Origin of the sequence: Prosthecobacter debontii, from assembly GCF_900167535.1 — a bacterium.
Lineage (GTDB): Bacteria > Verrucomicrobiota > Verrucomicrobiia > Verrucomicrobiales > Verrucomicrobiaceae > Prosthecobacter > Prosthecobacter debontii.
Window position 1 is genome coordinate 61,641 of sequence record NZ_FUYE01000021.1, and the last position, 49,994, is coordinate 111,634.

A 49,994-nucleotide genomic window follows, 5' to 3' on the forward strand; every position below is an offset into this window, starting at 1 on the left:
GATGAAAGCAGCTACGGGGCGGATCATCCAGAGGTGGCCCGTGACCTCAATAATCTGGCTTTGTTGCTGCAGGCGACGAACCAACTGGGGGAGGCGGAGCCGCTGATGCGGCGGATGGTGGTGATCTTTTTGAAGTTCTTTGCCAGCACGGGGCATCCGCATCCACATTGGGAGGCTGCGATAAGGAACTATGTCGCTCTGTTGCGGGAGATGGGGCGGACGGAGGAGGAGATTCCGGAGAAACTGCGGAAAGCAGCAGATGAGGCGGGGGGGAACTCAAGGAGTGAGGGCATTTTGCCCTCTTGAGGACGGCAGGATCGAGGCCATCGCGGGAGGGGGCGTTTCATGCCGGGGGAGGTCTGCGTGGGCGCGGCAGCGTCCTGGAGTGCGGTGGCAGAGAAGCCGGTGCTCCGGCTTCGGCGACACCGCTCGCGTGGGCTCTAGCGGCAGCCTCGGGCGGGGAGGTCTTGGTAAGCGGATGGAGCGGGCTCTGGAGACGGAGGGGTCGGGGGCGGATAGGCTCGCTCCGACACGAGCGGTGTCGTCGAGGCAAGTGTTGCTCTTGCCTCTTTGCCACCGCACTCCGGACGCTTCGCGCGGCCACTGGAGCGTAAGCGGCCCAAGTAGCGCGGTCAGGCTCTGACCGCTCGGGGGAGGGAAGGTGCGGGAATCGGTGGCGTTTCTGGATCCTGCAGCTGGGGCCCAGCTGCGCTACTTGGGGCTGTCGCGTGCCGTGGGCCGCGTCCTCGCGGAGCACCGTTCTCGGAGGTGGTTTGCGGGAGGAAGATGCCCTGGGGAAGTCAGAAATCGGGCGTGAGAACGGATCGCGGCGGGACGCCGCCGACGGCACGCGAGACGCGTGCGCTCCATGAGGGGAGGAGTCGAACCGACTTTACTCGTCCAGCCCACGCTTGATCTTATACTTCAGGAAAGCGGCGTGAGTGGGGGTGGCTTGGAGGGGGGCGGCATCGAGCTTCGCGCGGATGGTCTCGATCTGGCCAAAGGCGGTGGCCTGGGCGGCGGGAAGGTAGCTGCTGCTGTTCACGATGCGCAGCAGGCGATCCACATACTCGCTCTGGAGATCCTGACGCAGGCTGCCGGGGCCGGTGGCGGGGTCGCCCTCGAAGATGGCCTGAGTGAGGCTGCTCATGACTTGGCCCAGAGGCACTTCGTTACCATAGAGGGCGGTATCGAGAATGCGCTTTTGGGTTTCCACATGAGTGAGCTGATCCAGCAGGGACTTTTGGAGTTGGGCGATGCGGTCGTGGATCTTCGGGGCCTCGTCTTCCTTGAAGAAATCAAAGCCACGCCGCTGCTGCTGGAGATGGGCCACCAGATCGGCAGGGAGCACCCAGGCATCGGGGGCGAAGGCATATTTGGTTAGGGCGGCGAGGGCGGCTTCCTGGCGGGCTTTATCGACGGGTGTGTATGGTTTCACCTGTGGGGCTTGGCCCACGAAGCCGCGCTCGACATACACGCCCCCGATGTAGCGTGACATGGAGACGAGAGCATCGGCTGATTCACGGGTAAGGGTGACATAGGCCTGGGTGAGGTTGTGCCAGCTCTCGTTCGGGCGGGGTTGTTTGGTGAGGAGGGTGCTCAGTTTCTCCCGCACGAGTTCACAACGCTGGATGCCGTAGGTGACGGGGTCGGAACTCATGTCATAAATCATGGCGCGGGGATCGATGCCCTTACCGGCGCGGCGCATGTCGTCGGCATCGTTGGCAAAAGCGAGCTCGGGCTGATGCGACCGCGCAGCGATCTTTTGCAGGCGCTTCTGTTCCTCAAGGGGGTCCTCCAGAGACTCGCTATAACCATATTCAATGGCCCAATGATCATAGGGGCCGGGTTTGGTGATGTAGTATTCACCTTGAGGCACGCCCGTGGGGGCGATGTTGGCGGGCATGTAATCCATCACAGATCCGGTGAGGCCGGTCTTGGAGGTGATCTCCTTCTGATGGATGGTGACGGGATCGTAGAGCTGACTGGCGCGGAAGTTGTGGTTGAGGCCGAGGGTGTGGCCGACTTCATGGAGGATGAGTTTGGTCAATGCTTGACGGGTCAGTTCCTTCATCTCGACGTCAGAGGCGGCGCGCAAACGCAATGAGGTGTTGCCGAAGAGCAGGCCCTGCTGAGCAAACTTGGCATCGAAGCACAGCTGCGGATCTTTGCCGGGGAGGGAGAGGCTGGTGTCGTCTTCCTTGGAAGCGAGCCCGAGCTCTCCAAATAGGGACTGGCTGCGCAGGCGATTGGTTAGGAAGCTGAACTCCAGCATGATATCCGCACCGAGGATCTGGCCGGTGCGCGGATTGACAAAGCTGGGGCCATAACCACCGAAGGGGGGATTGGGCGAAGAGGTCCAGCGGAGCACGTTGTAGTTGATATCGCCTGCATCCCAGGTGGCGTTGTCGGGTTGCTGTTTGACGACGAGGGCGTCTTTGAAGCCGGCGGTTTCAAAGGCTTCGTTCCATTTGAGGGTGGCTTGGCGGATCAGGTCGCGCAACTCCAGGGGAGTGGTGTTTTCGATCCAAAAGACGATGGGCTGCACGGGTTCACTGAGCTTGGTGCCGGGCTTTTGTTTGACCAAGTTCCAGCGATGAATAACATCCCGATACGGGGTCGGTTCGATGCTGGTCATGTCGGTCACTTGGGTGGAGAAATAACCGATGCGGGGATCATCGAAGCGTGGTTTGAAGTCATTGTTAGGCAGGCGGATCAGGTGATGCTGAACACGGATGCTGATGTAGCGCGGGTCGGTGACTTCATCGGCTTTGATCTTGTCGTCATTGGCCCAGGTGGGGGTGGCGTTTTCATACACATACTCGACCACGATGGAGGCGTTGTCGGGATAGCTGTGGAGGTCTTGGATCTTGGTCTTGGTGTCGGAGAGCTTGCCTAGCACGGCCTTGCTGCCCTCAGGGCCACCGGGATATTTCACCATGAGCAGTGTTTCCTTGAGAAAGAGGCTGCTGGCGGAGATGAGGTAGCCATTGCTGTCTTCCGCCACGATGGCTTCGTTGGCGAGGATAGCATTCGTGGTGTTGGCGCTGGAGGCGCGGGAGAGCGCGTTTTGCGGGTCGAAGTAAAACGCGGTGTTGATGCCGATGAACTCGATGCGATCAAAGTTCCGGCCTAACTTAAAGATGCGTTCCTGACCATATTGACCGCGGTTGTGTCCGGCTTGAACCACGCCATCCACGGTCTGGCTGAAATGGATGTATTCAGGTCCGATCTGATCCTTGCGGATGAAGAGGTGCACGGTGCCTTTTTCGGGGTCTTGGAAGAAATCGAAGAGTCCTCGAATCTGCCGATGGCCCTTGATCACTTCAGCGACGGTCTTCTTTTTCGCCGGTGTGGTGGTCGCGGTCTTGGCAGGCTCATCGGCCTTCTTGTCAGGCACCTTCTCAGGCTCGGGTGCCTTGGTCGGCTCAGGTTTGGGTGCGGGGACTGGGTCCGGCTTAGGTGGATTGGGCACCGGTGGGGTGGGACCTGAGGGAGGCGGCTGCGGCTGAGGCGTCGGTTTCGGCTCGGGGGAAGGGGCTGGCTTGGGATCGGCTGCGAGGAGCAGACTGGTCAAACAGACGAGGGAGGTCAGGAGCAGACGCATGGTGGTTCTGGAGAAACGCAGCAGCCTGCGTTTCTCTTGGGTCCTGTTTAAAGGAAGTTCTGATTCATTCTTCCTTCTTGCAGATCAGCCCTGCTTGGCCTGGAGAATGAACTCTTCCACCAAGACGAGATCTTTGATCCCGGGAAAGGACTCCACTCCGCTGGCGACATCCACTGCGACTGGATGGGTGCGCCGGACGGCCTCATGCACATTTCCCGGTGTGAGTCCCCCAGAGAGGATGATTTTCTTCTGGGGGAAGCGTTGCTGGGCCAGCACGGCGAGCTCCCAGGGGAAGGTCTCTCCCGCTCCGCCGTAGAGGCCGGGGTTGTAGGCATCCAAGAGGATGGTTTCACAGGCGTAATCGCCGATTTGGTCCAGGGAATGCTCGTCTCGAACCTGCAGGGCTTTGATAACCTGGGCACCGGCGTCCATCAGGAACTGCACCTCTGCAGGGGACTCATCGCCGTGGAGTTGCAAGATGTGGACGAGATTCTCCTTCAGCAAGGTGTCCAGGAGAGCGGGCTCGGGATTCACCATCACTGCGACGAGGGTGGTGAGGTCTTTCACGGCAGGCAACCAAGTGGCGGCTTGCTCGACGGGGAGATAACGTTTGGACTTGGGCCAAAAATTGATCCCCAAAGCATCTGCCCCGAGGGCAATGATATCTCGGGCTTGCTGTTCTTGCGTAAGACCACAGATTTTAACGGCTGGGGAGATGGCGGAGTCAGGAAACATGCGACAAGGGAGCGGAAGAACGCGGTAAAGAACTTTCCAATGTAAAGAACCTGTTTACCATTCTCAGGTTTACAATCTCATTCAAGCGGCATAAAAGATGCTGATATTCAGGGAGAAGTGCATTTTGCGCGACCCCAGTGTCAGCACTGACACCTACGCATCGACATGACTGAACTGATTTCAAAAGGAGGACCTCTGGTGTGGCTATTGATGGCCTGCATGGGATTCTCCATTGCCATTTTCTTAGAGAGGCTCGCTTATTATCATCGGGTGAGCATGAATATTGGGGAGTTTTTAGCCGGATTGGCGGCTCTGATTCGGAAGCGCAATTTTGCAGAAGCCCTCCAGGAAGCTCTGGCCACCCGTGTGCCTGCGGGGCGCGTGATCCATGCGGCTTTGCTGCGGCATCACGCTCCGCGTGAGCAACTGAAAGAAATTGTGCAAGAAGCGGGCCAACTCGAAGTGCCCCGCCTGGAGCGCTACCTGGGCATTTTGAATGCCATCGCCCATGTGGGACCTTTGGTAGGCTTGCTGGGGACGATGATTGGTCTGCTGGACAGCTTTACCAATCTTTCCTCCGCCAATGGCGTGACTACGCCTGCGGAAGTGGCTCATGGGGTCTATCAAAGTCTCATCACCTCAGCTTTGGGTCTGGTGGTGGCTATCCCTGCTTATCTCTGCTATGCCTTCCTCACGGCACGGTCCCGTTCCATCATGCATGATCTGGAACGTGCTGGGGTGGAGATCGTGAACTTGATCGAGGATGCGAAGATGACCGACAACATCGTCGAATTCCGTCAGGCCGCCATGGATGAGAGTGGATCGGCCCCATCGAAAGGACGTTCTCGCGGCCAGCGTGCTTGAAGCCGACCACGGATAGGTCCATCATCCTGCCTGATGAAGCTTGAAAGCCATCTGCCGAGGCAAAGTCCCTGGCTCTATATCACGCCGCTGCTGAATGCTATTCTGCTGCTGCTGGTGTATTTCCTATTCAGCAGTGGTTTCGTCATTCAGTCAGGCATTACGGTGGAAAAACCCCGCTCCTCCAGCCGTCTGACAGGTTTTGACCGGGCTCACATCATCACACTGGCTCCAGGAAATGAGGTGCCCATGTACTTTGATGGCAGGCGGGTTTCGTTGGATGAACTGACCCAGAAACTGGTGGAAGGTCGCTCTGGTGAGCGGCGCGTGATCATTCATCACGACCGGCAGGCTCCCAGCGGGCGAGTGGTGGAAGTGATCAACCTGGCTCAGGAACTAGGTTACGAAGCCGCTATCTCGACGACCCCATCACCGCCTCCTCTGGCCCCATGAAGCCTGGCTCCCTACTGACCTTCGACTGGCAGGCGCAAGACCGGAGCTTTATTCGGATGGGATTGGCTATGATCGTGACGGTGGCTGCCTTTGTGGGAATGTTTATCATTTTTCGGGTGGTGACCCCAGAGTCGCGTCCGGTGGATGTGCGGCCCCAAAGAGTCGTCCTCCTCAATCCTAATGTGCCCGCAGAACGCGCCTTGATTCATCAGGCGATGGATCGCAGTTTTGGCATCATTCCCACTGAGGTGGCGGCGACGGCTCCCGTCAAAGGCCTGAAGACTCCTGATTTTGTGCCCAGCTATGCGCGTCGTGAGCTGAAGCTTCGGCCGCTTCCTTCGGACTTGGCGGCCAGCAATCATTCCCGCCCGTTCGCGCTGGAGGTGGATGTGCTGCCGCCTCTCCCTGAGCCGCCTTCTCGGGAGAGTGCGCCGAACGTAATGAGCCGATTGCAGGCGGTGGTGGATGGTGAACTCAAGACTCGTGCTCCGTTGGGGCGAGTGATTTCAGGCGTGCCTCTTGTCGATGCCACGCGTCCGCGTTTCCAAGTCGCCGTAGGGCCGCTCGGCCAGGTGTTGATGGCGCTGCCGTTGAATGTCGCGGAGGATTTGGAAATCCATCAGCAACTGCATGCGGCCGTGACCCAGATGCGTTTCGCTCCGGCTGCTCAGACCGAGTTGCAGTGGGGGCAGGTCAGCTTTGAGTGGGTGAAGGAGAAAGGGGGGAAACCATGATCGGTATCGGCCTCGCTCCCCTCGTGATGCTGGTGATGCTTATCGGTGTCACCACCATCTGTAGCCTGTGGTTCTATACCTTTTGGCATGAACAACGGCGCGAGACCAAACGCCGCCGTATCGCCGTGCTCTGTCGAATTTGCGGATGCACCTATGCCATTCAAAAAAAATCCCCTGCTATAACCGTATGTCCCTCCTGCGGTAGCCGAAACGAGCGAGGTGGGTTGCCTCCGATTTGAATCGCGATCGTAGCTGAACTATCGCTGGTCAAAGTGCTCACTCTTCTGATATGAGGGCGTGATGAATCGAATCATCGCTGGGTTATTCCTGCTCACCCTGTCAGCCGGAGCTACTTTGCCAGATCTACGCGTGGCGGCAGATCGCCGGCATCTCGAAACAGTGGAAGGTCAACCTTTCTTTTTGTTAGGGGATACGGCTTGGGAATTGTTTCATCGTCTCACCCGCGAGGAGACCCAGCTGTATTTGAAAAATCGTGCCGATAAAGGTTTTAACACGATCTTCGCTGTGGCCTTGGCTGAGTTCGAATTTGATCAGCCGAATGCCTACGGGGAGATGCCTTTGGAAAACAATGATCCCGCACACCCCCGAGATGCCTATTTTAAACATGTGGATTGGGTCGTGAACCAAGCGGCTGAATTGGGGCTTTATACCGCGCTACTCCCAACATGGGGAGATAAGTGGAATCAGAAGTGGGGAAAGGGGCCTGAGATTTTTACTCCGGCTAATGCGGAGGTTTACTGCGAGTGGTTGGCGAAACGATATCAAGACAAACCCATCATCTGGGTGCTCGGCGGAGATCGTCCGGTCGAGAATGAGGCACATGAGGCCATCATTCGAGCCATGGCGGCTGGTCTGAAACGGGGGGATGGTGGCAAGCACTTGATCTCCTACCATCCGAAAGGCGGGAGCAACTCTTCAGATTACTGGCCCGATGAATCTTGGTTAGACTTTCACATGTTTCAGAGCGGCCATGGGAAGCAGGCGACTGCCAACTATGACAAGAACGCGAAGAATCTCGCCTTACCCGCTTTGAAACCCACGTTGGATGGTGAGCCCTGCTATGAAGATCATCCCGTCCGCAGCCTCATGAAGGATGGCAAAGCCACGATTTGGTTTGATGACTACGATGTGCGTCGGGTCGCTTGGTGGAGTGTTCTCAGCGGGGCCTGTGGCCATGTCTATGGCACGCATAGCATCTGGCAGTTTCACGATTTGACCAAACGGAAGCAGCAGACGGATGCTAGGACTCCCTGGCCTGAAGCGATGGATCTACCTGGGGCACGTCAGATGGGCGTCATGAAGAAGTTTATCGAGACTTTGGACTGGACGAAGCTGCGTCGTGATGACGCCTTGATCATGCTCGAAGGCGAAGCTCTTAAGCCTGGCAACAAACCCATGGCTACGGTGGCCGTGGATGGCTCATTGGCGGTGGTTTATGTGCCCGCTTATCCCAACAACGCCATTTCCCTGCAGTTGAGTCGGTTGAAGATTCCTGGCTCCGAAGTGGACTTCCAAGCTTACTCTGCAGCAACCGGGGAACCCTCGGGCCTAACTAGGATTGAATCAGGCGATCTGCTTGTCATCAAACCTTTATCAGAGCCGGACGAGCAATCGGTTCAAGATTGGGTGCTGGTCATCAAGAAGAAGCCTTGATCGAGACAGCTTTGGATCTGGGGCTTGGAGTGAAGCCCCAGATTGTGGAAGCCTTATACCAACCTGATGAAATCATGAGTCAAAGTGGAGGGCAAGACCGAGTCCGCTCCTCACTCCAGCTGTTTCGCGGCGCAAAAGGTGAGGTGAGGAGGCGTGAGAGTCCTGTTTCTACCCTCTCATTTCATGTGGATATCAAACATCAGCGCGGCCAGAAGGGCCGCAGGATTCAGCCCAGGCCGCAAGGCCTGGGTTCGCCGAACACGGTTGATCAACCCTCGTCGCGCTCTGAAGGAGCGCGGGAACGGGTGGCATGTTTTCGCCTCTCGTTCCCTCTCCCGCGACCCTTCAGGCCGCGACCTTTGAGATGTCGGTCTCTTCCCACGCACCCAGGGCTTGCTTCGCTTCGCCCTGGGCTGAATCCGGCGGTCCTTTGGACCGCAAGGCCCTCTGATACCCGCCTAACGAAATAACGCCTCACATTCGTGGGGTGAGGAGTGGGCTGAAATGTTTTACCACTTTAAATTTCACTTTGGTATTAAAGGGTGAAGGCAGGTAGTTTGACTATCTTCCCCCCCGCCATGGCGGACTCATGGGCGCAGAGGCCCACACAGGTCCAGTTGGCGGATTGCTTGGCGTTCGGGAAGGGTGCACGATCTTCGACCAGGGCCATGGCAAATTCGTGGGCGAGATGGGGATGGCTACCGCCATGACCACTTCCCTGTGTGAAGCTGAGGTGAGTCTTCTTGGAGAGATCGTAAACACCTTGGGTCGTGAAGTCGCGAATGCTCTTGGGCAGGCGCTTGGCGTAATCTGGGGCCTTCACCAATTTCGGGATCTTGTGCTCGGGTAGTTTGGCCGTGTGCATGACCAGAGGTTCATGCTCGATGAGAGGCCATTCGATGGTGGCTTTATCACCATAAACATCGATGCTCTCACGATATTGACGGGCCGTATCGAACAAGCTGCGAATGACACGCGCGCTGAGATCGCTGTCCTTGAATTTCACATGAGCCGTTTCTACGGCAAACGGGGAGCCATAGTGCTTGATCAATTCCGGGCGGATGGTGCCTGATCCAAAGCAGCTCACGTATTCTGCGGGGGTGCCAGCAAGCGCTGCCACGGGGCCAACACAGTGGGTGGCATACCACATGGGAGGCAGACCCGGCCAGTAGTTGGGCCAGCCATCCATATCCTGCTGATGGCTGGATTGCAGGAACTGTAGCTTGCCGAGCTTGCCTTTCTCATACTGCTCCTTCATGAAAAGGAATTCACGGGCATACACCACGGTCTCCATCATCATGTATTTGAGCCCCGTTTTTTTGACGAGCTCACAGATTTTTTTGCAGTCCTCAATGGAGGTCGCCATGGGGACGGTGCAGGCGACATGTTTGCCAGCTTTCAAGGCTTCGATTGACATCCAGCCATGGTCAGGGATGGGGGAGTTGATGTGCACAGCATCGATCTTCGGGTCCTTGAGTAACTCCTGATAGTCTGCGTAACGGACATCGATGTCGAAGGCATCACCGATGGTCTTCAGCTTTTTCGGGTCACGCTGACAAATGGCATAACAAGTGGTATGGGGATGGCGCTGCCAGATGGGGATGAACTCCGCCCCGAATCCGAGGCCGACGACGGCGATGTTTAATTTCTTGGGTGGCATGGAGTGATGGAAATCGACCCGCTTATAACGGAGGCCATGCCGGACGTTAAAGGACAATTTTTAGGGTCAATCGGACACAGATCGAATCGTCAGATCATCTCTAGTTAACAATAAGCCTTGTCTACCGGATGGCCTTGGGAGGAAGTTCCTGAGGCGGCGGTCAGTCTTGAGCGCCCATCAAATGATGGAGCAGATCTTCCTCGCTCGCCAAGCCCACAGGTTCGTTCTGATCGTTTAAGACCAGCACCAGGGTGCGTGCTCGTTTACGCATGCGTTGAAGCGTCTGGAGGGCGCTATCTTGCAGGTGCACAGCATCCAGGGTGCGCATGTGATGGCGCACGAGGCGGTCCGGTGGTGGGTGAGGTGGGAGGGCGGCGAGGTCCAGCACTCCGACAAATTGCCCTTGGTCACCGATCACCGGCAGGGTAGTGGCACCGTGCTCGCGAGCCATGATGAAAGCGGTCTTCAGCGGCAGATCGCCGGAGAGAGCGACACTGCGGGTGAGTGGACGCATGACGGCTCCTGTGCGCAGCCGACGGTATTCCAAGGTGCGTTTGATCAAACGAGCGGCCCCGGAACTGAGCTGACCCTGCTTGCTCAAGACATCGGCCTGATGATAGAGATCATCTCGCCCCAGGGCTTCATCTGGAACACTGGTGGCTTCCGTGGGCGTGGCAGCCAGACTGCGGAACAGGGGGCGTGCTAAGCCCACACAGAGGACGAGCGGCGTCAGGGTGCGCAGACTGCGGAAAGGGTAACGACGAAAGAGTTTCTTGGGTAGTACTTCCAGGCCTAACAAGAAGATGGGAAGAGCTAGGAGAAACGCGATGAAATAACCCCACGGTCCGGAGATGCGGACCAGCTTCCAGGCGATGATGAGAAAGGCCGCCAGGTTGGTGACATGATTGGTGACGGTGATAGCCCCCAGGAGCGCATCCCGATCTTCCACGAGTGGTAGCAGACGGGCGGCTCGGCGGTCTCCGGCTCCTGCGGCGTGGCGCACACGCACACGGCTGACGGAGATGACGGCGCTCTCCAAGCCTGATAGAGCGAAGGAGAGGCTCAGAGCAATGATCAACAGCATGAACCAAGTCATGATTCCAGTGCCTCCACCAAGGTGGGTTTTTTCAGGCGTAACTCCACCTGGAGGATACGCGCACGCACAACACGGCGCACTTTGAGATCCGCTTCATCCAGGTGCACTCGTTCTCCTGGCTTGGGTTGATGACCGAGCAAATTGAAAACCAGTCCGCCGATGGTATCGAGGCCACCGCTGGCGGGCAGGGCGATTTGAAGTTCCTCAGCCACGTCGTCCAGGCGGGTACCGCCTTCCAACAAATAACGGCCATTTCCTAAATCACGAATCTCAGCGCCTTCTCCCTGCCAGGGAGCGGCTTCATAGAGGAGCCAGTCGGCGATTTCATCCTGACCGATCATGCCTTCCAAGCCGCCGTATTCATCCACGATGAGAACGGGCTGAGGAGAGCTTTGCAGGTGCTCATCCAAGACATCAAGAACGGGCATCGTTTCAGGAACGAAGGCGACAGGCCTCAGCATGTTGGCCCAGGCCGGACGCCCAGCCAGCCGCCACGCCACCGTATCGATGATGCCTTCCACCACATCGGGGTTTTCACCATACACCACGACGTAGCGCTCCGCAGATTGTTCGAGAACGGCGGCATTTTTCTCCGGCTTCTCAAAGGCGCTCATGAGTGTGAGATCGACACGTGGCACCATGCAGTCACGCACGGTAAGGCGTTCGATCTCCAGAGCTTCACGAATCATCGAGGCCTCCGCAGAGTCGAGCAGTCCTTGCTCCTCACGCATTTCCACCAGAGTTTCAAACTCATCTAAGGTGATGGGAAGACGCGTTTTCACGCGTTGAGGCACGATGCGCCTGATCAGGGCTTCGGTCGAGCGATCCGCCAGAGTCGAGATGGGATCCAGGACACTCCGCAGAGGATTGAGCATGCGCAGGCTGCCCAACAAGACGGCAGAGGGTGAACGCGCTGCCAAAAACTTTGGCATCATGTCCCCAATGAGCACCGTGCCGATGAAGAGGAGGCTGGCGGCGATCCAGGGATTCCAACCGAAGGTGACCATCGGGCCTGATACCAAATGCAAACCGAGCGCTGCGAGAGCGAGGTTAAGCGTGGCCGAGAGTAACAGGGTGCGGTGCAACTGGACGAAGGGATTCGCTACAATCCTACGCAGCTTCCGTGCCACGCCTTCACGTGCTCTATCCGCCTGAAGCTCGAGATCACGCGCCATATGGATGGCCGTCTCAGTGGCGGAAATGATCGCCAGTAGAGAGAGCAATGCCAAATAGGCGATGACTGAGAAGATAAAAGACACGGCTGAAAAAGAGACTTTCTAAAGCGTGGCGGATGGGGTCAAGCCCTATTGAAGGCAACATAGGCCTTTTACCATGCCCCGCTTCACTCATTCCTAAGAAGAGCCGTAAGCAGGTATTCAGTAGGTGAAGAGGTCTTTGACACGGTGGTTAGAAGCCTCGGCTTCCGGTGCCTTCTGGCGCAAGGCTTTATTCAACGCTTCGGTAATCCGGCGCTTCATGTGCGGGGTGAGCCTGCGGCCTTTGCGTGCTCGTTGAACCGCTTTGTGAGTGAGCGGTTCGGCACAGGATTGGACGATATCATGATTATCCAGGCCGGCAGCAGTCATCAGGGCATCCAGAGGCTGGAGGCCGAGATCACGCACGATAGGTGTTTCTTCAGTGTCTGTCATTGCATTGTTGGTTAGACGAGGCGGAGCCGGGTCAAGTCTTGTGTATCGACGAGACCGACGGGTCGGCCTTCGGAATCGATCACCACGACGTCGTCCACCCGGTTCTTTTGAAGGGTGGAGAGCACTTCGGCCGCCAGTTTATCCGCCTGGATGCTGACTGGGCGCGGGGTCATGTGATCCGCCACAGGGTGGGGCGCAATGGTGTGATCTTTCTGAAAGGCGCGCACGAAGTCGCCATGGGTAAACACCCCTGCGAGACTGCCGTCAGGATAACGGACGATGGCGGCACCGCTTCGTGCCTGGGTCATCGCTTGCAGGGCGTCCTGCACCGTGGTGCTAGGAGTGACGATCGCCACCTGATCCCCGTGCCGCATCACATCGGCCACGCGGGTGAGGAGGGCTCGTCCGAGCGATCCGCCGGGGTGTAGGCGGGCGAAGTCTTCTTGTTTAAAACCGCGTGCTTCCAGCAGGACCATAGCCAGGGCATCACAGAGTACGAGCATGGTGGTGGTGCTGGCGGTGGGGGCCAGATTCAGCGGACAGGCTTCCTGGGTGACGGCGACGTCTAAGACGCAGTGAGCTGTGCGTGCGAGCGTGGATGAGGCACCGCCAGTGATGGCGATCATGGGCAGGTCCAGGCGCTTGAGGTGAGGCAGAATGCCGAGCAACTCAGAGGTTTCACCGCTGTAGCTCAGTAAGATAGCGAGGTCACCCGGAGCGATCACACCTAGATCTCCGTGCAGAGCATCGCCCACATCCAGGCAAACGGTGGTGGCCCCGGTGCTGTTAAGGGTGGCGGTGAGTTTCCGGCCGATGTTGCCACTTTTGCCGACGCCGCAGACGATGATCTTGCCTCGGGTGGCAAGGCAGTCTTGCAGCATCTGTATGGCTTGGGAAAAAGCCTCGCCGATGCGTTCATGCAGCCGTTCCAGTTCCTCGATTTCGAGGCGGATGACACGGCGTGCTAGGTCAGGGTAATTCATGTCAGGAGCCACGGTTTCAAAGAAAACGTGGCAGCAGGGCTACCAGACGCGTTCCAGAAAGCGTTCGACAAATCCCTTGGCGGCAGTGGGCTTGGAATACTTGCGGCCATCGGAGTTGGTGCGCTGCTCACTCGCATAGAGCGGGCCTTTGTGATCAATGACCTTGAGGGATTTGATCTCAATGCGAGCGATGGGGCAATCGTTGCTGTCCACGGGCATTTTGGCAACCTTCTCCAAGGTCTCAATGCCCGACACCACTTGACCGAAGACGGTGTATTTGCCGTCCATCGAGCCGTAGTTGCCCAGAGAGAAGTAGAATTGATACCCGTTGGATTTACGGCCTGGATTGACCTTGTCACTGCGGCGTCCCATGGCAACGGAGCCTTTGCGATGAGCGCGTTTGATCTCGGCTGGGATGGTCTTCGATTCACCTCCCGTGCCCCAGCGATCACGCGCACCTTCGTCAGCCGTCAGCGGATCGCCTGTCTGCACCAAGAAGTTTTCAATGGCCCGGTGAAAGGCAAGGCCGTTGTAGGAGCCGGTCTCACAGTTGTCCATGAAGTTGGAGACGGTCATGGGGGCGTCGTTAGGGTAGAGCTCAAACATCACGGTTTCCACCGCTCCGCCAAAGCTCACTTCCATCACGGCCAGTTTCCGCTCAGAGTCTTTGGGCCAGCTAGCGGGGTCCTCCATCTTCGGAGTGGCAAAGGTGGTCTTGCGATCTGTCGTGATCACCACAGGGCCGTTGGTCACTGGTGTGGCTGGGGCCGCATTGGTGGCATTACCTTTTTCGGCGGCTTCAAACAGCTCACGCTGCGCTTGCTCAGCGGCTTTATCGAGGGCCTGAATGGGCTCTGCAGATAAAATGGGAGCAGTGGGCATGCCTGGAGTCGGCAGAGTGGGAGCAATCTCCTGGGCGGTCAGATTATTGAGACCCAGAACGAGCAGGAAAAAAGGAAGGATGAAGGGCTTCACGGCGGGGAAAACGAGAAGAAAAGCTCGGGCAGATCATTCACTAGCGCAGGCTATTGACCGTCGCTGGGTCGAGCTGCGGTGTCGGAGTCGCGGGGGGTGCGGTATTCAGCGTCTCCCGTGCAGGGGCGGATGCTGAAGCGGCTGGGCTTGCAGGCATGCTGTAGTTCGAACTCGGAGCGGAATACTGATAGGTGCGCTTCGGTGCACCGCGAGATCTACGAGGCTGGAGTCCCCATTGCGTATCCAGTCGGTCGAGTTCCGAGACCGTTGGGTTCACCGCATCCACCCGGCCGGTGCTTTCGCAGGAGGCGAGAGTCAGCACGGCGCAGGCGGCGATAAGGAGATGCGAAAGACTCATGAATAGAAAATAAAAAGGTTTAGACTCCTGATTCTAGGCACGTCGCCACCTACAAGCAACCTTGAATCGGGCTCTGTCAGTCGGGAGTCTGGAATCTTGACAGGGGTGCCCCCTCAGTGTGTTGGCGGAGGGCTGCTTAGGCGGATGGCACCGCGCGTGTCTTCAAGACGTACCTCTTGGCCTTTTTGCGTGATGCAGATTTTCCTCTCCCTCTGAAGCTTACCTGCTTCCTGCCGCACGACCTCCATCCAACCGCGCCATCCCTGTGGAAAGAGATGGCGGGCGACCTCCGAGGGGCAGATGCTTTTCCCGGCACCGCGAGTCTGGACCATTCCCAGGATCGTTTCCGCAATGAGTTTCCGGTCAGGTAACTGATCGGGAGGCTCCAGTCGGGGCTCTGTTTTCACTGTGGACGTTTCATTTCAAACAGATCCTGGGTCTTACAATACCAGTTAGGAGACTGCATGCGCCCGATGGGGTGATACTCGCCGGGTTGGATCAGCCATGTGTCGGGGTCAAAAATACCTTCCCGCACATGCACGCGCAGCACTTCGCCGATGATCAAACGATTGTCGCCGATCTCAATAATGCTATGGCTGCGACATTCTAGACTGGCCGGAGCTTCTGCGATTCGTGGAGGCTTAACGACACTGGAAGGGGTCGCTGTCAGGCCCGCGTGGAGCAATTCATTCTCGCCGGGCGGGAGGCTGGCAGCGCAGAGGTTCATGCCTTGCATGATGGATTCATCCACCAGATTCACGACGAACTCTTGGGTCAGGCGGATGTTGCGGGCGGTGTCCTTCGGCTCACCGGAGGCGCGATCTCCGGGGCAGATGCAGACGATGGGCGGGCTGTCTCCGAGCACGTTGAAGAAGCTGAAGGGAGCGGCATTGACGCGGCCTTCCAAGTCCACCGTGGTGGTGAGTGCGATGGGGCGAGGGGTGACGAGCCCCGCTAAAATGCGATAGGCATCTTCACGATGGGGGCCAGTAAGGTCGAGTTCGATCATAGGCGTAAAAACAAACGTTTCGAAGACCTGCGGCGGAACGCAAATCCTGTGCAGAAGCGAGGAAAGCCTGTGGACGCGTTTGCAAACGGCTCCGCTTCTTTTATTCCTATCGCATTCCAAATCAATCGATGCTCGATCCTGTCCAACTCCTCAGCGCCTACTGCGAAGGGGCCTTTCCTATGGGAGATGAGGATGGACGCATCTCTTGGTTTCGTCCGCCGTATCGGGGCATTTTACCCATTGAGGATTTTCATTTGCCGCGGCGGTTTGAGCGTTACCTGCCCAGCCACCCCTTTGAAATCCGGTGGAACACCGCCTTTGGGGATGTAATGCGTGGCTGTGCCGACCGAGAAAGCACCTGGATCACCGATACGATCTTGGACAGTTATCAGGAACTGCATCGGTTAGGCTTCGGACACTGTGTGGAGACTTGGCGGCAAGGGAAGCTCGTCGGGGGCGTCTATGGCATCGCGATTGGAGGTGCTTTTTTTGGCGAAAGCATGTTCAGCCGGGAAACGCAGGCCTCGAAGGTCGCTCTAACCCACCTGCAATGGCGGCTGAAAGAGCGGGGGTTCATCGTCCATGATACCCAATGGACCACACCTCACCTCGCTATGTTTGGCGGTCACGAGATTCCCTGTGCTGAGTATCTGGACCTCTTGCATCGAGCCATCCGCCTGCCCGCGACGTTTGATGATCGCTTTCAGCGGGCGCAGATCGTGGTGAGGTGATGCTCTCACCCTTCAGCCGCTTTCTCGATGTCGGCGAGCACGATCTTTTTCATGGCGAGCATGGCCTTGATGACCCGCCGCGCCTTGTCTCGGTCGGGATCCAGGGTGAGTTCGACGAGGCGCTTGGGGAAGACCTGCCACGAGACTCCGTATTTGTCTTTCACCCATCCACATTGCTGAGCTTCAGCGGGGCCGCCTTCAGCGAGACGATTCCAATAGTAGTCAATCTCTTCCTGGGTATCGCAAGGAATCTGGAAGGAGATGGCCTCATTGAAGGTAAAATGAGGTCCTCCGTTGAGGGCGGTGAACGTCTGGCCATTCAACTCAAAAGCGATGGTCATGACGGTGTCGGCCTTGTGACCATGCTCCTCGGTCCCGGCATCGGTGTAGTAAGTGGTGTCGGTGATTTTGGCATTTTCAAAAATGCTCAGGTAGAAGGCGACAGCCTCTTCGGCTTGATCATTGAACCAGAGGCATGGGGTGATGGTGGTATTCATGGCAGATGAATGGGGTGTCATGGACTCGACGAACGGATGCGGCGTGATCGGACACCCCCAGACGAATTTTTTTCGGGGCGACGATCCGTCGGCAGGGGGACTGAATACAAAAAAGGACTTCCGGGTCGCGGAAGTCCTTTGGCTTGAGGAACCATGAGTGGGTCTCGTGTGGAAGTAGAAAGCTACTTCGCAGGCGCAGCATTCCAGACTTTCACGTCGTCAAAGAAACCGTCTTTGCCTGCCACACCGAGTTCGATTTTGGACTTGGTTTCGTGGGCAATGCCGGAAGATTTGAGATAAGCCGCTGGTTTGCCGTCGATGGTGACACGCATCTCATCACCCACGGTTTCCACGACTAGGTCATACCACTTGCCGGTTTCCAGCTTTGCAGGATAGGTCACTTGGCGGCCTTTCAGCAGTTTGTTGACCTCGTCCTTTTTGGTGGGGTCATTGCGCATCTCGCGGATGTCGTTGCGCATGTTGCCATCGCGTTCATCAATGATGGTGACACCGTTCAAACGCACCTGGGCACGGCAAAGGTGGCCGTAGTGCGCTCCTGTGTATTTGCGATCATCGAACTCGACGTCGATCATGCTGGCGCCTTCGAAGCGGATCTTGCACTCCACCACGCTATCTTTGGAGGGGATCTCCAGGCCGTGAACGGCAGCGTGGGCTTTGACCTCCGGTTTGCCATTGGCGGCGGGGATGGTCACATCACGGGTTTGAGTGCCTTTGAGGGCCCCTTCCTCCACCGTGAAGGTAGGCACGACCTTGTGCCAAGGCATGGCGAGCTCACTTTTTTGAAAATCATCGGAAAACAGCAGATCTTTTTTCTCGGCAATGGACTTGGCGGGGACTCGGGGCAGGTCCGCAGCCTGGAGGCTGGCGGCGGCCAAAAGGGGGAGAATGAGCAGGGGACGCATGAAGGTTGGGGACGGTTTGAGGTGATTGGCACGCCATGATGGAGGCGGTCCAGATGCATCAACGCCAAGTGAGGATGAGTTTTTGCTGTGAGTTCGGCATGTCTATGCTTTGAGTGGAGGCGTATTCCTCTCCGCTTTGAACGATTACTCCCACGCCGCCCTCATCCTCGTCGGTCACGGTTCGACGCTGAATCCTGACTCCAGCGCTCCCACGCATCTGCATGCGGACACCATCCGCCAGCGCGGGATTTTCCGTGAAGTGGTTTGCTGTTTCTGGAAGGAAGAGCCTTCCATGCGGGAGGTGTTTGAGTCTGTTGATAGTGACGTGATCTACATCGTGCCCAACTTCATCAGTGAGGGGTATTTCTGTCAGCAGGTGCTGCCTCGGGAACTCCGCCTGGACGGCCCGGTGACGAAGCGAGATGGACGCACGATCTATTACTGTGACCCCGTGGGGATCCACCCCAATATGACCCGCCTCCTCCTCCAGCGTGCGGATGAAGTGGCTCCTGGGGTGCCAAGGGAAGAGACCAGCCTGATCATTGTCGGCCATGGCACGAACCTGAATGACAACTCCACGAAGGCGATTCAAGATCAGGTGCAGTTGATTCGCCAGGGGTATGACTTTGCGGAGGTGATGGATGCTTACATGGAGGAGGCTCCTTTGGTGTCGGATTGGTACCAGATGACCAAGGCCCCGAATGTCGTGGTGGTGCCGTTTTTCATCGCGGATGGTTTACACAGCTTCCAGGACATCCCCGTCTTGTTAGGCATGGAGGAGGAGCCCGGCCAGGCCCTGAGCCAGATGGATGTTTTCCGGCACAACCCCATCCCGCTGCATGGGCGCAATCTCTATTACAGCAGCGCCATCGGCACGGAGCCTTTGATGGCGGACGTGATCCTCGATCAAGTTCATGACTTCGATGCTCGGCACGGGATTGCCCACACCGCCGCCTCCGCTCCCGAGGATTCTTTGAAGGCGGCTCTGGAACAGTGGTTGCGAGCGGGGCGAAACATCATCGGTCAGGTGCACATCAGCACGGCGGAGACAGGTTATGAGCTCCGGCATCTTGGAGATGCCGAGGTGCGTGAGAACGGTTTGAAGCTCTACACCGAACCCGCAGGCGCTCGTGAAATCGCTCGTTATGACGCGCAGGGGCAGTTTCGCCCCATTAAGACCGCTCCCACTTTGATTCAGGGGTGGCTATTGAAGGTTAGGGACGTGGCGGAGCTACTCCTGGCTTTGGAGTTCTTTTACCCCGCTGCGGTCGGCATGTTGTTGGCTCAGGAAGAGGGGAAGTTGAAGCCCGTGCCGCTGCGTCATTTGTTAGGTCGGCAGACCGGGATGTATCGTTTTGCCAATGGCATCACCGATGCTCAGGCTTGCGAGATGGTTGGGAATTTCTGCCAGACCGCCACTGGCTGTCTGCGCCGCATCACCTGGACGCTGGATGACACCCAGCCCATGACGGGACTGGCTGCCGCTAAGCTCGGTCCGGAAGCCGGTCAGGTGCCGGGAGTGGCACCTGAGAAGTGCATGTCTCTGCTTTGCATGGAGGCCTGCAACCACATTGTTTCCTTGGCACGCAAGAAATCCCGAGAAAACAATGAAGCCAAGAGCCAAACGGTGGTGAGTGCCTGATGAGGAAGCGATTTTCTCGCTGAAAGCCTGGATACTGATCTTCGTTCCTGGCGTATCTTGTCCGATTGACTGACCTGCGGGCCAAGGCCAGATTTTCTTATGAAAGTGCACATTCCAGTTCTCCTCGGCTGTTTCCTCCCTCTCCTGGCTATGGGGGAGTTGGCCACGGAGGTTCCGGTGATTGAACTGAAACCGAAACCGGAGGATACCTCGGTGAGCACAACCTTTGTCTTTCATAACAAGGGCAGTAAGCCGGTGAAGATTCTTGGCATCGAGAGTGCCTGCAGTTGCCTGAGTGCCACGCTGGACAAGGCAGTCTATGCGCCCGGGGAGAAAGGCACGGGTAAGGCTGAATTCCAGGTGTCCAGCTTTGTGGGTCGGCATGAGAAGTCCGTGCATGTGCAGACGGATGATCCTGAGCAGCCCGAGTGGGTGGTGTCCTTCGCCCTGGAGGTGCCGGAGGTCATCAAGATCGAACCAAAAACCTTGCAATGGTGGTTGGGAGATGAGGCGGTGGCCAAGACCACGAAAGTGACGATGACGGGAGATCAACCCATGGTCATCAAGGGCATTACCTCCACCCGACAGAATGTGGAGTTTAGCTGGAAAGAAATCAGCCCGGGCCGGGAATACGAAGTCACCGTGAAACCTACGAACACCACGGAAGTGATGCTGGGAGCTTTGAAGATCGAGACCGATAGCCAGATTCCCAAATATCAGCGGCAGATGGCCTTTTTCTCCGTCTATCGGAAGCCTTCCACTTTGCAGCCATGATCCTTCGAGGTGCGGTCGTTCAAGCTGTGATCTTGCTCGCCTTGGCGGCAGTCGCTGCCGCAGTGACGTATTGCTTTCACCCCCGCGCTCCGGCTTTGTATCTAAGTCAGGTGCCCTTGCGTGAAGATGAGATCAATCTGGCCCAGATTCAGGAACGCTGGCAGGGGAGGGTGATTTGGCTGGATGCGCGGCCTGCGGATGTCTTCGCGCAAAGCCATATTCCTGGGGCTCATTTGCTCAATGAACAGAACTTCAATGAGCAATTACTGGAGATCATGGACATTCTCCAGACGGCCGATAAACCTGTTGTCATCTACTGTGGTGGAGAGAAGTGCGAAGCTAGTCGGACGATCCGGCAGAAGCTTCTGGAACTGATCGTAGTCGAGAACTGCTACGTGCTTCAAGGTGGCTGGCCTGCCTGGAAAGCTGCTCAGCCTTAGCCTTTCGATCTCATCATGTCGTTTTTGCCCCTGCATCAGGCTCATGATTACAGCGCGTTGGCCAGCCGTTGGAAGGCATTGGCCAAGCGTTTGAAGCTCAAGCTCAATACACTGACCCGAGTTCAGGATTTGCAGATTTATTGGTTAGACACCGGAAGGGGACAAGAGGGACCAGCCATCTACCTTTCCTCCGGCGTGCATGGGGATGAAGCCGCTGCCGCCTGGGGTTTGCTGACTTGGGCTGAGGAAAATGAGACGTTGCTCAAAGAGAAGCGGTTTCTGATTCTTCCGTGCCTGAATCCCTGTGGACTGATCCTGAATACACGTGCGGATCATCGCGGTCTGGATATCAATCGCCGATTTCATCTGGAGGCTGATGAGATCTGTGGACCCTGGCGGAAGCTGCTGATGGGGCGTCTGATTGATCTCAGCCTATGCCTGCATGAGGATTACGATGGGCAGGGCTGCTATGTGTATGAGCTGAGTCGGATGCGTCCTCCGTGGATGCAGTCCGTCATGGCAGGGCTGCGTGTGATCTTGCCGGATCCACGAGCGACGATGGATGGACATCGTGCCAACAAGGGGGTGATCCAGCGCAGCCGAGTGCCCAAGAACTTACCCGGCATGCCTGAGGCCATTGAACTCCAGCAGATGGGCTGCCCCATTACACTCACGTATGAGACCCCCTCGGAATTCAGCTTCGATGATCGTGTTCGCTCTCAGGTGGAGTTTGTAAATGCGGTCTTGTCATCCTTCCCAATGCTGGGAAATACTGATGCATGATGATCCCGGCCCGCCTGAAGCTCGTCTTCAGTCTCCTGCTTCTGGCAGTCCTCAGTGCCTGCTCCAGCCTGCCGAAGGTGCAGCCCCGCCCTGTGTTGCGGGAAGGGGAGTGGGTAACCTATGATGGCAAGATCATGCCTTATCAGACCTGGCCTGTGCCGGAGGGGAGTCAACCACGTGGCATCATCATCGCCGTTCATGGGCTCAGCGGTGCCTCGACGGACTTCTGGTTCCTGGGAGATCAAATGCCACGGCATGGCTACATGGTCTATGCCTACAACCTGCGCGGTCAGGGCAAAGACCCGGTGGTGGCTGATCGCGGTGATATCCAATCCTCACGCCAGTGGCTGCGGGATATGGAGACCTTTCATCTCCTGGTGCGGCGGAAGCATCCCGGCGTGCCCATCATCTGGTATGGGGAAAGCCTCGGTAGCTTGATCTGCCTTCACACCGCGGCCAATCGACTCAATGATCGCCGCGATCCCGCTCTGCTGGTGTTAGCTTCGCCTGTGGCAGGGCTGCGCACCACCGTCTCAGGCTTCCGCCGCTGGCTCCTGGAGACGGCGGCCACACTCTCACCACGCTCCCGCTACTCCCTTGGAGATCTGGCCGGGGTGGATGAAAAGAAAATCCAAGTTACCAGCAATACCACCCATGGCAGCCAGATGGCGGTGACGGAACACCATATCAACAGTTTCACCCTGCGTCTGCTCACTGAGATTGGCCGCCTTCTGGATGCCAATCCCTCGGCTGTCAAACGTCTGCGCATGCCGGTGCTCTTCCTGGCATCTCCCAACGATGTTCTGTGCTCAGCGGATCAGATTCAGACCTTGTTTGCCCAAGTCAAATCTCCCCGCAAACGCTTGCTCTGGTATACCCGCAGTTATCACCTGCTGCTGCACGATGTGCAAAAGGAGGAAGTCACGCATGACCTCACGAACTGGATCGAGGCGCGGTTACGGTGAGGGCCTTGGCTGGGTTTCCGGGCGTGACTTCACGAACCGATAATACGCTCGCCTAACTACTTTTTCCTTGGAGCTGCCTTCTTCGCCTTGGGCTTGGTGGATTTACCCTTGCTGGAGGCACTGCCTTTCGGGTTGCGGGAACTGCGGGTTTTTTTGTCGGCCTCGGAGGCGGGGACGCTGGTCGTGGCGGCTTCTGATGGGGGGTGGGCTCGGGCTTGTTCCAACTCGCTCTGTGTCGTCTGGAGGCGCTGTTGGGTTTCCTTCTGCTCATCCGAAAGGCGCAGCACTTCCTTTTGCAATTGGGTTTGCCGGTCCAGCGCTTCTTGCAGTTCGGTTTGGGTATTGGCCAGAGCACTGCGCACCTCGGCTTCCAGGGCACGGGCTGTGTCACGTTCTTTACGGGCGGCGGCGGCCTCCATGTCTGCTGTGTCGATCTGCTCAGTGGGCTCTGCCGGAGTTGGCAGACCTGGGGTTTGACCCCGCCAGCGCCAGCCGAGGATGAAAAAGACAGCGGCACAGGCCGTCAGCAGCGGCAGGGTTTGAAGCAGGAGCCAGTAGAAACCTTCCATGATGATGAATCAGCGTGTACGTGTCGTCGTGTCCTGGGTGGGGCGCCAGTAGTGGCGCAGATGGTCGTAGGCCTCTGAGGCGAAAGTATCCTCCGCCATGGCGCCTGGGAAATCAGCTGGTAGGAGAGGTGACCTGGCCAGAGCCCCAGCCTCCAGTAGGGCAGGGGTCGCAGGCAGACTCTTCCAGTCCTGCCCCGGGCGGGCAAAGGCCAGCACGGGCGGCTCGCCTGCTTTGGGCAGGGGAGGCAGACTGCGCACGGTCTGCTCCACATCCGCCGTCGGTGCACAGGTGCCGCGAGCCAGCAGCGCCTCCGAGAAAATGACGGTCTGCACTGAGTAAGCATTCTTCACCGCATCCACCAGCCGCGCCCGCAGAGGCTCCTCCGCCAGTTGCCCCGCCAGGATCACTTTATCCGGCAGCAGGGTCAGCGTGAGAAAGCTGGGCTGCGCGGGAATCGGCAGTGTGGGGATGCCCTGGGCACTGCCTTGGAGCCATTGAGTGACCATGCGGCTGTCCGCCTGAAGCAGAGCAGGGGGGAGATCGGGCGGGAGGAGTTTTTTCCAGGGCTGAGCGGTCTCTCCCACCTGCCAATCCACAAAAGCCCAAGCGGCTCCAGATAAACCCAAGGCCAGAGATTTATCCGCCCCGGCTTCCTGGCTCAGGGGCAGGAGAGCGGTGGTGATAGGGCCAAACTCGGCCACGGTACGCCGCCGGGCATTCACCCGCAGATCATCCAGCACCCGCCATTCGGGAAACGCGGCAATCACCGTATTCAGCAGCTCGCGCTTGATCTTCAGGCTGGCCACTTCTCCTCGCAGCAGCACCCGCTGATCCCGTGCCGCCAGAAACACATGGGGCGGGGCCAGCTTAGCCTGACGCTCTGCTTCGGCGATGCGCGCACGCTCCTCGGTCTGATAGCGCCGCATCTGATCCAGGGTCGGTTTCACCACCTGCTGCCACTCGTCCTCCGTGATGGGGTAGGTCTTCAGCTTCTCCCGCAGCAGATCATCCGCGGCATCCAGCGTCAGACGTTCCCATCCGCCGCCTAGGCTCGCCACCTGCACTTGCGCGCCATCACCTCCCGCATGTGGGCGTGGGGAGGGCAAGTCATCCAGAGTCTTCGTGATCCCTGGTGCTTCATCAAAGCGAGTCGGATCCACCTGCACGTCCGGCACCAGCCTTCCGCCCGCCTTCGCCCAGAGATCTTCCATCAGCCGTCCCACATCTCGCGCTTCATACTCACTGGCTAGCCTGCCTAAGAGCCTGCCGCGCTCACCCTGACCTGCTAGCAACAGCCAGCCTGCGGGATAGGGGGCGATTTCCAAATCATCTCGCACCCCTGTCACCGGATTGAGTCCACCGCTCAGCCAGCCCGGTGTGCGCACGTCCTTCGCCAGCTTGGCCACGATTTCACGACGCTCTGCCTCATGGCGCACCCGTCCTATGACCTGGGCCTGTTGGCCACTGAAGCTCACCGCCACCGCGGGGTAACCCGTCTGCACCGTTTCCGTGAGCGAGAGCGCTTGCCGGGCCAGCCGCCGCTCAAGCATAGGCCCCCAGACCGCCCCGGCCAGCAGCCAGAACAGCAAGAGCCAGGAGCCAGCGATGAACCAACGGGCACGCGTCATGCAGTTGCCCTCACCCCTAGCAAGGCCCGCCCCTCAGGGCAAGGAGGTTTGGTGGGGAGCCTTAGCGCTTCCCACGCGAGCTTGGGTGGATGGGGCCAATCGGAGGCCTCTATTCGGGCAGTGAAAAACGGCCGAGTTCCAGAGATCCACCCTCGGGTTCAATCGCCTCGAGTAGGATCGAAGTGATCGTTCGCGAGAAGGGAAAGTGGAGCGAGAGCTTCAGGAACTCCTCCTGAAGATCAGGGGGCAGTGGTGGCCGCGCCAGGGTGATGTGAGGTGTCGCGCCGAACTGCCTCACCGCCAGCGGCGCTAGCGGTCCCTCATGGAGCCGTCGCGTGAGTTCCTCCAAGGTCGGGGATGGTCTGACAGACAGCCAGAAATGATCATCGGTACTGCATTCAGCACGCTGCAGCTCCATGCTAAAGGCTCGAAGACCTTCTGTGCAGGTCTGGCCGTGAGCGAGGAGCGCCTCATCCGAGACGGGGAGATCAAACGGAAACACCACGGTCAAGTGCGCCTGGATGTGGGGAAACAAGGGATCAAACCGCTTTCGAAAAGCCTCGATGCACGGCAAGTCGCTCGTGTCGAAGATCGCATGAATGGCCCTGAGCATGGTGTTGTTAGACGAGACTACTTGCCTAACTATCGAGTTTGGGAAATCGCGTGAGGGAAATACCCTGTCCTTTACTTTCCAGGCTCCTTCATCTTCAGCACGGGTTTGTCGCCGCCTTGGGCTTGCCACCAGGATTCGATGGCGGGGATGTCGAAGAGGCGAAACTTACGCCCGACACGGTTTTCAAAGGTGATCTGAGCCTGTTTGGCCACGTCGAGCATGGGGTCTTCTTTGAGGGCTTTGAGCAGGAGGGTGTTGGTTTCAGGATCGTTGCTGGAGCGCAGCAGGTAGGCCGCGCGCAGGCGGGCTTCCCAGGGTTGTTTGGTGTCCTGAAGCAGCGTATGAAGCTGGGCGGGGGTGAGGTCGGCCTCGCGGGAGACGGGGGTGTCTTTGAAGAGGTCACGCACGGGCAGTGTGTAGCCGGGGTCGATGCTGATGCCCATGTCGTAATAGGCCTGCACGCGTTTAAACTCGGCCTGTGCGGCGTGGAGGAGATGTTTCATGGCGGGGTCCATCATGGCCTCGACGAGAGCCTGGAGGTCAGCCCGGCTGCCGGTGGCGATGGCTTTGTCCGCATAGGTGGTGAGGCGGTTGCGCTCTTTGATAAGGATGAGCTCGGCCGTAGCGGGACTGACGCTGGGGAGCATGGCGGCGACCTGGGAGGCATCAGACGCAGAGACACGGGGTGTCTCGCCCGTGGTGGAGAAGGAGCTCTGCTGGATGACGAGGGCCATGCGGTCGGCCATCTCCTGGAGGCGGCTCTGGGTCTTGGCGCGTTCTTCACCCTGGGCATCGAGCTGGCGCTGGAGGGCGGAGATCTGGGCGGTGGCTTTATCCAAGGCGACTTTGAGGCTGGCTGTATCGCCTGGGGTGGTGGATTCGCTTCCGCTGGTGCCAATGCGGGAGTTGGTGAGCTTTTGACTGAGGTAATTTCCACCCCAGGCGAGGGCTCCAGCCAATAGGCCGATCTGCACGACGCCGAGGATGAGAGCGGGAGTCCAAGGGCTGGGAGTTGGAGTGGCTGGGGTAGGCGCGGCTCCGCGCGTTGTCGTCGGCTCCTGCCTCACGTTCGGGGTTCCGGTGACCAAGACTCGGGCTGGCACCGAGGCGGTCTCGGAGGTCGGGGGCGCATCTGCGAGCAGGGGTTTACGCGAGGAAGAAGTGGGGGCGGATTCAGACATTTTGAAACTTGTAAACGTAGATCACATAAATTCCAGCGGTGAACATGGACAGATGTCTGACGCTGTGGCAGGCATGAAATGTCTCTACGCTGGGTTTGTGCCTATCGAAGAGAACCGTCGCCTGCTGAGCCTTTTTTGACCATGAGTGAATCTCCTCCATCGCCAAGCGCCGCCGCTGCCTCGTCCCTGCCTGAATCATGGATGAGCGCGATCGTGTGGGGGGTAGGTGGGCTGCTGCTACTGGTTCTGGCGGTGCTGTGGCCGTATCAGCATTGGGAATTTGATCGACGCTCCAGCATCTTGATGGGGGTGGTGAACAAGGCGGATGCGGATGCGGAATGGATTTACTGTTTGTTCGTGGCCCCTATCGTGGCCTGGCTGGTGTGGCGGATGCGGGATGAACTGGTCCGGCTGACGTTGCGTGGCTCTTGGCTCGGGGTGCCCCTTCTGGTGGTGGGGATGTTGGTTTACTGGGCTGGCTATAAGGTGGATACGGGGTATCCGGGCTTTATGGCGGTGCAGCTTGTTTCGCTGGGTTTTATCCTGCTGGTGGCGGGGCCTCACTGGCTGCGCTGGCTGATTTTTCCCTGGGCCTTTCTGATGTTCATGTGGCCGCTGGTACCGCTAGAGAGTCGGCTGGCTTTTCCACTACGCATTCTCACGGCGAAGGCTTCGGCAGGGTTTCTCAATGTCGTCGGCATGGATGTGGTGCGGGATGGCACGGGGCTGCACTCGGCGGCGGACGCGGCGCGGGGCCTAGCTCAGGGAGATCTCTTCAAGCTGGATGTGGAGGAGCCTTGCAGTGGGATTCGGTCCTTGTTTTCGCTCCTGATGATCAGTGCTCTCTATGGGTGGCTGACGCTGAAGTCCTGGCTGCCACGGGGGATTCTCTTCGCAAGCGCCATTCCTCTCGCGGTCCTAGGCAACTTCGTGCGCATGATCCTGCTCACGGTCGGGAGTCGCTGGTTTGGCATGGACTTCGCCGTCGGGAGAAACATCGGTGGTCAGCAGGAGATGAGCACCTTTCACACGCTGGCGGGGTTTGCCGTCTTTGGTGTGGCTTTGGCGGGCATGTTCGCCCTGGGCACGGTGTTGGAACGCTGGGAGACACGACGGCGGAAACGAGCGGTGGCTGCAAGCGATCCCGCGACGCCTGAGATTATCTCGAAAGCTGCAGTTTTACCGCCGCGAAGCCCGTGGATTCGGCTAGGCGTTGCCGTGGCGATCTGTGGCGGGGGCCTGGCGCTATGTGCCATGACGGACACGACTTATCGCGTGGGGCCGCCGCCCGTGAGCCTGGAACTGCCGGAGCGGCTCGGGAACTATGCCAGCCGAGAGATGCCGATGCAGGCCATTGAGCGTCAAGCTTTGAATGAAGGCGTGGAAATTGGTCGTCGGTTTTACTTCGCCAAGGATAGTCCCGTGCTGGCCTCCGTGGTGCTGAGCGGGCCAGTGAAGAGGTCTCTGCACGAGCCGCAAATCTGTCTGCCAGGGCAAGGTTGGGTGATCAATGGCAATACCCAGATTGAGTTTGAGTGTGGATTACCTCAACCGGTGCGGGCCACGCTGCTGACAATGCATCGAGATGTGCAAAACGAGCAGGGGATGGTCGTGCGGACACGTGCAATCAATGTCTATTGGTATCAGGGATCTCAAGGGCGCACGGCAGCCTCCTATGATGAGCACGTGGCCTATTCTTATTCGGACGCGCTGCTGCGTAACATCGACCACCGCTGGGCGCTGATGTCCTTCTTCGCTCCCATGAAGGATCAACCTCTGGGGTATCAGGACCCCTTTGCGGAGCTGAATGTGCTGGAAGACCTGAAGAATTTCATGCGTGAACTGGTGCCGATGCTGATCAAGGAAATACCTGCCGAATAATCGATGGCAGGAAAGGCATGTTCTTTTTTAGAACGGGCGATCAATCAGCCAGTTATCCCCGAGATCTTTTTTGCCATCGATGGGCAGTAGGTAGCGGTAGCCTTCCACATGTTGGGTATCGAAGGGGGGCTGCATGGGTAGGCGTTCGCGGACATACTCGCCGCTGGCGGTGTCTTCGAGGAGGTCGAGCCTGTGGAGTCCTGCAGCATCGACTTCCCAGACTTCACCCTGGATGCTGAGGCCGTCCGAGGTGGACACCATGCCGGGATAACCTTCGAGTTCGTAGAGGCGGTAGTGTGGCTCTGTCGAGGCTTCTGCGACGAACTTCTGACCCTGCATCCAATGGTGGTTGGAGCCATCACGCTTGAGGGTGCCATAGACGAAGATGAGCATGGGGGACTGAAAAAAGAATCCGACTTAAAGCAGGTCATCACGCTCGGCCAGCCATTGAGGTAGGCTGTAGCGGCGTTTCGTCAGATCGGTCGCGCGAGTCATGATGGGTTCGGGTGTTGTCTCGATGATCAGCACTTCTCTCGCCAGTTTTGCAGCCCATTGCGCCCAGAAGTCAGGAGCGATTTGCACCTGTTGCACACTGCCTTGGTGCAGCAGGCCTAGTTTGCCGCGGCGCTGGCCTGCACCTGCGACTTTCACGGGACCTAGAATGACATCATGGACTGCGGGCGCCACGAAACAGAAGGGGGCCTCGATGACGTCTTCTGGCTCGGCGAGGCGACTGCCGGGATAACCGCTTTCCGCTAAGGCTTGAGCCAGGGCGCCATGAATTCGGCGATAGCTCTCTACGGCCGGTGTTTCCGCCCAGGGATCGGTGCAAGGAACGATGACGGAGTAAGTGTAGTCTTCGTTATGCAGCACCACACCTCCGCCCGTCCAACGCCTCACCACCGGCCAGCCGGGGAGTGAATCCTGAAGTTTCGGCAGACTTTGTGCATAGCCCATGGTCACAGTTGGCTGATCCCAAGTGTAGATGCGTAAGACGGGGGTGGCGCTCTGCTCGAGCCAAGCTTGGTCCACCGCCATGTTCATGGGCCCTCCGTGAGTGCCATCCAAATGCAGGATGAGCTTGTCAAAGAACGGTTCGCCGAAAGTCTGATCTGAGGTGGGCATGAGATCTCTTTGAAGACAATGCTTGCCGCATGGATGCAAGTGCTGACTGCGATGACATACAGCACCTCGCGGTCGATTTCAAAGCCCGCGCGGAAGCACTTCCACCACGTCAGCGAGCACACGACCGCAGTCATGACGCAGTTCATTGCAGCGGCCAAAGAGGATCTGACCACTGGTGGCACCGAGCAATTCAGCCAGTCGTGCATCGACTGCGATGCGGAAAAAACCTCGCGGATGGCTGCTATGCGGCACTTGATACTGCTCGAGGATGGCTCCGAACGGCACTCGGCCTTCGATGACCAAGGCTTGAGCTTCTTCGGGCAGGAGATCCAGGTGAATGCCAATGGCTCCGAACTCCACGGGTTTTCCATCACTCCGGCGATTCAGCACGCTGGCTCGGACAAGGTAGTTGCCGATGCGAGCCCGGGCATGAACGTCCAAGTCAATCTCGCAGCCATGGCCTTCACGGAGGCGTGGCGTCATATCGATGTCATGCACCAGGAGCCATCGCTCCTGGTCAGGGAGTTCCTCGGGCTCCACGAAGGTCACACGCGGACGCGCACTGCCGATGCCGTAAAAGAACACCAGGGGTGCCAGATCGTCTTCACGCGTGGCTGCGGAGCGCTGGGGAGCGTCAAGTGTAACGGGCATACTGGCGGTGCTGGGGCAGGAAGAATTCATGCAGCAGGCGGTCCACTTGAAGCAGACCGTCACGAGTGAGCGTGATGTCTTTATCGGTGAGTTTGGCAAAACCTTCGTTCTGCAGGTAGTTCAATTGTTGATTGAAGAACTTCAGAGGATCTTGCCCGAACTTCTGCTGGTAGTAGGCGAATTCGCTGTGCCCTAGCTTCAGCTTCAGGATGAATTCTCGCACGAACCGCTCTTCGGCGTTGGTTTCGTAAGCTCGGAAAATGGGCAACTGCCCCGCATCCACAGCTTGCATGTAGGGACCGACTTCAGCTTGATTTTGATAGTGAACACCACTCAGGTGACCGAAGGAGGCGACACCGCAACTTAGCAGGTCGGAGCCTTCCCAGAGGGCATCACGATAGACGAATTTGATACGCTGCGGATCCTTCACCACGGTGTAGGCGCTTGTCACGGTATAACCAGCTTTGACGAACTCATCAAAGGCGTAGCTAACCCAATCACGCTTGGTCTGCCAATCGGCGACGGGAGCGGTGACCTTGCCCTCTTCTTTCATCTGTTTGTAGATGGTCGTGTTGTAGGGCACTTCCATCTGGTAAATCGTCACCGCATCCGGGCCGAGGGCGATGCCTTTAGCCACGGTGTCCTTCCAGTTTTCCCAGGTTTCATTCATCATCCCCGCAATGAGGTCGATGTTGATGTGCTCAAACCCGAGGGTGCGGGCAAAGTTGTAGGCGCGCTCAATCTCGCCGCTACGGTGGGCTCGACCGTTACTTTCCAGGATATGATCGTCAAAGTTCTCCACGCCTAAGCTCAGGCGGGTGACACCGATTTCACGAATACCGGTCAGTTTTTTCTCATTGAGGGTGCCTGGTTCGGCTTCAAAGGCCACTTCGGCGGCTCCATCCCAGCTCACCAGATCTTTCATCCGGTTGGTCAGATCTTGGAGTTGAGGCACGCTCAGGTAGCTAGGGGTGCCTCCACCAAAATAGACGAAATGAGCTTTTCGTCCTGCGATGTAAGGCTGCTGCGCAAAGCGCTCCATCTCACGCATTCCTGCGTCGATGTAAGCTTTGATCTCAGCCGCATTCTTATCGGTATAGACCTTGAAATAGCAGAAGTGGCAGCGTTTGCGGCAGAACGGGATGTGAAAATAGACCCCCAGGGGCACATCCGCAGGAGCTGGCTGGGCCAAGACACGCTCGATCACAGGCACCTGATCCGGTTTCCAGAAGGAAAACGGCGGATAGTTTGAGACGAAATAATTGCCAGCCTCGGTCTTCTCGACCTTCTTGTCGGGGGCGGCTTGGGGTGTTTCCAGGGCGGTGGACATGACAGGGGGTATCAAAGGGAACGGACGGTGGCAGCTACTTCTACGTGATAATCTACGCCTGAAACAAGGCTGTAGGTGGCGTTGGACAAGTTTTGTTCACCGGAGTCACCGTCAGCAATACAACGGACGGATTCACCTAGCAGCCAGTTTCGTGCCGCTTTCGGAGCGACACGAGACAGCCGGGGACCCTGCCTTTAAGCGTCTTCGTCTGGGGGACTGATGTGGGGAGATTTTCCTCGAAGAGTGCCTCCGTCCTTGAGTGGGATCTCAGATTTGGCTCGATTCCCCATCTCTTTGTCGCGGGCACGTGTCTTCTGCACGAATTCATTCCACTCAGATTCCGAAATCTTGCCTTCCATGACCCCATTCACATAAGTCTCATCCAGAGAGGTCTCATAGATGAGTGTGGGAAACTCCATCCATTGGTTTTGCATGTAGTCAAAGCAGGACACGATTTCAAAACCCCCTTGTGGACGCGTTTTCATTTTGAGGATGAAAGGACGCAGGGTGTAGCCAAAATCATATCGGTAGGTCCGGGGAACGGCTACGGCATTATACCAGACCAAAAAACAATCTCCTGACAGTTCATGATCAGGCTCGCCATTGATTTTCCAGATTTCAGAGACGGTGCCTAACAATTCAGATAAAGCATTTCCTTCGTCGGTTTTTCGATGCCACTCGTTCCACTCTCGATTGGTCATTACGGGGGCTGGTGTCAGGGTGTAATACCAAGGTGGGCCCAAGACCCCTGAGACCTCGAATTCTCCCTTTTCATCGAGGCTGATCTCCAGAATGCCGACGGACTTGGGATCCGCTGGGTCTTTTAAATAGCTGAATGCCACCCCCTTATCCTTAACAATGAGCTCTTTGACTGGCTGTTCTACGGCACGGCCAGGCTCGTCATTGTAGTTGGATTTAAAACGCGTGATGGAGAACTTTCCATTCTCCAACCTGAAGCGGTGAACAGGTCCATCATACGCCTCAGCCTCTCCCAGATGTGTAGTCAGGCGCCAGTAGCCTTTCGTTAGTTTGGCCAGGACGGCGGACTGAGTGGGATCACCTGTTACTTTAGGGGCGGCCTCTGATTTTATAGATGATGGAGGCGTCAGCTCCAGAATCTTTCGCTGCACCTCTTCATAAATCGTTTGGCTGATCAAACCTGCTTCAAACTGTTTTTTGGCGTCTTGAAGCTGTTCAACCTGTTGCGGGGTAAGAGCCCATGCTGAGCTAGTCAGCCACAAGCCGAAGATGAAAGAGGTGAGACGCTTCATAACGACAAGTTGTATAATATTCGGAACCTGCTTCAAGGTAATAGTGAGGTCGAGCCGAAGACCGCTTCATGACCGAATATTGCCCAGATCGAATAGCAATCTTCACGCCATTGTTCTGGTCAGTCGAATCCCCGAGGCTGTGGTCCAGCCAGGCGTGTCGATGGCCGATTGTTTAACATAGGCAAGGCCAACAAATTCTTTGGTTACAGGATGCTGAGTCACGCTGGTGATCACACCGATGCTTTGACCTTGAGTGTCTTGGATCATATCTTGAGGCGAGGGGGCGGTCTGCGCTCTCCACGCCACGAGCTGTCTCGGCATTTTGCCAGTGGTTTTGATGCGGGAAAGAATCTCCTGGCCGATGTAACAACCCTTGGTGAAACTCATGGCGGACGTTTCCAGACCTGCTTCGGGAGGGAAAGTCTCGGTATTCAATTCATGTGGCCATGTGGGCACCCTTTGGAGAATGCGCAGGGTTTCTGCCTCCTCCTCTGAGATCACCCGTGTTTCGGGGATGGGGCCAGTGCTCGGGAGCCAAACATCCGTGCCGGGGAGGCCGAAGCGCCGGGAGTTTTCTACTGTCTGACCATCGGGTAAACTTTCCCCAGATGCGGAGCCGATGCGGTGCCAAAGCTGGCACTCTTCGGAGATGTCTTCCAGCACGGCATCGTCTGCAATGATGTAGCGTTCTAGGCGCATGCCTAGGGGCTCGCGCAAATCTGCAACTGCATCGAAGAGAAGGCTCTCTCCATCAGCAGAGACATGGATATGGATGTCTGCCTCGATCTTGCCTTTCAGATTGGTGACACAGGCATAAAGCGCATGTTCTTTCTGAGCAGTGCGGACATCGTTGGTGACCTGACCATTGAGGTAACGCACGCGATCTGCGCCCGAGAGCCGCCATTTGGCTCGGGTGGAAAGATCGACCCAAGCTCCTTCAGTGAGGAGGGTTTGATAAAGTTCTGCGGTCATGGAAATGAAAATCAGACTTGGCCGATGACGCAGAAATCGAGGTCGCCTTGACCGGCTTCCACGCCAGCACGCATGGCTTCAGCGGTGCAATCCAAGGCAGGGGTGGCAAGATCACCAGCCACGGCGAGCTCGCGAGCGAAATCGGCGTCTTTCAGCATATTGCGAAGCGAGAAATGAGCTTCGAAATCGTTCGCGATGATGCTGGGGAGTTTCATGCCAATCAGCGTGGAGTAGTTGGCATTGTTTTGCAGAGCGGTCAGCAGTTGGGGCAGGGGAATGCCTTGGCTATGGGTGATGGCAGCAGCTTCAGCGACGGCTTGGACGGTGATGGAGGTGACGAGATTGGTCACGATTTTTAACACGGTGGCATCACCGATGTCACCCAACGGCAGGATGTTCGTTGAAGTCACTTCCAGTATGGGGCGAACGCGATCAAGGACTTCCATCGAACCGCCGATGTAATAGACCAGTTTGGCATTTTGAGCGGCCATCTTGCTGCCAGTGAAGGGCGCATCCAGAAATGCGGCTCCAGCTTCCTGACAGAGACGAGCGGCTTCTAGAGTGGCCGCCTTGCTGACGGTGGCGTGGTTGAGAATGATGTGTTGAGTTCCCAGGGCAGACTGCATCTCTCGCAGGGCGGTCAAAAGAGCCTCACTATCACGGACGAAGATCTGGATGACTTGAGCCGCTTCCGCCACGGCTTTAGGGGTAGGGAGGGCCCCCGAAACAGCGCGCGCAGTATGGCTCCAGACATGCACTTGATGCCCAGCTTGGCGGAGGTTTTCAGCCACGCGGCTGCCGATGATACCGAGTCCGAGGACACCGATGGAAGAGGGGGAACTCATGATGAAAGGAAAAGGGATGGTCTTCCGGTTTTACGAGACTGCAAGCCTCGGGTCAGCAAGAGATCTTCGGCAGCCCACAGAAATCTCTCGGCCAAACTTTCTTTCTGCTCGCCTCTCCTGCGGTCCTCTTGCAACCTTCGCCTTCGCATCATCGTTCGTTCCTCAGTGCTTTTTCCCTCATGATCTCCTGGTTTGCCCGCAATCACGTCGCCGCTAATTTGCTGATGTTTGCGGCGATGTTAGGCGGGGTTTGGACCTTGATGTCGGACCGGGTGCCTCTGGAGGTGTTTCCGGATCGACCCTCCCGGATGATCTCGATCACGGTGCCTTATCCTGCCTCGGACCCTGAGGAAGTCGAGGAAGGGATCGTGCTGAAGATCGAAGAGTCCATCCAACAGGTGGGCAGTATCAAACACATCAACTCCACGGCTTCATCCAGTGGTGGCACGGTGATCGTCGAGGTGGAGGACGGCAAAGATCCTCGAGAGGTTTTGGACGATATCAAAATCCGGGTGGATGCTATTCCGAACATGCCCGAGTTGGCTGAGAAGCCGACGATCCAGTTGGACGATAACTTCCATGAGGTGATTACGGTGGCGATTGCCGCAGATATGGCAGAGGCCGACCTGAGGCGATTGGGCGAGCAGATCCGGGATGAGATCTCAGCTCTGCCTGGCATTACCCATGTAGGTATCGCCGGAGTCCGTCCCTATGAGATCGGCATCGAGATTCCTGAGGCGAAGTTGCGCAAGTATGGCTTGAATTTGGAGCGGGTGAGTGAGGCGATTCGTAATAGTGCTCTCGATCTACCCGCCGGGGTGGTGCAGACCGAGGCAGGCGATGTGTCGATCCGTACGAAAGGCCGAGCCTACACCGGCCAGGACTATGCCAATGTGGTGGTCTTGACTCGCGAAGATGGCACCAAGGTCACGCTTGGGGAAATCGCTCTCATTCAGGATGGCTTCAATGAGAACCCGCTGCTGGCCCGGTTGAATGGCAAACGTTGTGTCGTGGTGAATGTGATGCGTGAGGGCGGCCAGAACGCGATTCGCATCGCCGAATCGGTGAAAACCTACATTGAAGAGTCCCGGAAACGTCTGCCTGATGGCGTTCAGATCGAGTTTTGGAGTGACCGTTCGAAGATCGTCAAAGGGCGTATCAATCTGTTGCTCCAAAATGCCCAGAGCAGCCTGATTCTGGTGTTTCTCTGTGTGGGCTTGTTTTTGCGCTTAGATGCGGTGTTTTGGGTGGCGGTGGGGATGGTGGCCAGCTTTTTGGGTGCGATCGCGCTGATGCCTTATTTTGATGTCGCCATTAACTTGTCTTCGTTGTTCGGATTCATCCTGGTGCTAGGCATCGTGGTGGATGATGCCATCGTGATTTCAGAGCATGTGGATACCCTCAGGCAGCGCGGACTCTCCCCCCTAGATGCAGCCATTCAGGGAACGAAGGAAATGGCGGTGCCGATTACCTTTGGTGTTTTGACGACGGTCATCGCTTTCTTGCCCATGGCCATGGGGTCCAGTGATTTCCTCATGATGTTCAAGCCAATCGCCATCGTCTTCATCCTCGTGATGTTGATCGCTCTGGTGGAGACGAAGATCATCCTGCCCTCGCATCTTTCCCATCCCGTGCCGGGCCTAAGTGGAGCCTCGGACATCTTGGGCCCGCTACATCGTTGGTCAGAGCGAATGCTGCGTAAGTTCGTGGATCTTTTTTATCGGCCTGCCTTGCGGTGGTGTGTGCATCATCGTTACACCGCTTTAGCGGCCTTCTTTGGCGGGCTCATCGTCCTATGCGGATTCTTCTTTAGCGGGCGTATTCTGTGGATCTTCTTTCCGCGTGTGCAGAGTGAGAGGATCGAGGCTCGCCTAACCATGTTGGATGGCACCCCGTTTGAAGTCACAGACGCACATATCATGCGCATCTATGAGATCGCCGAGCAGATGCGTAAGGACTACGTGGGACCCGATGGCAAGCCGGTCATTCGTGCGATCATTGCCACTACGGGCACGACCCGGCTGAGCAGTAGCAACAGCAGTGGAAGCACAGGGAGCTCTCACTTGGGGGAAGTGAATATTGAAACCTACGGTCCCGAAGAACGGAGTCTGAAAGTGAACACGGTCGATATGGCCAGCGACTGGCGGGCGCGTATCGGCAACATCGTGGGGGCTGAGGAGTTAAATTTTCGAGCGGAAATCATTCGCAGTGGAGATCCCATCGACATTCAGCTTTCCGGCACAGATCCCGAGGAGTTGCTGGATATTTCGGACAAGATTAAGGCGCATCTTTCGACTTATTCAGGAGTCTTCGATGTGACTGATTCCCTGGACAGTGGACGCAATGAAATCCAGCTCCGTTTGAAGCCTGAAGCGCAGTCCTTTGGGGTCACTGTCAGTGACCTTGCGCGTCAGGTAAGACAGGCTTTTTATGGCAATGAAGTGCAGCGCATCCAGCGCGGGCGGAATGAGGTGAAGGTGATGCTGCGTTATCCGAAACAGGATCGTAAAAACTTAGCGACACTGGAAACCATGCGGGTGCGCACAGCGAGTGGTCTGGAGATTCCTTTCTCCAGGGTGGCGGAAGCCAAGGTCGGCAAAAGCTTTACCAGCATCAAGCGCGTGGATCGTCGGCGGGCCATAAACATCACCGCCGATGTCAATAAAGCCACGACGGATCCGGCGAAGGTGCGTGCGGATGCAGAAGTCTTTGTGAAGGACCTACTGGCGAGCCATCCTCATATTCAGTGGAGCTTCGAGGGCGAAGCGCGTGCTCAGCGGGAAGGAGCCAGTGAAGGTAAGTGGGCGCTCGCGATCATTCTTCTCGGGATGTATGCCATGATGGCCATTCCATTCAAAAGCTACACGCAGCCGTTCATTGTTCTGCTGGTCGTGCCCTTCGGGATTGTGGGGGCGGTGCTCGGACATCTGTTCCATTCCATGCCGCTCAGTAGCATGAGCGTCTGTGGCATGCTGGCGGTGACGGGAGTGATCGTGAATGACACGCTGGTGCTCGTGGACCGGATCAATCAACTCCGGGAGGAAACGGGCGATCTCAAGTATGCGGTTCAAGAAGGCGGGCGAAGCCGTTTCCGGGCGATCTTCCTCACGCAGATCACCACCTTTGTGGGGTTGATGCCGTTGATGTTCGAGTTCGGCAGCTTGATTGAGAATTCGCCTCCGGTCATCAGTCACATCCTTGAAGCGATCTTTGGGGATAATCGGGCGGCACAAGCCACCAGTGCTCAGTTCCTGACTCCGGTGTCAGTGGCCATGGGGTATGGTTCCCTCTTTGCCACCGTGATCACGCTCTTTCTGGTGCCGCTGTGTTATCTTGCGGTGGATGACTTGGGCAAGATCCTCAACCGCATTTTGGGACGCAAGCCTCAACCTGAGGCCGTCTTGATGAGCGGAGCAGCCGTGTCGAACTGAGGTTCTATGGCGAATGACTTATCGGCTGCCAGCGAGGTATCCAAGCCCTGGTGTCTCTACGTGCTTCGGTGTCGGGATGGCAGCCTCTACTGTGGGATCACCAATGATCTCTATCAACGCCTGGATAAACATCAGCAGGGGAAGGGGGCGCGTTACACACGTGGGCGAGGGCCATTATGGCTCCTCGGTTCCTGGCCTCAGGTAGATATGCCGACAGCCCTGCGTGCGGAGCGTGCTTTTAAAGCGCTGAGCAAAGCCCAAAAAGAAAAATGGCTGGAGGAACACCTCCAGCCATCTTGAAAAACGACGTTGTCTTGCCTGGTCTCACTTATTTCACGTGACCGGAGATGAGTTTGGTCATCTCGAACATGGTCACCTGGGATTTGCCACCGAAAACCTTCTTGAGGGCTTCATCGGCATTGATCAGGGTCTTCTTCTTCTCGTCCTGGAGGCCTTTGGCTTTGATGTAGTCCCAGACCTTCTTGGTCAGCTCCCCGCGGGAGAGCGGTTCAGATCCGACGACTGCTGCCAGCACTTCATCAGGCTGGACGGGTTTCATGAGAGCAGGGTTGGGTTTGCGAGCTGGTTTGGTGGATTCGGTTTTAGCCATTTTTCTTTTTCGCAGACGGTGAAGAAGAAGTCAATAGCCCTAAATGTGGGAAATTAAGTCCTTTTTACCCAGGCAGGACGCAAAAAATCTGGGTGCATCCGTGAACATCTGGCACGATTTTCGTTACCTTCGGGCGCGCTTTCACCTCTCCCGCTGCCTCTCCTTCTGCCATGCCATTGCGTTTTTCGAGTTTCTTTCGAATCTTACTTAAGTTATTTCTGCTCTTAAGTGCCTCCATTGGCATGGCCCAAACCCCAGCGCCAGAGCTGATTTCTCCCCAGGTGAAGACTACGGTGGATAAAGCTCTCCTCTGGTTGCTCAAGCAGCAGCAGCCAGCGGGCTACTTTTCGGACCAAAGGACGGATAAGATCCCCCAGCGTGGCGACATCCCAAGTCACAGCGCGGCCATGACAGCGCTGGCCATCATGGGGCTGGCTTCGGTGGGGCATTTGCCAGGAGATGGCACGCCTGAAGGGGAGGCTGTGAATCGGGCCCTACGTTTCATCGTGGACAATGTCGAGCCGGATGAAAACGGCTATCTGGGCCGCAGCGACCGCAGCCGGATGTATGGCCATGGCATCATGACTCTGATGCTGACCGAGATGTTGGGCATGTCCCCCGATGAGGCCTTGGATAAAAAAATCCGCTCGCTCACGGAGAATGCGATCAAGCTGATCATCCGAGCTCAGCAGGTGCCGAAAAGCGAGGCAAATCGTGGGGGCTGGCGTTATGAACCGGCTAGTAGCGACAGTGACATCAGCGTCAGCGTCTGGCAGCTAATGTCCCTCCGGGCGGCAAAAAACAGCGGGATCGAAGTTCCCAGAGAGGCCATCGACAACGCCATCGCCTACATCAAACGCAGCTACCGCGCGGAACGAGATAGCAATGGCAATCTGAAGCAGTCGGAAGCTGCGTTTAGCTATGAACCATACGGAGGGCGCCAGACTTTCTCCACCACCTCCGCAGGTCTTCTGTCCCTGCAAGTGGCTGGCCAGTATGACGCACCGGAAGTGCTAGGCTCTTCCAACTGGCTGCTTAAATTTCCGCCTGAAGTGAATGAGCCCTGGTTTTTCTACGGCTGTTATTACTACGCGCAGGGCATGTATCAGCGTGGCGGAGATCACGCTGCCACGGCGAGGCAAAAGACCGAGCAAATGCTGGTCTCGACGCAGAGCCCCGAGGGCGCTTGGTTTCCCCGCAACGGCAATGAAAAGAGCGCCGGGGCTGTCTATGCCACCTCGCTGGCCTTACTCAGTTTGAGTGTGTATCATCATTTCCTGCCGATTTATCAGAAGTAGGTCCGGATCATTCCTACCTTGACCATCTGCGGAGGAAGCGTTCCAATGGGAGTTCCAAACCAAACACTACTTCTCATGGCTGCTTCTGTAGGTTCCTCCGCCCCTGACTTTACTCTCACCACCCTTGGTGCCAATGGTCCAGAGCTGTTCAAGCTCTCTGAAAACATCGGTTCCAGCAATCTGTTGCTTCTCTTTGTGCCGATGGCCTTTACGGGCGTCTGCACCACAGAGTTCTGCGAATTGTCCAAAGGTATCAACGCCTACACCGATCTGAATGCCAAAGTCGTCGGCATCAGTGGTGACAATCCTTTCGCTCAGAAAGCCTGGGCTGAAAAGGAAGGCATCACCCTGCAACTCCTGAGTGACTATGACCACAAAGTGGCGACCGCTTATGGCATTGCTTACGAGAGCTTCCTGCCTGCCAAGAACCTGATCATGGGCGGTGTGCCCAAGCGTTCCGCCTTCATCATCGACAAAGCTGGCGTGATTCAATACGCGGAAGTGCTGGAGAGCCCCGGTGATCTGCCAAACTTCACCGCTATCCAGGCTAAACTGAAAGAGTTGGCCTAAGCTTTTTCGACAGCGTTTTTCTAGAAGAGGGAGCTTTCGGGGCTCCCTCTTTTTTATGGATGCTCACGGGGGTGAAGCTTGCTCAGTCTGGAGCCGCAGGTTTAAGTATTCTTCATGCACATTCCTTCCCTCATCGAACGCAAGCGCGACGGAGGAGAACTCTCAGCGGAGGAGATCGGGGCTCTGATCACGGCTTACACCGCCGGGGAGATGCCAGATTACCAGATGAGTGCTCTGGCGATGGCCATTTTTTTCCGAGGCATGACGGGTGAGGAAACGACCGCTCTGGCGGATGCGATGCTCCACAGCGGGTCGGTTTTGAACTGGCCCGCCCATGCTCCGATGCGGGTGGATAAACATTCCACAGGTGGAATTGGCGATAAGACATCCTTAGTTCTTGCACCTCTGCTCGCCTGCGACGGCGCCTGGGTGCCGATGATTTCCGGCCGTGGTCTCGGCATCACCGGTGGCACTTTGGATAAGCTGGAATCCATCCCGGGCTTTCGCACGCAACTGAGTGAGGCTGAGATTTATAAGACTCTACCGATCACCGGCTGCTTGATGGTGGGGCAGACGGCCAATTTATGTCCGGCAGATAAGAAGCTGTATGCGCTGCGAGATGTGACGGCCACCGTCCCCAGCATCCCTCTCATCACGGCCAGCATCATGAGCAAAAAGCTAGCTGAGGGGTTGGATCGTCTGATCCTGGATGTGAAATTTGGCAGTGGTGCCTTCATGCAAACGCGTGAGGAGGCTCATGAATTGGCGACAAGCCTCGTCACGGTTGGCAGGGCGCTGGGGGTGCGCTCAGGGGTAAGGATCAGTGATATGAATGAGCCAACAGGTGAAGCTGCGGGCAATGCACTGGAGGTCACGGAATGCGTTCGCTGTCTCAAAGGGGAGGGCCCCCCCGATTTGGAAGCGATCGTCTTGGATCTGGCCTGTGCGGTATCGATTGGATCACGGGCTGATCTCACGAAGATCCTGCGGGATGGCCGGGCCTGGGCAAAGTTCCAGCAAATGGTCCAAGTCCAGGGAGGACGCGTTGAGGCCTTGGAGAAGCTGGCGACCCTGCATCGTGTGCCTGTCATCCGGGAGATGAAGGCGGATCGCAGTGGTGTGCTGCGCAAGCTGGACGCAGGAGTGCTTGGGAGAGCCGTTCTCGAATTGGGGGCGGGCCGGACGAAAGCCTCGGATCCTATCGATCCCGCAGTGGGAGTGGATCAAATGCGCAAAACGGGACAGCCCCTCCGTGCGGGCGATACCCTGTTGAGAATCCACGCTCGCAGCCAAGCGGCAGCGGAATTGGCGGAGCAAAGAATCGCTACAGGGATCGAGATCAGTGACTAGACAGCGCCTTGACCCCCTGGGTTTTCGTTTTAGCCTAAAGCTGCCTTGGCCTTATCTCCTTTTCCTTCATTTTCCCAAGACGAAAGTGCGTCGGTTGCACGTTTTCCTCGTTGGTTTGCCCAAGTGCTTTGGTTTGTGGCCGTCGCCCTCATGGTGGGGGAGGTTGGGTTTGTCGGAAAGGCGACGCATCAACTCCGCTGGGGAACGGTTGCTCTGACGCTTTTGTTTGCTCTGGAGCAGGGGATTAATTGGCTGCGGAGTCGGAATCGGCGGCTTTACCTTCGAGCATCCGGACTGCATGTGAGCGTTGCTGTCGGGGCTCTGGTGATGATGGGGTTGTTGCTGCTGACTGATCCCGAAGCGGGTGCGTATAACAAAGTATCACTTTTGTTTTATGTGGCTGTTCAGGGGGCGATTTTTTGCTCTCTCAGCTTGAGAGCTTTGAAGCATCAAGCCCGATTGACGGCATTGAGAATCCGGCCTGGATGGCTTTTGATCGGAAGCTTTGCTCTCATCATCGGCATTGGCACATTGCTTTTAAAGCTCCCGCGCGCCATTGCTGCAGGGGAGCATTTCTCTTGGCTGGATGCCCTGTTCACCAGCACGAGTACCGTCTGTGTCACGGGTTTGGCCGTGGAAAATACAGCCCACTTTTTCACACCCACGGGGCAGATCATCCTTTTAGCTCTGATCCAAATAGGGGGCTTGGGCATCATGACGATCACGTTCTATCTCAGCACGATGTTGTTTCATGGCATGTCCATGTATGATCGCCAGTGTTTGGGGGAGATGATTTCCGAGAAGCATCTGGCCCATGTGTCTCACGCTTTACGGTTCATCATTCTCTTCACACTTAGTTCGGAGTTGCTCGGTGCTGTTTGGATCTATGGAGCCTTACCCAGCGATCATGGCGTCACTGAGCGGGCCTTCCAGGCCGTGTTCCACTCCATTTCGGCCTTTTGTAACGCGGGCTTTTCTACCTTGCCCGATGGTTTGGCGGATTCTTGGGTGCGGGGAAATGTCTCGCTCCAGGCTTGCATCTCTCTGCTGATCATCCTGGGAGGGATGGGCTCGCTCGTCATTCGTGACTTGCTGTTATGGTTCCAAGCGCGCTTCCAGAGACTGCAAAATCCTGCGAGCCCCAGAGTGAGGCTGCGTGTTCATACCCGTCTCGTTTTGACCGTGACTCTCATCCTGCTGGTCGGCGGTGCGCTAGCGATGGGCGTCAGCGAATACCTGCTCTTTAAAGGCCAAGAAAATGGTGGGCGTTGGATCACCGCTTGGTTCTTTTCGGCGACAGCTCGCACAGCGGGTTTTAATACCGTGGACATGGGCGGTATTGGGCCGGTAACAGCACAGATTTTAATTTTGCTGATGCTGATCGGAGGTTCTCCTGGCGGCACTGCTGGAGGGATGAGAACAACGGTCTTTGCGGTCGCAGCTTTGCACCTCTGGAATCAACTGCGCATGTTCCCGCAGTTGATTCTCTTCCGGCGTCGTTTGCCAGATATGCTAGGACCGAGGGCGCTCGTGGTTCTGGTTTTGACGACCGCATGGCTCTTCGTCAATCTGGCGATCTTACGTCAACTCGAACCCCGAGTGGAAGGGGCCAGTTTGATCTTCGAGTTGGTCAGTGCTTTTGCCACTGTGGGGCTGAGTTTGAATCTGACACCTGAGCTAAGTGATGGGGCTAAAGGCTTGCTTATCGTGAATATGTTCGTCGGGCGTATCGGCCTCATGACTTTGCTGACCTCCCTCGTTCCGGCGACCCGGCGTCGCCCGCTGCAATACCCCACCGAGGATATTCTCCTTCTCTAAACGACTTCAACCCGCTTGTTATCATGCGCTTCTGCATCATCGGTCTCGGCACTTTCGGTACCCATCTGGCCCGCCATCTCATTCGGGATGGGCATGAGGTCATTGGCGTGGATAATGATCCAGCTCACATCGAGGCGATGAAGGACGAGGTGGAATTCCTTCTCACCGCAGATTGTTCCGACATTAACGTTTTCAAAGACATTCCTGTCTCGGATTGCGATGCGATCATCTTGGCGGTGGGCAAGGACTTTGAAGCCGCGCTTTCCATTGCGGCAAATGTCCAACAGGTCGGAGCAAAGCGGATCATCAGCCGCATCATCAATCCTCTGCATGCACGCTTGCTGAAGCTGCTGAAGATCGATGAACTGCTCATCCCTGAGGCCATGGCGGCTGCATGGCTGGCGCGAACCTTGAAGACCCCCGATGTGCGCAATAGCTTGGCTGTCGGAAAGGGGCATGAAATTGCCGAGGTCAAGGTGCCGGTTGGATTGATCGGTAAGACCCTCCAAGAGGCAGGGCTGCGGTCACGATACGACCTGAATCTGGTGACGGTGCTGCGGCATAAACCCATCTCGGGATTCACAGGGTCCGCGCCTGTGGTGGACAAGATTATCGGCGTGCCTGATCCCACCCGTATTTTCGAGGAGGGGGATATATTGCTGCTCTTCGGTACGGAAAAAAATCTCCGCAGGCTATTGGACGATCATTGTGAGGAATAATCGGCAACCTCGCGGTCGCCTTAGCACAAGTGAACAGGTTTTCTGTCAGAAAATGAGAAATCATTCGCCCTGAACGGGTTGTGCTTTATGCTGACCAATCCCCCAATGCATTCGGAGTATGACATCCAATACGCCCTGGAGAATACTCAGGTGCTGCATGAGCCTGACCGGCGCATCGACACCTTTGGCACGACCCAGTTTGAGTTCCAGCTCGTGTCCGAGCTGATGGACAGCGTCAATACGTCGCGGATTCGACAAGGGAAGATCACGGCTGAGAAGCCAATGATTTTGCGCCCGGATCCCGCTGCGACGGCGGATTTTGATTTTGACGGGTTTGGCCCCCAAGGCGCTGCGTTTGGCGAGTTTTTGAAAGAAAACCTGCATCGCCTGGCCATTCTGAAATATGGCTTCAGATTTAAAATGGACGATATGACTGAAGATGTCGTCCATGAACCGATGGAAGCGGTTTGCGGCAAATTGATGGAGGATATTCGGATTTCTGGTAATCCCATGCGGGCAGTGATTGCTGGCGTGGACGATGCCTGGGAGATCTGCCTCTTGAAATTCACGGTGGAAATGATCGAGAAGTCCCAGAAGATTAACCTTTTCGACTTTAAGCGGCGCGGTCTTCTCGACTGATCGCCGCCCCCCACCTATGGCCAAGGCGCAACTCAAAGTATTGCTCTTTCTCATCGTCCTGGGAATCACCCTGGGTAGCATGGCGGCGGCCTACTATATTTATGACAAGATCTTAAAGCCGGATCGTCGGATCCGTGACGAAATCGCCACGATCAAAAAGAGCGATTTACCGCGTATCGATCCTGGGGCCAAGCGTTTCGATGCGGCAGTCGATTTGATTCGTGAAGGCAAAATTGAGGCGGGGCGGGATGGTTTGTTTAAGTTGATCCAGCAGTTCCCGGATTCGCCGACTTGTGTCGAAGCGAAGCGCATCATCGGTGATATTAACATGGATCAGCTTTTTTCAGCGGAGTCCAAGGCCGGGAAAAAGGATTATATCGTGCAGCCAGGAGACTCTCTGGCCTTGATCGCAACCAAGCAGGGGACGACCATTGACATGCTGATCCGTCTGAACGGCCTTATGGGCACCGTGCTTCAGCCGGGCGATCACCTCACCATTCTACCGCTGAATTTCAGCATTAAGGTGGACGTCTCCGATAAAACGGTGGCCCTCTTTCGTAAAGCGGGGGAAAAGGAGTTCTTTTTTAAGGAGTATAAAGCCCTCGACATCCGTCTGCCCTCCGCAGTGCGAATTCCTGCGGACATGGAGATTAAAGGAAAATCCGCTGTCGCTGATGGAAAACCTGTGTTGTCCACGGATCCGCGTTATTCAGAAGCTGAAAAGTGGTTGCCCGCCAGCCGCACCGGGGTGGTTTTACGCACTCTTCCGGTGGTCAAGGCACCCTCTGTGCCATCCCCTACACCAGGACACCCTGCATCTGCAGTGCCTGAGCTGGAGGTCGCGCCTGAATCTGGAGTCTTCCTCGCCCGCGAGGACCTGGAGGAAATGTTTGCTCTGGTGTATAACGGCTCCAAGCTTTATTTCGTCCGTTAATCTTATCCTTGTCTCATGAAACACGTCCTGGAATTCGAAAAGCCTGTCATCAAACTCCGCGAAGAGATTGAGGAGGCCAAAAAGAAGCTCGCCACCAAACCGAGCGATAAACTGGCTGCTCAGATCGCCGACATGGAAAAGAAAGCGGAATCCATGCTGCGGGATATTCACAACAACCTCAACCCCTGGCAGCGCGTGCAAATCTCTCGTCACACGAATCGTCCCTTTATGCTGGACTATGTGAAGCATTGCTGTGAAGACTTTACCGAATTGCACGGGGATCGCCACATTGGTGACGACCACGCCATGCCTGCGGGTTTTGCGACTTGGGGCGGCCGTAGAGTCGTCGTGATCGGTCACCAAAAAGGCCGAGATACGAAGGAAAACCTGCTGCGCAACTTTGGCAGCGCTCATCCGGAAGGCTATCGTAAGGCGCTGCGCCTCATGCGCATGGCGGAGAAATTTGGTCTGCCCATCGTCACTCTGATCGATACCCCAGGAGCCTTCCCAGGCATCGGGGCGGAAGAGCGTAACATTGCTGAAGCCATCGCCTTTAACCTGCGTGAGATGATGACCCTGCGCACACCCGTCGTGGCCGTGGTGATTGGGGAAGGGGGGTCGGGTGGGGCCTTGGGTATCGGCATCGCCGACCGCGTGCTGATGATGGAAAACGCCTACTACAGCGTTATCAGCCCTGAAGGATGCGCCGCCATTTTGTGGAAGCATCGTGAACATGCTCCCGAAGCGGCAGCTGCTCTGAAACTCAGTGCTCAGGATCTTTCCAAATTGGGCATCATTGATGGTGTCGTGCCTGAGCCTGCAGGCGGAGCACACAATGACCACTACGTGGCAGCGATGGCCCTGAAAGATGCCGTGCTGAATGCCATTGCCGACTTGGAAAAACTTTCAGTCAGCGAGTTGCTCGAAGCGCGGTATCAGAAATTCCGCGCTCTGGGCAAATACACGGAGAACTGAGGCAGCCGAAGTCCCTGTTTCAATTGGGCTCTGCATGAAAAGTGCAGGGCCTTTTTTGTGCCGGAAATGGGGTGGAATGTGGGCTGTAAAACGAAAGAGATTGCCAGAACTCTTCGTCTCGGTTGAACTGGCACTTCCCAAAAACCATGACTACCCCATCCCCCACACGCCGTCATTTCCTCCAGATGGTTTCCGCTGCCTTCGCCGCTTCCGCCGCCGGAGTCCGCGCTGCTGATGCCGAGCCGCTTTTCAAGATCTCTCTGGCGGAGTGGTCCCTGAACAAAGGCATGTTCAAGCGTGAAGGTGCTGAGCCTCTGGAGCACCTGGACTTCTGCAAAATCGCTCGCAGCCTGGGCATTGATGGCGTGGAGTATGTGAACCAGATGTTTGCCGATAAGGCCCAAGACAAAGCCTATCTGGATGAAATGAAAAAGCGCCAGGAAGGTGAAGGCGTGAAAGGCCTGCTCATCATGGTGGACCGTGAAGGCAATCTCGGTGATCCCGATGATGCGAAGCGCGCCAAGACCGTGGAAAACCACCTCAAGTGGCTGGACGCCGCCGCTCATTTGGGCTGCCACAGCATCCGGGTCAATGCCGCTAGCGATCCGAAGCTGAGCTATGACGAGCAGATGAAGCACGCCGCGGCAGGTCTGCATGCTCTTTGTGTTGAAGGTGACAAGCGGGGTCTCTACGTCGTGGTCGAGAACCATGGCGGCCTGTCCAGCAACGGTTTGTGGCTGACTGGCGTCATGAAAATGGCAGATCATGCCCGCGTGGGCATCCTGCCAGATCTGGGCAACTTCTACACGGACCGAAATAAAGGCGAACTGTATAACCCTTACAAAGGAGTTCGCGAATTCATGCCATGGGTGAAGCAGGCCGTCAGTGCCAAGGCCTATGACTGGGATACCGGAGCTGGAAAATTCTACACCGAAGACCGCCGCGAAGGCCGCGAGATGACGCTGGATTATCAGCGACTCATCGAAATCGTCGTCAAAGCAGGCTACAAAGGCTACATCGGCATCGAATACGAAGGCTCGAAGCATACGGAAATCGAGGGGATCAAGCGCACCAAGCAAGCCTTGGAGGAAATCCGCAGCCTATTGGCCTGAAGTTAAGAGGGCTAAAATTCCCGCTTGCCAGACCGCGAACCTCTCCTACAGTCAGCCTCCCCTCTGTATTCAAACAGGGTGGGAGGCCAAACCGCATTCCCTGATGAAAGCCGAACTCGTCGAACAAGCCGCCCTTATTGTCAAAGACCCACCGATCCTGATCAACATGGTATCGAAGCGGGTAAAGCAACTGACGTCCGGACGTGCCCCTCTGGTGGACCGTCGTCCAGGCATGCGTGAGGCCGATGTCGCCTTGCTGGAGATCATCCAAGGCAAGATCAAGGTTGAGCAGTTCAACCCATCCGAACTTTAATCTTTCAATTCCGTCGGCAGGGAAACACCTAGCCGTCACCCGGCTATGTCCGACGAAATTGCCACCAATCGCAAAGCGCTCCGGGATTTTCACATCCTTGAGCGCTACGAAGCGGGGGTGGAACTCCGAGGCACGGAGGTCAAATCAATCCGCCTCGGTAAGCTGAACATCAGTGACGCCTTTGCGCGAGTCGAGCGTGGCCAAGTCTGGCTCTACAACATGGATGTGCAGATCTATGAAAAGGCCAGCTTCAGCCAGCATGAACCTCGACGCACCCGACGTCTCCTCCTGCATAAGCGGGAGATCTTAAAGCTGTTCGTCCAGACCGATCAAAAGGGCCTAGCCCTGCCTGTCCTGAGGGCCTATTGGAAAGGCTCGCACGTGAAGGTCGAGATCGGAGTCGGTAAAGGCAAAACCAAGGGCGACCAGCGCGAGGACCTGAAGGAGAAGGCGGTGAAACGCGAGGTGCAAAAGGTCGTCTCCAGCTTCAACCGTAAACACGGTTAAAGAGCCTCAATCTGAGCGCCCATAGGTGGAATGAAGGGTTACTTTTCTCCCACCACGCTGATTACAATGCTGCGTGTGTGAGGATCTCGTCGGTGTTCGAAGAGAAAGATACCTTGCCAAGTGCCGAGAGTCAGCCTGCCGTTCATGACAGGAACCACCTCGCTTGTGCGCGTCAGGACCATGCGCAGGTGGCTGGGCATGTCATCGGGGCCTTCATAGGTGTGCACGAAGTAGGGCGTATCTTCAGGGACAAGATGGTCAAAGAAGCTGTGCAAGTCGGTGCGTGCTGAGGGATCGGCGTTCTCATAGATCACCAATGAGCAACTCGTATGCTGCACGAACACTGTGGCTGTTCCTGTGCGAATGCCGCTGTTTTGAATGATCCGCTGGCATTCCTCCGTGATCTGATAGGTGCCTTTGCCTCGGGTGTGGATACGAAAGGATTCGGCGTGTGCGGACATGTTAGGAAAACTGCTTTAGACAAAGGAAAGCCGCCGTGATGAGCAATGCATCACGACGGCTTTCGCATGTTGAATTAGATCACTCGATTCGGCTTACTTAGTGCCTTGGGCTTTGAGATCGTTGTATTTCTCATAGGCCTGCTCAGGGGTCAAGCCTCCATGCACCACGCCCTGCACCGCCTGCATCATGCTGATCGGTGCATCGCTCTGGAAGATGTTACGGCCCATGTCCACCCCGCTGGCACCCTGCTGGATGGCGTTGTAGCTCATCTTCAGCGCGTCCAGCTCAGGCAGCTTCTTACCGCCGGCGATCACGATCGGCACCGGGCAGCAGGAAGTGATCGTCTCAAAACCTTCGTCCGTGTAGTAGCACTTCACCACGTTGGCTCCCAGCTCCGCCATGATGCGGGTGGCCAGACGGAAATACTGCGCGTTACGTGCCATCGCACGACCCACAGCGACCACACCCATGACGCCGATGCCGTAACGGCTGGCGGCGTCCACAAGGTCGGTCATGTTCTTCAGGCTCTGGCGCTCGTAAGCGCTGCCGATGAAGACCTGCACGGCCAGGATGCTGGCGTTCAGGCGGATGGCTTCTTCAATGTTCAGAGCGGTGCTCTCGTTGGAGAGAGGCTCGAAAC

The 49,994-nt window shown here is 56.9% G+C and carries 52 protein-coding genes and 1 pseudogene; 26 read left to right on the plus strand and 27 right to left on the minus strand.

What is annotated here, in order from left to right:
- A pseudogene (locus tag B5D61_RS26480) lies at positions 1-306 on the plus strand (PucR family transcriptional regulator ligand-binding domain-containing protein); the annotation flags it as partial.
- 586 nt (positions 307-892) lie between these two features.
- On the opposite strand, the gene B5D61_RS22400 reads toward B5D61_RS26480, so the two are convergent.
- Positions 893-3,607 (minus strand): zinc-dependent metalloprotease, encoded by a 2,715-nt coding sequence (locus tag B5D61_RS22400; RefSeq protein WP_078815676.1) that lies wholly within the window; start codon positions 3,605-3,607, stop codon positions 893-895.
- Between the two features lie 84 nt (positions 3,608-3,691).
- Positions 3,692-4,342, minus strand: a complete 651-nt coding sequence (locus B5D61_RS22405) for a phosphoribosylanthranilate isomerase (RefSeq protein ID WP_078815677.1) — start codon at positions 4,340-4,342, stop codon at positions 3,692-3,694.
- Between the two features lie 165 nt (positions 4,343-4,507).
- Here B5D61_RS22405 and B5D61_RS22410 point away from each other — a divergent pair, with 165 nt between their 5' ends.
- The 5 genes from B5D61_RS22410 (at position 4,508) to B5D61_RS22425 (ending at position 8,064) form a co-directional block, all read left to right on the plus strand.
- Positions 4,508-5,206, plus strand: coding sequence for a MotA/TolQ/ExbB proton channel family protein (locus B5D61_RS22410; protein WP_078815678.1), 699 nt, complete (start codon positions 4,508-4,510; stop codon positions 5,204-5,206).
- 33 nt (positions 5,207-5,239) lie between these two features.
- Positions 5,240-5,656, plus strand: a complete 417-nt coding sequence (locus B5D61_RS22415; protein WP_078815679.1) for a biopolymer transporter ExbD — start codon at positions 5,240-5,242, stop codon at positions 5,654-5,656.
- Positions 5,653-6,390 (plus strand): hypothetical protein, encoded by a 738-nt coding sequence (locus B5D61_RS22420; protein ID WP_139373431.1) that lies wholly within the window; start codon positions 5,653-5,655, stop codon positions 6,388-6,390. The genes B5D61_RS22415 and B5D61_RS22420 overlap by 4 nt, the downstream gene beginning before the upstream one ends.
- Positions 6,387-6,629, plus strand: coding sequence for a hypothetical protein (locus B5D61_RS25890; RefSeq protein WP_139373432.1), 243 nt, complete (start codon positions 6,387-6,389; stop codon positions 6,627-6,629). Before B5D61_RS22420 ends, B5D61_RS25890 begins: the two co-directional genes overlap by 4 nt.
- A 61-nt stretch (positions 6,630-6,690) precedes the next feature.
- The gene (locus B5D61_RS22425) at positions 6,691-8,064 is read left to right on the plus strand and encodes a glycoside hydrolase family 140 protein (protein ID WP_078815681.1); all 1,374 of its coding nucleotides are present in this window, start codon (positions 6,691-6,693) and stop codon (positions 8,062-8,064) included.
- Between the two features lie 535 nt (positions 8,065-8,599).
- Here B5D61_RS22425 and B5D61_RS22430 read toward each other — a convergent pair.
- From B5D61_RS22430 to B5D61_RS22465, 9 genes are all read right to left on the minus strand, one after another.
- Positions 8,600-9,724: a Gfo/Idh/MocA family protein gene (locus tag B5D61_RS22430; RefSeq protein ID WP_078815682.1), complete on the minus strand. Its 1,125-nt coding sequence runs from the start codon at positions 9,722-9,724 to the stop codon at positions 8,600-8,602.
- A gap of 160 nt (positions 9,725-9,884) precedes the next feature.
- Positions 9,885-10,808 (minus strand): CNNM domain-containing protein, encoded by a 924-nt coding sequence (locus tag B5D61_RS22435; protein WP_176159620.1) that lies wholly within the window; start codon positions 10,806-10,808, stop codon positions 9,885-9,887.
- 8 nt (positions 10,809-10,816) lie between these two features.
- On the minus strand, positions 10,817-12,079 hold the full coding sequence (locus B5D61_RS22440) for a CNNM domain-containing protein (protein ID WP_078815684.1): 1,263 nt from the start codon (positions 12,077-12,079) through the stop codon (positions 10,817-10,819).
- Positions 12,080-12,196: 117 nt separating this feature from the next.
- Positions 12,197-12,469 (minus strand): hypothetical protein, encoded by a 273-nt coding sequence (locus tag B5D61_RS22445; protein ID WP_078815685.1) that lies wholly within the window; start codon positions 12,467-12,469, stop codon positions 12,197-12,199.
- An 11-nt stretch (positions 12,470-12,480) separates the two neighbouring features.
- Positions 12,481-13,452, minus strand: coding sequence for a KpsF/GutQ family sugar-phosphate isomerase (locus B5D61_RS22450; protein WP_078815686.1), 972 nt, complete (start codon positions 13,450-13,452; stop codon positions 12,481-12,483).
- 39 nt (positions 13,453-13,491) lie between these two features.
- Positions 13,492-14,427 carry a peptidylprolyl isomerase gene (locus B5D61_RS22455; RefSeq protein WP_078815687.1) on the minus strand — a complete coding sequence of 312 codons (936 nt, stop codon included), beginning with the start codon at positions 14,425-14,427 and terminating at the stop codon, positions 13,492-13,494.
- 40 nt (positions 14,428-14,467) lie between these two features.
- Complete coding sequence (locus B5D61_RS25895; protein WP_139373433.1) at positions 14,468-14,785, minus strand: hypothetical protein; 318 nt, start codon at positions 14,783-14,785, stop codon at positions 14,468-14,470.
- A gap of 113 nt (positions 14,786-14,898) precedes the next feature.
- Positions 14,899-15,192: a DUF3253 domain-containing protein gene (locus B5D61_RS27110; RefSeq protein WP_217699048.1), complete on the minus strand. Its 294-nt coding sequence runs from the start codon at positions 15,190-15,192 to the stop codon at positions 14,899-14,901.
- Positions 15,189-15,794 (minus strand): flavin reductase family protein, encoded by a 606-nt coding sequence (locus B5D61_RS22465; protein WP_176159621.1) that lies wholly within the window; start codon positions 15,792-15,794, stop codon positions 15,189-15,191. Before B5D61_RS22465 ends, B5D61_RS27110 begins: the two co-directional genes overlap by 4 nt.
- A gap of 128 nt (positions 15,795-15,922) precedes the next feature.
- On the opposite strand from B5D61_RS22465, the gene aat reads away from it, so the two are divergent.
- The gene (gene aat / locus B5D61_RS22470) at positions 15,923-16,525 is read left to right on the plus strand and encodes a leucyl/phenylalanyl-tRNA--protein transferase (protein ID WP_078815688.1); all 603 of its coding nucleotides are present in this window, start codon (positions 15,923-15,925) and stop codon (positions 16,523-16,525) included.
- A gap of 5 nt (positions 16,526-16,530) precedes the next feature.
- Here aat and B5D61_RS22475 read toward each other — a convergent pair whose 3' ends face one another.
- Complete coding sequence (locus tag B5D61_RS22475; RefSeq protein WP_078815689.1) at positions 16,531-17,022, minus strand: VOC family protein; 492 nt, start codon at positions 17,020-17,022, stop codon at positions 16,531-16,533.
- Positions 17,023-17,204: 182 nt separating this feature from the next.
- On the minus strand, positions 17,205-17,945 hold the full coding sequence (locus tag B5D61_RS22480) for a LamG domain-containing protein (RefSeq protein WP_078815690.1): 741 nt from the start codon (positions 17,943-17,945) through the stop codon (positions 17,205-17,207).
- A gap of 136 nt (positions 17,946-18,081) precedes the next feature.
- On the opposite strand from B5D61_RS22480, the gene B5D61_RS22485 reads away from it, so the two are divergent.
- From B5D61_RS22485 to B5D61_RS22505, 5 genes are all read left to right on the plus strand, one after another.
- Positions 18,082-19,587 carry a CbiX/SirB N-terminal domain-containing protein gene (locus tag B5D61_RS22485; RefSeq protein WP_078815729.1) on the plus strand — a complete coding sequence of 502 codons (1,506 nt, stop codon included), beginning with the start codon at positions 18,082-18,084 and terminating at the stop codon, positions 19,585-19,587.
- A 99-nt stretch (positions 19,588-19,686) separates the two neighbouring features.
- Positions 19,687-20,361, plus strand: coding sequence for a DUF1573 domain-containing protein (locus B5D61_RS22490; RefSeq protein WP_078815691.1), 675 nt, complete (start codon positions 19,687-19,689; stop codon positions 20,359-20,361).
- On the plus strand, positions 20,358-20,801 hold the full coding sequence (locus B5D61_RS22495; RefSeq protein WP_078815692.1) for a rhodanese-like domain-containing protein: 444 nt from the start codon (positions 20,358-20,360) through the stop codon (positions 20,799-20,801). The genes B5D61_RS22490 and B5D61_RS22495 overlap by 4 nt, the downstream gene beginning before the upstream one ends.
- A 15-nt stretch (positions 20,802-20,816) precedes the next feature.
- Entirely contained in the window at positions 20,817-21,584 is a 768-nt protein-coding gene (locus B5D61_RS22500) for a M14 family metallopeptidase (protein ID WP_078815693.1), read from the plus strand.
- Entirely contained in the window at positions 21,581-22,549 is a 969-nt protein-coding gene (locus B5D61_RS22505) for an alpha/beta fold hydrolase (protein WP_078815694.1), read from the plus strand. The genes B5D61_RS22500 and B5D61_RS22505 overlap by 4 nt, the downstream gene beginning before the upstream one ends.
- A 56-nt stretch (positions 22,550-22,605) precedes the next feature.
- Here B5D61_RS22505 and B5D61_RS22510 read toward each other — a convergent pair whose 3' ends face one another.
- From B5D61_RS22510 to B5D61_RS25900, 4 genes are all read right to left on the minus strand, one after another.
- Positions 22,606-23,118, minus strand: coding sequence for a hypothetical protein (locus B5D61_RS22510; protein ID WP_078815695.1), 513 nt, complete (start codon positions 23,116-23,118; stop codon positions 22,606-22,608).
- Between the two features lie 9 nt (positions 23,119-23,127).
- Entirely contained in the window at positions 23,128-24,747 is a 1,620-nt protein-coding gene (locus B5D61_RS22515) for a hypothetical protein (RefSeq protein ID WP_078815696.1), read from the minus strand.
- A gap of 109 nt (positions 24,748-24,856) precedes the next feature.
- A complete protein-coding gene (locus tag B5D61_RS27245; protein WP_425440080.1) occupies positions 24,857-25,252 on the minus strand; it encodes a 2'-5' RNA ligase family protein in 396 nt (131 codons plus the stop codon).
- Positions 25,253-25,431: 179 nt separating this feature from the next.
- Entirely contained in the window at positions 25,432-26,541 is a 1,110-nt protein-coding gene (locus tag B5D61_RS25900; RefSeq protein ID WP_139373434.1) for a hypothetical protein, read from the minus strand.
- Between the two features lie 141 nt (positions 26,542-26,682).
- Between B5D61_RS25900 and B5D61_RS22530 the strand changes: the two genes are divergently transcribed.
- Positions 26,683-28,422 (plus strand): exosortase/archaeosortase family protein, encoded by a 1,740-nt coding sequence (locus B5D61_RS22530; RefSeq protein WP_176159622.1) that lies wholly within the window; start codon positions 26,683-26,685, stop codon positions 28,420-28,422.
- Between the two features lie 27 nt (positions 28,423-28,449).
- On the opposite strand, the gene B5D61_RS22535 is transcribed toward B5D61_RS22530, so the two are convergent.
- The 7 genes from B5D61_RS22535 to B5D61_RS22565 all read right to left on the minus strand — a co-directional run bounded on the left by B5D61_RS22535 (position 28,450) and on the right by B5D61_RS22565 (position 34,616).
- Positions 28,450-28,815 carry a gamma-glutamylcyclotransferase family protein gene (locus tag B5D61_RS22535; RefSeq protein WP_078815700.1) on the minus strand — a complete coding sequence of 122 codons (366 nt, stop codon included), beginning with the start codon at positions 28,813-28,815 and terminating at the stop codon, positions 28,450-28,452.
- A gap of 24 nt (positions 28,816-28,839) precedes the next feature.
- Positions 28,840-29,547, minus strand: a complete 708-nt coding sequence (locus tag B5D61_RS22540) for a lipoyl protein ligase domain-containing protein (RefSeq protein ID WP_078815701.1) — start codon at positions 29,545-29,547, stop codon at positions 28,840-28,842.
- Between the two features lie 78 nt (positions 29,548-29,625).
- Positions 29,626-30,198 (minus strand): hypothetical protein, encoded by a 573-nt coding sequence (locus B5D61_RS22545; RefSeq protein ID WP_078815702.1) that lies wholly within the window; start codon positions 30,196-30,198, stop codon positions 29,626-29,628.
- Complete coding sequence (locus B5D61_RS22550; RefSeq protein WP_078815703.1) at positions 30,182-31,528, minus strand: coproporphyrinogen-III oxidase family protein; 1,347 nt, start codon at positions 31,526-31,528, stop codon at positions 30,182-30,184. Before B5D61_RS22550 ends, B5D61_RS22545 begins: the two co-directional genes overlap by 17 nt.
- A gap of 194 nt (positions 31,529-31,722) precedes the next feature.
- Positions 31,723-32,799 carry a hypothetical protein gene (locus tag B5D61_RS22555; RefSeq protein WP_078815704.1) on the minus strand — a complete coding sequence of 359 codons (1,077 nt, stop codon included), beginning with the start codon at positions 32,797-32,799 and terminating at the stop codon, positions 31,723-31,725.
- Positions 32,800-32,901: 102 nt separating this feature from the next.
- Entirely contained in the window at positions 32,902-33,771 is an 870-nt protein-coding gene (ygfZ, locus tag B5D61_RS22560) for a CAF17-like 4Fe-4S cluster assembly/insertion protein YgfZ (protein ID WP_078815705.1), read from the minus strand.
- An 11-nt stretch (positions 33,772-33,782) separates the two neighbouring features.
- Complete coding sequence (locus tag B5D61_RS22565) at positions 33,783-34,616, minus strand: NAD(P)-dependent oxidoreductase (protein ID WP_078815706.1); 834 nt, start codon at positions 34,614-34,616, stop codon at positions 33,783-33,785.
- Positions 34,617-34,795: 179 nt separating this feature from the next.
- Here B5D61_RS22565 and B5D61_RS22570 point away from each other — a divergent pair, with 179 nt between their 5' ends.
- Together B5D61_RS22570 and B5D61_RS22575 are read left to right on the plus strand one after the other, a co-directional pair.
- Positions 34,796-38,047 carry an efflux RND transporter permease subunit gene (locus B5D61_RS22570; RefSeq protein ID WP_139373435.1) on the plus strand — a complete coding sequence of 1,084 codons (3,252 nt, stop codon included), beginning with the start codon at positions 34,796-34,798 and terminating at the stop codon, positions 38,045-38,047.
- 6 nt (positions 38,048-38,053) lie between these two features.
- Complete coding sequence (locus B5D61_RS22575; RefSeq protein ID WP_078815708.1) at positions 38,054-38,347, plus strand: GIY-YIG nuclease family protein; 294 nt, start codon at positions 38,054-38,056, stop codon at positions 38,345-38,347.
- A gap of 28 nt (positions 38,348-38,375) precedes the next feature.
- Here the strand turns inward: B5D61_RS22575 and B5D61_RS22580 are convergent, their stop codons facing one another.
- Complete coding sequence (locus B5D61_RS22580) at positions 38,376-38,606, minus strand: SWIB/MDM2 domain-containing protein (RefSeq protein WP_245846589.1); 231 nt, start codon at positions 38,604-38,606, stop codon at positions 38,376-38,378.
- A 293-nt stretch (positions 38,607-38,899) separates the two neighbouring features.
- Here B5D61_RS22580 and B5D61_RS22590 point away from each other — a divergent pair, with 293 nt between their 5' ends.
- From B5D61_RS22590 to smpB, 11 genes are all read left to right on the plus strand, one after another.
- Positions 38,900-39,955, plus strand: a complete 1,056-nt coding sequence (locus B5D61_RS22590) for a prenyltransferase/squalene oxidase repeat-containing protein (protein ID WP_078815711.1) — start codon at positions 38,900-38,902, stop codon at positions 39,953-39,955.
- Between the two features lie 75 nt (positions 39,956-40,030).
- Positions 40,031-40,525 (plus strand): redoxin domain-containing protein, encoded by a 495-nt coding sequence (locus B5D61_RS22595; RefSeq protein ID WP_078815712.1) that lies wholly within the window; start codon positions 40,031-40,033, stop codon positions 40,523-40,525.
- A gap of 114 nt (positions 40,526-40,639) precedes the next feature.
- Entirely contained in the window at positions 40,640-41,875 is a 1,236-nt protein-coding gene (locus B5D61_RS22600; RefSeq protein ID WP_078815713.1) for a thymidine phosphorylase, read from the plus strand.
- A gap of 135 nt (positions 41,876-42,010) precedes the next feature.
- Positions 42,011-43,693, plus strand: a complete 1,683-nt coding sequence (locus tag B5D61_RS22605; RefSeq protein WP_139373437.1) for a TrkH family potassium uptake protein — start codon at positions 42,011-42,013, stop codon at positions 43,691-43,693.
- Positions 43,694-43,716: 23 nt separating this feature from the next.
- Positions 43,717-44,412, plus strand: coding sequence for a potassium channel family protein (locus B5D61_RS22610; protein ID WP_078815715.1), 696 nt, complete (start codon positions 43,717-43,719; stop codon positions 44,410-44,412).
- A 150-nt stretch (positions 44,413-44,562) separates the two neighbouring features.
- Positions 44,563-45,051, plus strand: coding sequence for a hypothetical protein (locus tag B5D61_RS22615; protein ID WP_245846590.1), 489 nt, complete (start codon positions 44,563-44,565; stop codon positions 45,049-45,051).
- A 16-nt stretch (positions 45,052-45,067) separates the two neighbouring features.
- Positions 45,068-45,985 carry a LysM peptidoglycan-binding domain-containing protein gene (locus B5D61_RS22620; RefSeq protein WP_078815716.1) on the plus strand — a complete coding sequence of 306 codons (918 nt, stop codon included), beginning with the start codon at positions 45,068-45,070 and terminating at the stop codon, positions 45,983-45,985.
- A 15-nt stretch (positions 45,986-46,000) separates the two neighbouring features.
- A complete protein-coding gene (locus B5D61_RS22625) occupies positions 46,001-46,960 on the plus strand; it encodes an acetyl-CoA carboxylase carboxyltransferase subunit alpha (RefSeq protein WP_078815717.1) in 960 nt (319 codons plus the stop codon).
- Between the two features lie 146 nt (positions 46,961-47,106).
- Positions 47,107-48,072 carry a sugar phosphate isomerase/epimerase family protein gene (locus B5D61_RS22630; protein WP_078815718.1) on the plus strand — a complete coding sequence of 322 codons (966 nt, stop codon included), beginning with the start codon at positions 47,107-47,109 and terminating at the stop codon, positions 48,070-48,072.
- A gap of 103 nt (positions 48,073-48,175) precedes the next feature.
- Positions 48,176-48,385, plus strand: coding sequence for a DNA-directed RNA polymerase subunit omega (locus tag B5D61_RS22635; protein WP_078815719.1), 210 nt, complete (start codon positions 48,176-48,178; stop codon positions 48,383-48,385).
- Between the two features lie 45 nt (positions 48,386-48,430).
- Positions 48,431-48,892: an SsrA-binding protein SmpB gene (smpB, locus tag B5D61_RS22640; RefSeq protein ID WP_078815720.1), complete on the plus strand. Its 462-nt coding sequence runs from the start codon at positions 48,431-48,433 to the stop codon at positions 48,890-48,892.
- Positions 48,893-48,930: 38 nt separating this feature from the next.
- Here the strand turns inward: smpB and B5D61_RS22645 are convergent, their stop codons facing one another.
- Together B5D61_RS22645 and B5D61_RS22650 are read right to left on the minus strand one after the other, a co-directional pair.
- Positions 48,931-49,353, minus strand: a complete 423-nt coding sequence (locus B5D61_RS22645) for a secondary thiamine-phosphate synthase enzyme YjbQ (RefSeq protein WP_078815721.1) — start codon at positions 49,351-49,353, stop codon at positions 48,931-48,933.
- A 93-nt stretch (positions 49,354-49,446) separates the two neighbouring features.
- The coding region (locus tag B5D61_RS22650; protein WP_483878481.1) for a beta/alpha barrel domain-containing protein at positions 49,447-49,994 on the minus strand (548 nt) is incomplete at its 5' end.

Coding starts and splice junctions, on each gene's coding strand:
- B5D61_RS22400 (WP_078815676.1), bottom strand. CDS start 3,607: ATGCGTCTGCTCCTGACCTCCCTCGTCTGTTTGACCAGTCTGCTCCTC.
- B5D61_RS22405 (WP_078815677.1), bottom strand. CDS start 4,342: ATGTTTCCTGACTCCGCCATCTCCCCAGCCGTTAAAATCTGTGGTCTT.
- B5D61_RS22410 (WP_078815678.1), top strand. CDS start 4,508: ATGACTGAACTGATTTCAAAAGGAGGACCTCTGGTGTGGCTATTGATG.
- B5D61_RS22415 (WP_078815679.1), top strand. CDS start 5,240: ATGAAGCTTGAAAGCCATCTGCCGAGGCAAAGTCCCTGGCTCTATATC.
- B5D61_RS22420 (WP_139373431.1), top strand. CDS start 5,653: ATGAAGCCTGGCTCCCTACTGACCTTCGACTGGCAGGCGCAAGACCGG.
- B5D61_RS25890 (WP_139373432.1), top strand. CDS start 6,387: ATGATCGGTATCGGCCTCGCTCCCCTCGTGATGCTGGTGATGCTTATC.
- B5D61_RS22425 (WP_078815681.1), top strand. CDS start 6,691: ATGAATCGAATCATCGCTGGGTTATTCCTGCTCACCCTGTCAGCCGGA.
- B5D61_RS22430 (WP_078815682.1), bottom strand. CDS start 9,724: ATGCCACCCAAGAAATTAAACATCGCCGTCGTCGGCCTCGGATTCGGG.
- B5D61_RS22435 (WP_176159620.1), bottom strand. CDS start 10,808: ATGCTGTTGATCATTGCTCTGAGCCTCTCCTTCGCTCTATCAGGCTTG.
- B5D61_RS22445 (WP_078815685.1), bottom strand. CDS start 12,469: ATGACAGACACTGAAGAAACACCTATCGTGCGTGATCTCGGCCTCCAG.
- B5D61_RS22450 (WP_078815686.1), bottom strand. CDS start 13,452: ATGAATTACCCTGACCTAGCACGCCGTGTCATCCGCCTCGAAATCGAG.
- B5D61_RS25895 (WP_139373433.1), bottom strand. CDS start 14,785: ATGAGTCTTTCGCATCTCCTTATCGCCGCCTGCGCCGTGCTGACTCTC.
- B5D61_RS22465 (WP_176159621.1), bottom strand. CDS start 15,794: ATGATCGAACTCGACCTTACTGGCCCCCATCGTGAAGATGCCTATCGC.
- aat (WP_078815688.1), top strand. CDS start 15,923: ATGCTCGATCCTGTCCAACTCCTCAGCGCCTACTGCGAAGGGGCCTTT.
- B5D61_RS22475 (WP_078815689.1), bottom strand. CDS start 17,022: ATGAATACCACCATCACCCCATGCCTCTGGTTCAATGATCAAGCCGAA.
- B5D61_RS22480 (WP_078815690.1), bottom strand. CDS start 17,945: ATGCGTCCCCTGCTCATTCTCCCCCTTTTGGCCGCCGCCAGCCTCCAG.
- B5D61_RS22490 (WP_078815691.1), top strand. CDS start 19,687: ATGAAAGTGCACATTCCAGTTCTCCTCGGCTGTTTCCTCCCTCTCCTG.
- B5D61_RS22495 (WP_078815692.1), top strand. CDS start 20,358: ATGATCCTTCGAGGTGCGGTCGTTCAAGCTGTGATCTTGCTCGCCTTG.
- B5D61_RS22500 (WP_078815693.1), top strand. CDS start 20,817: ATGTCGTTTTTGCCCCTGCATCAGGCTCATGATTACAGCGCGTTGGCC.
- B5D61_RS22505 (WP_078815694.1), top strand. CDS start 21,581: ATGATGATCCCGGCCCGCCTGAAGCTCGTCTTCAGTCTCCTGCTTCTG.
- B5D61_RS22510 (WP_078815695.1), bottom strand. CDS start 23,118: ATGGAAGGTTTCTACTGGCTCCTGCTTCAAACCCTGCCGCTGCTGACG.
- B5D61_RS22515 (WP_078815696.1), bottom strand. CDS start 24,747: ATGACGCGTGCCCGTTGGTTCATCGCTGGCTCCTGGCTCTTGCTGTTC.
- B5D61_RS25900 (WP_139373434.1), bottom strand. CDS start 26,541: ATGTCTGAATCCGCCCCCACTTCTTCCTCGCGTAAACCCCTGCTCGCA.
- B5D61_RS22530 (WP_176159622.1), top strand. CDS start 26,683: ATGAGTGAATCTCCTCCATCGCCAAGCGCCGCCGCTGCCTCGTCCCTG.
- B5D61_RS22535 (WP_078815700.1), bottom strand. CDS start 28,815: ATGCTCATCTTCGTCTATGGCACCCTCAAGCGTGATGGCTCCAACCAC.
- B5D61_RS22540 (WP_078815701.1), bottom strand. CDS start 29,547: ATGCCCACCTCAGATCAGACTTTCGGCGAACCGTTCTTTGACAAGCTC.
- B5D61_RS22545 (WP_078815702.1), bottom strand. CDS start 30,198: ATGCCCGTTACACTTGACGCTCCCCAGCGCTCCGCAGCCACGCGTGAA.
- B5D61_RS22550 (WP_078815703.1), bottom strand. CDS start 31,528: ATGTCCACCGCCCTGGAAACACCCCAAGCCGCCCCCGACAAGAAGGTC.
- B5D61_RS22555 (WP_078815704.1), bottom strand. CDS start 32,799: ATGAAGCGTCTCACCTCTTTCATCTTCGGCTTGTGGCTGACTAGCTCA.
- ygfZ (WP_078815705.1), bottom strand. CDS start 33,771: ATGACCGCAGAACTTTATCAAACCCTCCTCACTGAAGGAGCTTGGGTC.
- B5D61_RS22565 (WP_078815706.1), bottom strand. CDS start 34,616: ATGAGTTCCCCCTCTTCCATCGGTGTCCTCGGACTCGGTATCATCGGC.
- B5D61_RS22570 (WP_139373435.1), top strand. CDS start 34,796: ATGATCTCCTGGTTTGCCCGCAATCACGTCGCCGCTAATTTGCTGATG.
- B5D61_RS22575 (WP_078815708.1), top strand. CDS start 38,054: ATGGCGAATGACTTATCGGCTGCCAGCGAGGTATCCAAGCCCTGGTGT.
- B5D61_RS22580 (WP_245846589.1), bottom strand. CDS start 38,606: ATGAAACCCGTCCAGCCTGATGAAGTGCTGGCAGCAGTCGTCGGATCT.
- B5D61_RS22590 (WP_078815711.1), top strand. CDS start 38,900: ATGGCCCAAACCCCAGCGCCAGAGCTGATTTCTCCCCAGGTGAAGACT.
- B5D61_RS22595 (WP_078815712.1), top strand. CDS start 40,031: ATGGCTGCTTCTGTAGGTTCCTCCGCCCCTGACTTTACTCTCACCACC.
- B5D61_RS22600 (WP_078815713.1), top strand. CDS start 40,640: ATGCACATTCCTTCCCTCATCGAACGCAAGCGCGACGGAGGAGAACTC.
- B5D61_RS22610 (WP_078815715.1), top strand. CDS start 43,717: ATGCGCTTCTGCATCATCGGTCTCGGCACTTTCGGTACCCATCTGGCC.
- B5D61_RS22620 (WP_078815716.1), top strand. CDS start 45,068: ATGGCCAAGGCGCAACTCAAAGTATTGCTCTTTCTCATCGTCCTGGGA.
- B5D61_RS22625 (WP_078815717.1), top strand. CDS start 46,001: ATGAAACACGTCCTGGAATTCGAAAAGCCTGTCATCAAACTCCGCGAA.
- B5D61_RS22630 (WP_078815718.1), top strand. CDS start 47,107: ATGACTACCCCATCCCCCACACGCCGTCATTTCCTCCAGATGGTTTCC.
- B5D61_RS22635 (WP_078815719.1), top strand. CDS start 48,176: ATGAAAGCCGAACTCGTCGAACAAGCCGCCCTTATTGTCAAAGACCCA.
- smpB (WP_078815720.1), top strand. CDS start 48,431: ATGTCCGACGAAATTGCCACCAATCGCAAAGCGCTCCGGGATTTTCAC.
- B5D61_RS22645 (WP_078815721.1), bottom strand. CDS start 49,353: ATGTCCGCACACGCCGAATCCTTTCGTATCCACACCCGAGGCAAAGGC.